This window comes from Methanolobus vulcani (genome assembly GCF_900100715.1).
In the GTDB taxonomy this organism is placed as follows: Archaea; Halobacteriota; Methanosarcinia; order Methanosarcinales; family Methanosarcinaceae; genus Methanolobus; species Methanolobus vulcani.
In genome coordinates this window covers 286,774-344,444 of the sequence record NZ_FNCA01000003.1, presented here as the reverse complement: position 1 = coordinate 344,444, position 57,671 = coordinate 286,774, and the positions used below count along the sequence as shown (strand labels likewise).

The window sequence follows — 57,671 nt, the reverse complement described above, 5'->3', positions numbered from 1 at the left end:
GGCTTTAACTTTATCTTTCATCGTGAGTGAGTTTGGCGGCCATAGCGGCGGGGTAATTCCTGTACCCATCCCGAACACAGAAGATAAGCCCGCCAGCGTTCCTTACTGTACTGAAGTATGAGAGTCTTCGGGAAATACGGATCGCTGCCAACTCACTCACAATTGATCCTGCTTTTCTATTAACAATATTTTTATTCTACAAACAGTAACAACTTTAGACTTCTGGTTTTTCTTGGTTATTCTAGTACTCTAAACTAAACTCAATGTCCCGCGCAAAGCGCGGCACAAGCAAATAATATCAGGAATTGTTAAATGCTTATTCTTCTACATTTCTGCCCATAGCTTCATTAACATCCTGAATAAAATCTGCCTTTGTAACAATAATAACCTCATCCTTTTCTCGAAGTTTTGGATCTTTTGCAGCAAGGATAAATTCATTCTTTCGGTAAATTCCAATAATGGCACTATCTTCAGGAAGTGATATTTCTGACAATTTCATATCAATCACACTTTCTGTTGCTACAATTCCCATAAACCTTACTTCAGAACGTACCAGATTACTTAGTTCGATTGTGTTAATTCCTCTCAGCACATCTGCAATATATCTGGATGAAATGCTTGAAGGATTGATCATATAATAAAAACCAAGCTTATTGGCAACATCCATGAACTGCTTGTCCTCTATTTTCAGGATTATCTTTCCAACTTTTGCATCCCTGGCAATCAAACCAATAAGAATATTGTTCTGGTCATTACTGGTACAGGCAACGATTGCATCTGCACTAGAGAGGTCTGCTTTTTCCAGAATATCAGGTCTTGTTCCTTCTGCATTTATCACAGTACAATCCAGAGTTTCAGCAAGTTCTTTGGCTATTGCCTCATCCTTCTCGATAAGTATGACCTCTTTCCCCTGGTCGATCATGTTCTTTGTCAGAAGTATCCCCAGTGAACCTGCACCTACAACTATCACTCTCATATTCTCACACTCTTCTTGTTGTCTCTTTTTCTTTTAATCCATGTTCCCGGCATGAACAGCAGTATCAACGGTATAATTTCAATTCTGCCAAATAACATGTCAATAATAAGTACTGCTTTTAGCACCGTTGGCATGGCAGCATTGGTAATTCCCACAGAAAGCCCGACTGTGCTAAGCCCACTTGAAGCTTCAAAAACAGAACTGCTGGTATCCACTCCATAAAGTATGAACATGAATGATGAAACTACAAGTATCAGAGTATAAAGCAACATGAATGTCACCAGATTGTATATTTCCTCACTTTCTATTACATGTTCTTCTATCTTCATGGGAGTGATAGTTTCTCTTGGAAGAAACAATCTGATAAGTACATTATGTACGACCTTAAAAAGCAATAGCACTCTGAAAACCTTTATTCCGCCAGCAGTTGATCCCACACACCCTCCTATCCACATCATGAATATCAGTACTGCTTTTGATGCTTCTGACAGGATGGAAAGATCAAAAGTAGAAAAACCTGCAGTTGTGATCGCAGAGATGACTTGAAACAAATTATCTTTGATAAATGCATATTCAAAATTTTCTTTTGGTAACGTGAAGGCAAATACAATTGAACCAAACACAATCAACGCCAAGAATAATTTTAGTTCTTTGTTTCCGAAAAACTTCTCCGGCTTCTTGAACAGATATGGGTAAAGTACAAAACTGATCGCTCCAAGAATGCATGATATACTAATGGCAGTAGGTATGAGATTTCCACTATATGCAGCTATACTAGCAGTCTGTGTTGAAAACCCTCCAGTTGATACGCAGCAGAAGGCATGACATATGGAGTCAAAAAGAGACATTCCACTGAACAGTAGCAGACCAATGGAAACAAGTGTTATGATCACATAAACCTTGCCAAGTGTACGGGTTGTGGAGATCACAGTCGGTTTAATCTTCATCTCGCCATAGTTGGCTTTGTACATCCTGTATGCTGTAGTCCCGGGGCTGATAAGGACTGAAAGGACCACAAGAATTATTCCAATTCCTCCTACCCATTGTCCCCATGAACGCGCAAAAAGAAAAACCGGCCCTACATCAGCAGGAGCGACACTGAGTCCAGTTGTTGTAACTGCAGAAACACTTTCAAAGTAAGCATCAAACAAAGGCATGCCAGTTGACAGTGACATAGGAATAGCACTCAAAAGTGCTGATATGGGGAATACCAGGGCAACAATAATTAGTGCTTCTTTTGTTTCAAGGTCATAATCAGGTAAAGTCCTGTAAATAAAAGACCCTGCTAAAAAACTGATTGCTGCACTTGATCCATAGTATGCAGCAGCTTCAAAATTGTGGAATATTATAGCAACGATCATCGGAACGACAAGAACAAATGAAAATGCCAGAAGATAATATCCCATGTACTTAGCTACAGCCTTGATGTCAACAGGGGTATGCAGTTCGTACATATACTATAATGCTTCCTGAATCATTATAAATTATGTAGTAAGTTCTGGATTAGTTTCCGGATTAATTTCCTTATTTTTTTCGTTAATTTACTCGTTTATTATTTTGAAGAACTTCCCAGAGGAAGCTTAAATATATCTTAACCTCATCTAGTGGCTCATGTCACAATTCGATATCATACACAAGGATGCAGCGGGCCGTATCGGTAAACTCACAACGCCACACGGTGTGGTGGAGACCCCTACCGTGATGCCTGTTATCAATCCAAATATCCAGACCATTAAACCATCTGAAATGAAGGATTTTGGTGCTGAGATCCTTATCACAAATTCCTATATTATTTACCGTAAGGACGAGTTAAGGGAAAAAGCTCTCAAGGACGGTTTGCATGCATTACTCGATTATGACGGTCCTATCATGACAGATTCCGGTTCTTTCCAGCTTTCAGTCTATGGTGAAGTGGAAGTCTCAAATGCGGAAATTATTGATTTCCAGCAGAAAATAGGAACAGATATCGGAGTTCCTCTGGATATTCCTACACATCCTGATGTGACCTATGAGAAAGCAAAGGAAGACATGGACATTACAATAGAACGCCTGAAAGAAGCAAGAGGACTTGTAAAAGAGGGCGGTATGCTCCTTGCTGGTCCTGTTCAGGGTGCCACTTACAAAGACCTTCGTGAAGAATGCGCACGTGAGCTTTCAGATGTTGGTTTTGATGTTTACCCATTCGGTGCGGTAGTTCCACTCATGGAAGCTTATCGCTATGCGGACCTTGTGGATGTTATCGCTTCAGCCAAGAAAGGTCTTGACCCTGTAGCACCAGTACATCTTTTCGGTGCCGGACACCCTATGATGTTCGCACTCGCTGTTGCTCTTGGATGTGACCTCTTTGACTCTGCAGCCTATGCACTTTATGCAAAAGATAGGCGTTATATCACTTCAAGAGGCACCTATCATATAGATAAGCTCAAGTACCTGCCATGTTCCTGCCCTGTATGTATGGCTCACACAGCAGAGGAGCTTAAAAAAGCCCACAACTGTACTGAACTTCTTGCAAGGCACAACCTCTATGTTACATTTGAGGAAATGCGAGAGGTCAAGCAGGCTATCTGGGAAGGCAACCTTCTGGAACTTGTAGAACAGCGCTGCCGCTCACACCCAAGAATGCTGGAAGCCTTAAAGCAGATGACCAATTATTCCTCATGGCTGGAGGAATGTGACCCATCATCCAAGTCCACTTTCTTCTACTGCGGGCCTGAGTCTGCAAAGAGACCTGAGGTTCTTCATTTCACCAAACAGCTTGAAAGGCTCACCATCAAAGGTTCAGTGCTTATCAGGCCATATCCTACAAAGAAGGATAAGGAGTATGATAATGTCATGGTTTTCAAACCACCGTTTGGTTCCTATCCCCAGGATCTTGCAGAGGTCTATCCTTTCAATGCAGAGGTTGTACGGACTCCTGATTATGAATCTCTGGAAACTGCTTTCCTTAATACTATAAAGCTGATTGAGCTGAATCCTGAGGCAAACTACACTTTCCTTATGAGGGAGAGTTTTGAGCATCCTCTGGTAGAGAAACTTGCTGAAATGGACAATGTTACAGTTGTTCCACCGAAGAGTGATTAATTATTTCTATAAATGTATCATGTTTGAATATCTTTTTCGATAAGATTTTTTGATTTTCCTTTTTCTATTTTTAACAGTTGAATTTGAGTTTATTTGGCTCACACAACCCTAATACTAATATATAATACAGGGAATTAGGTGCTATAATCTATCAGGTGATATACTTGGTTTCCACTTCAGGCTCTAAAACACGAAATCCCTATCTTGAGATGTTAAGGCCGGAAATTTCTGACATGGACATAGCTCTGCCTGCAGCCAGCGCTTTACTGGCATCATATCTCACAATGGGGGCACTGCCGGACCCAATAATGTTCATTATAGCTGTGATAGGTGGCTATGCGGCTATCACCAGTTCCTATGTTTATAATGATTGTTGTGATATCGATATTGATACCATTAACCTGCCTGAAAGGCCGCTTGTAGCTAACAAGCTCACAAGGGATCAGGCACTTAAATATGCAGGGTTCCTGTTCCTGGTTGCCAGTGCAGCAGCTCTTTACCTCAATCCGGAATCATTTGTGGTTCTTTTAATTGCTGTGTTAACCATCAGTATATACTCAAAACTAGCAAAAAGAATGACATTTCTGAGCTTTGTTCCCGTAGGAATTGCATACGGACTTGTGCCCATTGGCATATGGCTGGCCTTTGACCCTGCAGGTATTCTCAAAGAACCTTCCTATGGTTCCATACTTCCGCTTCCTGCGATCTTCCTTGGTCTGATGATGTGCTTTACAGACTGGGGATTCACACTTTCAGGTGTGGCAAGGGATGTAGAAGGTGACAGGGCCAGAGGAGCACCAACATTTCCGGTGACTTTCGGCATTCCAGCAACAGCAAAATTCGTCACTTTCATGTGGGTTGTAGGTGTGATAGCTTCACTTGCAATCGGACTTACAGCAAAGATAGGTCCTATATACTTTGCAGGCGCATTGCTTGCAGGTGGATGGATGCTCGTCCAGTCATTTGATTTCATAAAGAATCCAACAGAAGAGCGTGGAGGAAGACTTTTCCTTCAGGGCTCCAGATATAGGGGCATAATGTTTGGTTCTCTCATACTTGATGTAATACTTTGCATACTCGTACCGGCATATTCCGGTATCCTGTGGTAAATTTAGTTTAGAGGTTCAAAATGGATGCAGATATCATAGTAATAGGAGCTTCCCCTGCGGGAGTCATGGCAGCCAGAAATGCATCGGCAAAAGGCTGCAAGGTCATTCTTCTAGACAAAAAAGAAGCTGTGGGCGTGCCCACTCATCCTGCAAACACATTTTTCAAAGGAATGTTTGACAGGACTGGAGAGGAAGTTGACCAGAGTTATGTAATAAAGAACCTCAAGGGTGCCTATATCATTGCACCTTCAGGGAAGAACGTTATCTTTGAAGGCGATGCTTATTTCCTTGACAGGAAGAAGTTCGATGAATTCTACATTAAACAGGCCAAGGATGCAGGCGCTGATGTTCGTTTCGGTATTGAAGTTCTTAATGTCCTCAGGACAGAAGGTGGCTTTATTGTAAGCACATCAAAAGGTAAGATAAGATGCAAACTTGTCATTGTCTCAGATGGGATAAATTCAAGAATCGCCGCACTTCTTGGAATGAAGCCGATCAAACATACTCCGGATATCGCCTGGTCCCTTGAGGCTGAGATCGAGGCAGAAGGAATCGGTGAACCTGATTACTTTGAGTATTATGTAGGTAACCACGCTCCCGGATGGAAGTCCACATATTCTCCATGCGGTGGCAACCGGGCTACACTTGGGATGTATGTACGCAGGCATGGTACTGATGTTTCAGACTTTTTCGATGCATGGCTTGAGAGGTTCAAGGAGCTCAAAGGTCTGGATGATGTGAAGATCATAAGCAAATCCACAGGTGGTGACCCGATAGTTGCAATTCCAGGTGACATTGTGGCAGACGGTGTGATGATAGTTGGCGGTTCAGCAGCACAGTCCGGAATTGGCTATGGTATGCATGCGGGACAGATGTGCGGTGATGTTGCAGCCGATGCCATTGCAAAAGGTAATACTTCCAAGAACTTCCTGTTCGAGTACAGGAGACGCTGGAATGCAGCTTACAGGACCGAATACTATCTTGGAAGATTTGCTATGGAAACTCTCAGGAAGATGACTGATAAGGAGGTCGATGGTATGATGGAGGTCTTTGAAGGTGAGGACCTGAAGGTTCTTAGCGGAAGTCCTTTCAATCAGGCACTACAAATATCAAAGATGATACTGAAGAATAATCCATCTTCTATACTGTCATACAGAGCAGTTTTCAGGAACAAGTAGTGATGAAGCCAAAATACTATTTCTACAAGAACCCTTTTTTCAAGGTTTATGCCCAGGTTGAAAATAACCGGGTAAGAATGAAGACCTCAGGTATTGCATCCTCTGTCATGGGTTCGTTTGTAGCGGATATGATGGAAATATTCGAGAACACAAAACCCTCAAAGGTTGAAAAAGACAAACTTATCTATTCAACATGGATGCCTCCTATACCCAGCAAGGCATTTGACAGGCTCGTATCAAGCCAGATGAAAGCCATGAGGGGAAAATATGTTCCTGAGCAGATCACAATTTCAATAACTGAAGAGTGCCCTAACAGGTGTCTTCACTGTGCCCTTCCAGATACTAAGAACAAAGCAAGGCTGAGCCCTGATACTGTAAAAAGTGTGATAGACCAGACTATTGATCTTGGTACTACGCTCATAATATTTGATGGTGGTGAACCTCTTCTTTACGATGGCCTTGAAGATCTCATAAGTTATGTAGATCAGTCACGTGCAATTCCCGGACTTTTCACATCCGGTGTGGGAATGACTCCTGAGCGTGCAGAGAGTCTCAAAAAAGCAGGTCTTTCCATGTTAAGTGTAAGCTTTGACAGTGCCAATGAAGAAGGACACGATTACATGCGAGGCAGGCCGGGTGTTTTTAAGGAAGCTGTAAATGCTCTCAAAAACGGACTTAATGCGGGTCTGCTAGTTGGTATTTATGTGGTTCTATCGCCACGTAACGTTGATGAACTTGATGATTTCTACGAGCTTGCAAAAGAGACTGGCGTTCATGAACTTTCATTCTATGAGATAGTTCCAACAGGCAGGTGGGAAGGTCATGAAAAGGAAGTGCTTTCTTCTCAAGACCTGAAAAAGTTCGATGATTTTGTAGAAAGAACATCCCATGCAGAAGGGCCACGTGTATTCCCAATTCCTCAGATCATCAGGAAAATGGGATGTTTTGCCGGCAGGAAATGGCTGCATGTAACTCCTGAAGGTGATGTGCTTCCATGTGCATGTATGCCAAAACCATACGGTAATGTTCACGAGGAAAGTCTTGCATCTATATGGAAAAAGATATACACTGATCCCGTGTTCGGAAGCGGACCATGTCTGATGCGTGATGCTTCATTCAGAATAAATCATCTCGGCCTTGAACGGTGAGATAATTTCTATTTTTATTCTTTCAGATAATCATCTGTGTTAAAGCATATTTGCTTCAATAATTGGTAGTAACTATTAATTACTAACAATATAACTAATAAAAAACAGTTGAAAGGAGGGTGAAGATCACCCTCTTTAATTTGATTATTTCAGGACTCCAGATCTCTGGATCGCCATCAGGTTTTCCATGGTAAGCTTTTCGCCGGACTTGAATTTGTCAAAGATGTCTTCTGCATCCTTGCGTGCCTCTGCCCTTGAAGCCTCTTTCCTGCCATCGACATCTCCCTTCTTCATCTTGCGGAGTTCTTTGTCAATGTCACGGATCTCTTTCTGGGCTGTGATGAAGAGTTTGTGCTGTTCATCAGCTTTTTCCTGGAAGTGAACGAATTCTTTGTGAGCAGCATCAGATTCTGCGCGGACCTTGTCAGCCTCTTTGAAGGTGGTAATCATCTTGTCATGATATTCCTGTGCCTTCTGTGCGTACTCTGAAAGTGTAGTGTGATAAGTGGATGCCTCGTCCCTGATCTCCTGTGCTTCAGCCAGCAGGTTCTTGAGCTCATCATTGCTTTCAAGCTGCTGTTTCTTTACAACATACTGTTTCTGGAGTTCAGTGATCTTGTTGACCAGTTCTCTTTCCTTGTTGGTTGTAAGGACCTCTGTCTGCTGTGTGAATTCCAGCCTGTCGATCTCCTTGCGGATATCTTTGATAGAAGGACCACCAAGGTTGTTCTCATTGCGTATCTGGTCGATCTTGGCAAATACATCGTTAGCCTTGTTGTTGACCTCATCACGGAGTGCTTTGTTTTCCTTTACCTTCTCGTTGTTCTCGTCGCGGAGCACCTTGTATTCCTGTGCTTCGTTGATAAGGTCTTTTGTTTTCTTATTCAGCTCATTACGCTTTGCTGCGAGTGTACTTGCTTCTGCGTTGAGTTCGTTACGTTTCTTCTTATATTCTTCAGACAGGTTCTTAAGCTCTGTCTTCTTGTCGTTCAGTTCTTTTATCATTTCCTTATTATCCTCCCGGTCCAGCAAAAAAGCTGGCATTTCATGCATCTCTAATGCACGATACTTGGCATTACTCGGAATCCAGGGACTGGATGACCGGTATAACTGCTTCAAGGTTCTTTTCTGTAATGACAATATTAGCATGTGCATGAAGGATCGGTTTGGAATTGAATGCAATGGCAAACTTTGCTCTTTTGAATATGCATATGTCATTGGCACCATCACCAACTACCACACATTCATCAGGCTTAATTCCGTATTTTTCAGAGATATCTTCCAGAACAAACTCCTTGGAGCCCTGATCTGTCAGCGGACCTCTAACCTCTCCTGTAAGACATCCATTGTCTGTCAGAAGTTCGTTTGAAACCACATGATCCATTCCCAGTGTTTCACCAACACGGTCAGCAGCTATTGTAAAGCCGCCTGAGATCATTGCGGTTTTGTAACCTCGGGATTTCAGGTAGTAAACCAGTTCTTTCGCACCTGGCATGAAAGGCATTTTGGCAAGAGCCTCATGTGCCTTATCAAGTGGCAGCCCTTTAAGAAGTTTGACCCTTTGCTGAAGAGCTTCGGAAAAGTCGAGTTCCCCATGCATTGCCCTTTCAGTTATGGCGGCTACTTCGTCTCCCACTCCTGCGGCCTCTGCTAGCTCATCAATGGTTTCAGCATCAATAAGGGTGCTGTCCATATCAAAAACTATTAACTTGATCCTATCAGAATTGTTGCTGGTACGACTCACTTCATCAAACCTGGAATTTGAATCCCGTATTGAAACAGTATTTAAGTGCCGAGATTGATGTGAAATAAGTTACATTGCTTTTAAGGCTTTCGATAGAACGAATTCACAGCGGTTCTATTTTCGGGAAGTTAGCTGAGTTGTCAAAAGACAGAATACCATACTTAATCTATCCAGACATAATGTCCTGTTATTATAGTGTATCATAGTATCTCGGATGAAATATGGTACTTTTCAGGTAAGGCTGAGCGCGTTTCATATTCTCTCATTTTTCATTTTATTTCTGGTATATTTATTCATTTTTGGATTGTAGCGCTCTCATTCCAAAAGTAATATATGCTACACTGTCCATTGCACTACTGTGATTTTACATGGCAAAGATTGGATTCATTAAGCTAGGTAACTTAGGTATGAGCCAGGTGATCGACCTTGTACAGGACGAGATCGCAGCAAGAGAAGGTATCAGCGTTCGCGTTTTCGGTACAGGTCCTAAAATGGGCAAAGATGAAGCAGCAGCAACAGAAGAACTCAAGAAATTCGATGCTGACTTCTATGTAATGATCAGCCCTAACTCAAGTGCACCAGGTCCAACCGCAGCTCGTGAGATATACAAGGACGTTCCATGTATCGTTATCTCAGACGGTCCAACCAAGAAGGACGACCGTGCAGCACTCGAGGAAGCAGGATTCGGTTACATTATCATGACAGTCGACCCACTTATCGGCGCAAAGACAGAATTCCTTGACCCTGTAGAGATGGCCTCATTCAACTCTGATGCAATGAAGGTCCTTTCAACCTGTGGTGTTGTAAGACTCATTCAGGAAGAGCTCGACAAGGTCGCTGCAATGGCAGACGAAGGTAAGGAACTCGAACTTCCACACATCCTCGCAAAGCCAGAGAAGTGCATTGAGAGAGCAGGATTCAACAACCCATACGCAAAGGCAAAGGCACTTGCAGCTCTCCACATGGCTGACTCAGTTGCAAAGATCAACTTCCCGGCATGCTTCATGATGAAGGAGATCGAGCAGGTTACACTCACAGCAGCAGCAGGTCACGAAATGATGCGCGCTGCAGCTCAGCTGGCAATCGATGCAAGAGAGATCGAGAAGGCAAACGACTCAGTCTTCAGGCAGCCACACGCAAAGAAAGGCTACCAGATGACCAAGACCGCTCTCTACGAGAAGCCACAGCAGTAATTTCAATGAAGTACCCTTGTGGTACTTTCTTTATCTTTTTATGGATACTCTTTTTGCGATACTGATCGGTATTGCCCTGTTTGTTGCATTTGTTCTTTTCACAGCTTATTTCATGAAGTCCACATTGTACATGAATAAACAATCAAGCAGAGTAGAAGAGAATAAAGAATCTGAAAATAACGACGATTCTCTAAAAAATGACAATAGGAACTGATTCCCATTGAAAAACATATTTGAATATATTTATTCTTGTAATTATTTTGGCTCTTCCTTTGCTCTTGGCATTGCTATAATTTCCCTTATCTGCATGCCGAAGAAATCAAAAGAATGCGCAGGTCTGACAACTACGGATACGTCTGCTCCCTGTCTTGTTCCACCAATTGCTATGATTTCTGTGTCAAGGGATACTGGTATGTGACCTGAATCCGCCGCCATCATTACGCACTCCAGAGCGACCTTGAATCCTTTTCCAAATACTGCTCTTAATGTGTCAGATATGACATCAGCACGGCTTGCACCACCAATACGCTTCTGGATCGCACGCTCAACACCTGAGAACATGTGTGACTGTGTTGTCATTACCACACCAAGCTCGTTGAGCTTTGCAAGCTTGTCCTCGTCGACTTCCCATTTTCCAGGTTCTTTAAGTCCGTACTGGTGTGTGATCGCTATGATCTTGACATCCTGATCTTTGAACGCTTCTGCGGCAGCAAGTGCTGTTTCCCCGCTTGTGCTTGCCAGCACAATGTATTTGATTCCAAGCTCTGCTGCTCTTTTTGCAGATAATTTCATGACCTTTTCTGTATTTGCTTTTCCAACATCATCAAAGTATGTGATTGTCTTTTCCATGTTATCGCCTTTTGGTAATGGTCTTATGATATAGAGTTGGATGATTTCTTGGTTTAATGTCATATGAATGTTTGTGGTGGAATGTTAATCGATTGTATAAGCTATTCCGGTAAATATCAAAAGACATGTAGAACAACTGATGGAAATGTGAACAAAAAACAGCTATGAAGCTTATGTTGCATGCACCATGAATGCATTTGCTTTGAAGTAAGAATTTAGCTCAAAAGTCAACAATGAAAAAACCTTCGATAAAGGACGGACCTCAAAATATCATCATGCCATGCAGTTTGCCAGGATAGCACACACTATTTATATATAACCAAACATTTCATTTTTAATGATTGATCTGAGGACAATATTCATTTGTACAATCGCAGTTGAACTTTTCCTCGTATTAGTCATGTTCCTGTATTGGAAGACCCAAAAAACATATCCTGGTTTTTTCAAATGGATACTTGGCATTTTTTCTTTATTGATTGCTCATATACTTTATTCATTTAGAGGCACTGGCCCGGATTTTATGACAATTGCGCTGGCAAATACATTTGTAATTCTCAGTGTGTTCCTTAAATTAGAAAGTCTGAAACTTTACTTTCACGCTTCTGCTTTTCGTAGACAGGTATATTTGCTATTTATCCCTTTGGCATTGGTATTTTACTTCTTCACAGAGTACATTGATATTTCTCTAATTCGTACCATTATAGTTTCAGTACTGGCTATCCTTATATTGTCTAAATCAGTGTATATTCTTTTGACCCGGTGTAGTCCTGAAGAGATGCTGTTCTCCAAACTATTTGCAGCCCTTTACACGCTTTTTGTTCTGGTTATGTTAGGAAGGTTGCTGGAGTGGTGGATCGTACCAGTAAACAGGGATTTGTTGACTCCATCGTTCTTTAATGATAGTCTAATGTTTATGGATCTGATAATATCTGTTGGTACGACCATAGTGTATCTTCTATTGAATGCTCAGAGGATGAACAGTGAGCTCGAATTGTCAAGGCTGAAAGCACAGGATTTCGCAGAACGTTACTTACACGCAGTAAAATCTGCAAAGGCATGCGTCTGGGATCTTGATCTGACAACCGGTGATCTATTCTGGGATGAATCACTCGATGAATTATGCGGGTCACATATTGAATCCGAAAAACAACTTAAAAACATATGTCAGTCATTTGGTATCGATCTTGACAATATTTCCGATCTCAGGAATGCATGCAATGTGGGCATGGGTCAGGATTATCTGAAAACCGAGTTTAACTTTTCTCCTCCTTATAGTGGTATGCGATACTTGCTAGTGCATGCAACTACTGCATGTGATGGTGCAAGTCCGGATAGACTTAGTGGATTGATCTATGATCTTACTTCTTTGAGAAAGGCTGAGCATGCACTAAAAGAATCCCACCGAAAACTAAACCTTTTAACCGATATCACTCGTCATGATATACTTAATAAGGTCCATATTGTAAGGGGCTTTGGGGAACTTCTGACCAGAGATCTAAACAATCAGCAGCAGGAAATGGCAGCTCATATTGTTGAAAGTGCTAATCTGATCTTTGATCTTATCTCTTTCACAGGTCAATATCAGAATATCGGGATGCAGGATCCGAAATGGCAGGATATTGCTATTCTGCTGGATTCAAGCGAAATTCATGCATCTATCGATGGTATTGCATTGACACGTCCCGAATCCGGAACATTGATCTATGCCGATGTAATGCTTGAAAAACTCCTGTTCAATTTAATTGAGAACTCTTTGAGACATGGGGGTAATGTAGACTCTATTTCTCTTTCATACGAATATTCTGGCAATTCCCTTAAAGTAATATATCAGGATGATGGTGTTGGTATTCCAGAAGAGGACAAAGAGCAGATATTTGAAAGAGGACATGGCGAAAATACCGGGCTGGGTTTGTTCTTTTGCAGAGAGATACTAGAAATAACCGGTTTGAGTATTCGGGAAACTGGAATCTATGGTGAAGGCGTCAGATTTGAAATAATAGTCCCTCCTGACTATTTCAGGGTTGGCAATTAATCTCTGGCTTGTTAGTAATTTAAAAAGTCTGGCTGAATTGTAATCTTTAACGAAACTTAATGTTCTCAGTTTTGTTTGCTGGCAAACGATGCTCTTATCTATAAGCTGATTCTTATATTAATGTAGGGAGTTTAGCAAGTTGTATTTTAAAAGGTGATCGTTTGGCTGAAACAGATTATGACGATAACAACGTAAAGATCATAACCACAGAGATTCAGACTGAAAACCCGATATTGATCGAGGGTTTTCCGGGTATAGGTTTAGTTGGCAACATTGCCAGTCAGCAGATAATAGACGAACTTAAGATGGAATATGTAGGTTCCATAGATTCCAGGCATTTTCCGCCTATAGCAGTTCTTTACGAAGGACTGATCAACATGCCTGTCAGGATCTACGAAAGCACAGAGCATGGCATGGTAATGGTAGTCTCTGATATTCCTATCAATCCGGTAGTTGCATACGATATAAGCAAAGCGCTTCTTTCATGGGCCCAGGCCATCAATGTAAAAGAGATAGTATCCCTTGCAGGAATCGCAACCATGAGTGAGGAGCACAAAGTATTCGGTGCAGCCACCAACATGGACATGCTGGAAAAGATAAAGGACAAAGTAGAACTATTCCAGATGGGTACAATATCGGGAATATCCGGCAGCATCATGGGTGAATGTCTCGTACGTGAGATCCCTGCCATAAGCCTTCTCGGTTCAACCATGAGTCAGAACCCTGACCCAAGGGCTGCAGCAGTGGTAATTGATGTTCTGAATCTTCTTTATGATTACAAAATCAACACCGAAGGTCTCATAGAACAGGCAGAGAAGATCGAAATCGAAATGCAGAGACTGGCAGAAGACGTAAGAACGACCGAACAGCCCACAGCAGGTGGAAGGAAAGAGTTCCCAATGTACGGGTGATAACATGGAATATATTGCTTTAACAGGAATATCTGAACGTGTTATCTCTGATCTGAGGCAGAACAGGCTTCTGACCATTGAGATCAGGAGTCCTCACAACTTTCTGACAGCACTGCGTATGAACGTAGGCGACATGTTGTTTTTGACCCACACAAGTCCAGAGGACCTCACAGGTGGCAGCATGGGTATAATCACCAAACTGGTCAGACATCAAGTCTCAACACATAGGGTGATGCAGAGCAATGAAGCCTTTTACGAGGAACGTGAAACCACAAGCCTCAGGCTCCAGCTTGACCCAAAATGCATTGCACGCATCAGAAAAGTCCTGAACAACACCATCGGTGAAGTCACAAAAGTAGACGCGGAAGAAATTCCACTCTACAACGCAAGATGATAACAATCTATGGAATCAAGATTCTATACGATCCGATAAAATCAATCAAATGTTGCAGGGATGTTTTTAAGTCCCTCTTCTATTTCTTGGAGCATGCTATATGCAATACCAATCGGAACTTCCTCATTAGCATAGCCACTGTGTTTTCGTGAACCTTTGCACCCGTAGGAAATACCGATCCCTTCTTTCAGCACTCGTGCTGTACAATCTCCGCATATGGATGTTGCACCAATTGACCTTGAAGTAATCCTTTCACCAAAATGAAATGCATATGCCTGTATTATTTTCATAGCGCTTTCAGGTTTAAGATAAAGCAAGAGGACATCGAACTTGCCGGCATTCTTCCCCAGAGGCTCGATTTTCAATGATCTGTACTCCTGTTCAATCCTCGGAAGTGAATCCACAGCTTTCTTTGCAGTCTTTTCATCCTTATAGCGATTGGACTTCAAATAATAGTCTGCCGGGCTGTCCTCACTAATTCCAAGTATGAATTTTCCAGGTCTGCATCTCTGGTCTTCTATCAGGAAAGACTCTCCATTTCGAGCTTTATGTACAAGTTCACAGTAAAGCAGGTCTGAAGTCTTACCTTTATCGTTACAAAGAGAAATGCACACAGGCTCGCCTTCGTCCATAAGCGCTTCAATATTCGGGTAGTTTTGACAATCTTGATGATTTGGATAATCAGGATTATTTGAATCTCTGCATAGCTTCATAATCTCAATCCCTATCGTTCTGTTCCAGAATCTCTTTCTTAGCTTCTGCAGCATGCATATGTGCAAGTCTTGTAGGTTCAGGTAACTTATATCCTTTCAGACAGTGTTTTACGATCTCAAGGGAGCTATCAACAGATACTTTGTGTCCGGGTGCCACAATGATCGGATTACTGCGTTTATTACTTTTCAGAAGCCATCCAACCTGTTCACCTTCGTACACAAGTTTCTGTGATTCTCCAACCTCAACAGGTGTTTCAGAATCTCCACACAGTATTTTCTTGGAAACTCCAATAGTTGGAACATCCATAACTACTCCAAAATAAGTAGCCATTCCTGCTTTTATTGGATGGTTGATGCCACAGGAATCAAAGACTATCAAATCTGGCTTGTTTTCAAGTTCCATAAAAACAGATGCAATAGCTTTTCCTTCCCTGAAGTTCAGGTAGGTTGGTATGTACGGAAGCGGGACTTTCTGTACAACGTGCTTCTTTTCAATTACATCAAGGGAAGTGTAGTCCAGAACAGGCATGGCACAGACTATCTTATTGTCAAAATATGCGCAGTCCACACCTGCTATCTTTTCGATCTTTCCAAAGCCGTCCTCAAGACTGAGATTCTCAATGGCTTTGTTCTGGAGGATTCTGAGTTCCTCCAGTGTGCGTGAAGAGGGGTCGAACCAATAGTCCAGTTCGCTATTATTCAATAGTTGCCCTCACAGTAGTGAACACAGGTCCACGGATATCGATCTTCTTCTTGTTGCTTGTGATAAAACGCTGTGCCAGTGGTTCAAGGCGAATGTTTATCTCGGAAGGAACCTTCACGATTCTGACCCTTGTCTCAACTTCACTCTCACCGTTTGCCACTGCACTCTCTATATCCTTTACCGCCTGGCATGCAAATGCATCAAGGAATGTAATACCGGTTCTTGCGGAGTGGTTCTCAAGTACCTTCTTCCACTTCTTGTTGTCAGGTACTCCGAGAATGTCGTTCTCATATGCAACAACTTCATTGAATACGGCAGGTCCACAGAGTTTTGTTTCTTCTTCAGGTTCGATAACTGAGACCTTCACCTTCTTTCCATCGATTTCTCCTTCCCATGCGGGGAACTCACATGGACTTGGAGTTGAACCATGTTCCTTACAGATATCCACAATAGCTTTTACAATATCCATGCCTTCTGCGGTTTCAGGAACATTTGCAACTTTGACATTCTTTGCAAGCTCATTGTCGGTCATCTTCCATTCGGAATATTGTGTTATCTGTGGGTATGTGAGTGAACGGATGTCAGTTGCATCGTGAAGTATCATTGCAAGCCTTTCCACGCCAAGTCCAAGGTTCATCACAGGATATGGTATATTGTACTGTGAGAGGGCGATAGGAGAGTAAATACCGAAGGTTGCTATCTCTATCCATCCATCAGAATATTTTGTCTTAGAACCTACCAGATTAGGATGGTATGCAAATACCTCTATCTGAGTGTCAGGTACGTAGTATTTGCTGCGCTTGTCATCAGGCCTGAACATAAATTTCTCAAAACCGAACTGAGATAGCAATCCCTGTGCCACTGCTTTTCCGTGGTCGATGGTCACGTTCTCATCCATGATCACACAGGATGCAGAGTAGTATGTCATAAGACGTGCAGCATCTTCATCCTGCTCCCTTCTGAAGCAGCGGTCAATTGAGAAGAAGTTAAAAGGTGGATTTGCACGCTCGATTATAGATGAAAGACTGATGAACCAGCCTGAGGTCATGTGACTTCTAAGAGTCTTCTTGGTTGCCTGTGGAATGAGTTCCTTGAATTCCGGGAAGACCTGGTCTATCATCTCAACTACAAGTGAGTCTGAAACATTGATGCTGGCTGCGATCTCAGGTACGAGGTCATCTCCCTCGACATCACCCTTCTTGTATGCGTGAAGAACCTTCCTGATGGTCTCAATGGCTTCATCATCCACACCACCTAATATCTCCTTGATCTCAGCAATACGCTCGTCTGAGATGCCTACATTTGGACGTGGAAGGCCTGCAAGGTAGAAGCACCTGTCAAGGACAGCCAGTGCCTCATGACTGAACTGCTTGTGAACCTCTCTCTCATCAACAATGAGTGGGTTCATCATTTCCTCAAATCCCATTCTAAGATAAGCATCACGGAGCTTTGAGATCGTGTCATATACAGGGTGTGGCTTACCGAATTTGATTGTCATGTGAGGGTACTGGTCATTCAGCTTTGACTCGCTGATGTACTCTGTACCCTTATTCCATGCAGCGTCAAAATCCTCGCTTGCTGCTTTTTTGATATCATCAGGGTTGAATTTCATGTATATTCCTCGTAATATGTGTAAATATGTGATCTTGAAATTGAAATAGATGGATTAATTCTGAATGTTCAACTAATTAATTCGGTTCTCAAATTCCTTCATTGCCTTTTCCAGTTTTTGCTGACGCATGGCATTTGTAAGATCGCCCCTGGTCTTCTCTATCATTGATCTTGTGACATCGGTCTTATGCCGAAGTCCACGGGTCATAGCATCAGAATAGTCGAACATCATGAGGCAATTGTAAATCTCTTCCATCAGGCCCAGGTATTTCTCGCCTTCTTCAGGTATGTCCTTTCTTATCAGGTCAAGGATGTGTCTTCTGAGTTCCCCGCCAACATCCCCAAGCCCGTTAAGATAGGCTACGTTGCTGACATTAAGCTCCTGAGGTCCGGGCACTTCTTTATCTTCACCACTGAGTATGTTGAATATAACAAGACACTCTACGAATTCCTGCTGAGCATGTTCAAGAAACCCGGAATAGTATATGTCGGGATGATCCGCAAGCAATGTGTTCATTTTTTCTATCATTTGCATGGATTCGGATATCAGCGAGTTTGCCTTATCAAAATCCCTGTTATGTATGCTGTACATTGCTGTCCTGCAGTTGCGCACAACGTCTCTTGAAATTGCCAGACTGCTCTCTCTTGCTTTGTCTTTTTCCTCAAAGCTGTCTTTAATACCGCAGGATATATTGTAGATCATTCCAATCCTTTAGTTCATTTACAGCTTGATATAAACAGTTTTTCAAAAGCGTGGATAAAAACAGTGATATTTTGTCGAAAATCCAAAATATCCATACTTCAAAGTTGAAAAAGGTAAAAAAGCGAACAATTAGATTGTTCGTCTTACTCGTCGACCGGAATGGTCTCGAGCTGGCTTGCAACATCCCAGATAAGAGTTCTTGTGTGAACAGGGATGTTAGGGTCGTTACTGATATCCTCAAGAATGGATATGCTTGATGATGTTCTCAAAAAGAGAGGCTCATCACTTTTACTTAATGTTTCCAGAATATCATTTGCAGAACGCCTGATGTTTCTTGGTACTGAATTATCGTTTGCGATATATTCTAACTTCTGTTTGCATTCTTCAATGACTTGATCAAAACTTGACATATAGGATCACCTTGATAACTTTGAAATCAAAATAGGGTTGCTCAATTTATCCCTAAATAATTATATTCTATAAAAAGACTTTCATTGGTATATATGTTTTGAGAAAAAGGAGATAACATGTCAAACACTGATGATGAAAATATACAGAAAATATCTAGAATGCTTGAGATTGGAGGAACGATGCTTGCACAACATTGTGGCAACTGTGGTGCTCCTCTCTTCCGCTATCAAGGAAGGGTACTATGCCCTGTTTGTGATGATGTCCGGGACCCAAGGGTAGGTATGCAGCCACCATCTTCTCCGACAGTTACCCATAAACCAAAAAAAGAAGATTCTCCAGTAGAAAAAGAGGAAACTCCAGTTGCGGCAGTACCGCAAATTACACCTTCAAAACCTCAGCGTGAAAAAACAACTGTAAGCCAATCATCTACAATTCCTGCATCAATTCCTGAACTGGAAACATTGCTCATAAGAAAAATGGTGTCACTTGCAAGTGCAATGCAGGATGAGGCAGATGTAAGAAGGATATCCGATCATCTTGATATGATCGAACGCTGCATGGATATCATGAATAAAATGAAGTAAACAAAGGAGTATGTGATTTTCGTAAGTGGAATTTTCCACTTACTTTCTCTTTTTATTTTTACTAATCAACGTTTATACTCACTGCCAATTATCTCTCTGATCTTGGCTGCGGTCTTAGGTCCGACATTATTGACCTCAAGCAGTTCTTTGTAACTGGCTTTCATCACGTTTTCAACAGAGCCGAAATGCTTCAGGAGATTTCTGGCTGCTTTAGGACCAATATCAGATATTGAAGACACAACATATTCCTGCTGCTGTGGGAGCATAGCTGCAGCTTTCTTTCCATGCATGTTAACTTCGCGTTTTTCATCAACCTGTTCTCTCTTCGCGATCTGCTGCAAGAGGGCAGCAGTATCTTCCGGGTCGCGCGTATAGAATATTGAAACGCCAAAATCCAGTGATATCGATGAAAGGGTTCCGTGAATAGCATTCGGATTTATTCCTCTGCAATTGAAAAGGCTTTCACCTTCAATTATGAGTATTGGTTTTTCATAAGCTCTTGAGAGATTTGCTATCTGCTCGAACAATTTTTGCTCTATAAGTGAACCTACAAAGTCCTGCGTCTCTTTTCTCTCCACAGCAATGCGGTCACTCAGGATATAGTCCCCGACTTCCAGTGTTTTTACTATGATCTCAGCACCATTTCTGTCAAGGCAGCGGGCAACAGAACTGCGTATCTCGCGCTGGTCCACAACAATTTTGATACTATCCTTGTTTTTTGATTCAGAATCATCGTTGTCATCATATTCGAACAACGTTTTCTGGTCATTCCCACTGGCATCCAACATGAACTCTTCTTCAATTGAGTTGTTCTTCCTTGCTGGCATGGCTGCCTGAAGCTCTCTCATGTTGTTCTGCATTTTCCTTTCCTTTGAAAGACTGCTCCAGTAGTATCCTTCATCCCTGGTGCCTTTTGTAACAAGCACAACAACACGACCTTCATGTTTCCTTCCGGTTCGTCCTTTTCTCTGGATACTTCTGATCTCAGAGGGAATAGGTTCGTAAAACAGCACAAGGTCTGTGGATGGAATATCAAGGCCTTCCTCTGCAACAGAGGTTGCCACAAGCACGTTATAATCCCCAGCTTTGAAATGCTCGATGATCTCAACCTGTTGCTTCTGTGTCAATCCTTTGTCCTTGTATTTGGATGCCTGTCCCACAAATCTCACTGGTCTTATGCCTTCGACTTCAGCAAGTGCATTAGTAAGCATCTCTGCAGTATCCCGATAATTAGCAAAAACAATAACTCTGGAATGCGGTTTATTTTCAAGTTCATTGAGGACTATATCTTTCACATATTCCAGCTTGGGATGCTCAAGGTCACAGTCTCTCAGGCGGTACACGACCTGCCTGATGTAAAGGTCTTCAGCCAGACGTTTTGAAGCCTTACTTCCACTTTTAGAACCTGCTTCGTTGTCCAGCCTTTCCATATACATTCGCAGGGCTTCAAGTCCCTGTGTTTCCGTAATTTCCACAGCGTGACTGACTTTGAGTATCTCTGCAAGTAAGGATATGGCGCTGTATACCGAAGTATCAGGCATCCCTCCCCTGAGTTCTCCCTGAAGTTTTGCCTGCAATCCAAGCAGGTCTTTTTTAGAAACATATCTCTGGTTGTAGATGGGATATCCAAGTTCTGTAAGTTTTTTGTACCTGTCTTCAAGAACCTTGTTAAGCAGATCTTTGATCTCTTTCATCTCGTCAGGAAGGTTGATGCGCTTCCATTCGATCTCCTTCCTATGAATGTAAGGTTTGACATCGCTGTCTGATTCAGTTTTTACAGCAACCGATTCGATGTGAAGTGACTCGCAGACCTCTGCTATCTTCTCATCCGAACTACCGGGACTTGCAGTTATCCCTAAACAAAGAGGATTTTTTGCAGTTTCAAAATACTTCTCTGCAATGTATGTATAAGCGTAATTTCCAACTGCGCGGTGCGCCTCGTCAAATGTGATGTGTGCAACGTCTTCAAGACTTATCCTCTTAGTCAGTATATCATTCTCGATGACTTGGGGTGTGGAAATGATAACTTTCCCCGTCTTCCAGAGTTCAGACCTTTTCTCTGGAGTAACACTCCCTGTGAATGTGAGGACTTCTTCTTCCGGGATGTTCATGACGTTTCTGAAAAAAGATGCATGCTGTTCCACCAGAGGTTTTGTTGGTGAGAGCACCATGACTTTGCCACCAAATTTCTCAAGGCGTGATGCCATAACAAGAAGACATACAACGGTCTTTCCAAGTCCTGTTGGCAAGACAACAAGTGTGGAAACATCAAGAGCCTTGCCTGCCAGGTCGAGCTGATATAGCCTCTGCTCCACAGTATCTGCTTTTATCAAAGGGTGTTTGATATATTCCGGCATGTTATCATACTTGCATGGTTACATGTTCACCATTTTTTACATTAAGTGTCTGGCTTTGCAATATATACTCTCTTCAGACTTTTAAAGCTGAGCTAAGCAGGGTGAAAGTATTTCATATATTGGATAACAGAAAATGAACTAAAAAAGTAAAAGAAAAAGAGAACAGAAAATGAATTTAGAGTGCCTTTCCAGCACTCTCAAAGTCCTTGCCCATGTATATCATCTCATAAACAAGGTCTGCAATTCCATCAATAGGTGCACGGACCTGCTTCATGCTGTCCCTGTCTCTGATGGTGACGGTATTGTCTTCCAGTGTGTCATAGTCGATGGTAATGGAATATGGAGTTCCGATCTCATCGTTCCTTCTGTATCGTCTTCCTATGGTCCCGGAGTCATCGTAGGATACAAGCAGGCCTTTCTGTTTCAGCTGACTCTCTATCTTCCTTGCAGGATTGATGAGCTCTTCCCTTGTAAGCAGCGGAAGAATTGCAACCTGCACAGGAGCGACTTCCTTCTTGAATCTCAGGACGATCCTTGCTTCTGCTTCTTCGTCCTCAGTTTCTTCCTTGCCGCTGACCATTTCCTCTTCAAATGCATGTTCCATGGTTGAATAGAATATCCTGTCAATACCATATGATGGCTCGATAACGTGAGGAATGACATTCTCTCCGCTTATCTTGACAGTCTCCTCTGCAAACTCGACAATATCTCCGGGTACAGTTACTTCTTCTCCGTCAACAGTGACTGTGATGTTCTCCTGTTCGAGTTCTGCCTGGCTGAGTGTCTTGAGTGCATCAGCAACTGCCTTTGCCTTACCTTTGAAGAGTGGTCCGAGTTTACCCATATTTGGCTTGACGACAAACTGTGTAACCATCTTGGGTTCGCTGTATTCTCTGTAAATTGAGAGTTCAGTCTTGCTCACTGCAGCATGTGCCTTCAGGTCATAGTCTGTCCTGTCAGCAATTCCTACAACTTCTACCCAGTCGAACCTGTCAGTCAGGATCTCAGCATCCCAGCAGTCAATTGCATAGTGTGCCATCTCATCTTTCTGGTGCTGTCTGAATCTCAGTTTGTCTGCTGCAATTCCAATGCGCTGGAGGAAGTGATTTGTAAGCCCTATCTGATAAGCGAGGAACTCATGGGCAATTGTACCTTTCTCAACTGCTTCACCGAGTGTCATTTTCTCTATAACGCCTTTATGCTGTGCTTCCTCGGAGTAAAGGTTGACAACTGTGTCAACAAACCTGCCGAAGTTAGCGTGCTTCTTGTCGTTAGGGTCAATAAATATCTCCGCTTCTGCCTGGGTGAACTCTCTGAGTCTGATTACTCCCTGTCTTGGTGAGATCTCGTTACGGTAGGATTTTCCTATCTGTGTGGCACCGAATGGGAGTTTTTCACGGTAGAACCTTGCAAGTCTTAAGAAGTCAACGAACATTCCCTGTGCAGTTTCAGGGCGCATGTATCCCTGCCTTCCTGTGCCAGGGCCGATGTTTGTCTTGAACATAAGGTTAAACTCGTAAGCTTCTCCCAGTTCACCTTCACATTCAGGACATCTGACATTGTTCTCTATAATCACTTTGTCGAGTTCTTTGACGTGTAGTGAATCAGCACAATCTACTATTTTGTCTATAAGGTGATCTGCCCTGAAAGCTTCTCCACAGTTCTTACATTCACAGAGAGGGTCTGAGAAACCGCCAACGTGGCCTGATGCTACAAACACTTCTTCAATTCCGATAGTAGGAGCTTCGATCTCCATGAAACCTTCCTGTACGACATATGTCTCTCTCCAGATCTGCTCTATCCTGCGTTTTAAGGTGCTTCCAAGTGGTCCGTAATCGTAAAAACCGGCGGTACCTCCGTAAAGCTCAAAAGAGTTCCACAAAAATCCGCGACGTTTAGCCAGTTCTATTACCTGCTCATATTTATCCATGAATGATCCTCGATAATTTGAGTATATTTATGATTCTTATGAGTTCATCGATATGCCCATTACATTTAATGGTAACGAAAGCAAATTCAAAATATTCATGTTCATACATTCTGATTTCATGAACCAATATTGTATTTTTATACTCGTAATAATTATATGTATGTTCATATATTGTATGATTGAGCAAGGTCGAATCTCAATCAAATCATATCATATCGTACCACCATCTAAATATGATTCAATTGGTCATTTCAACACTGACCTTGCTCTTCCTATCCATTTTTCTGATATTGTTCTTTATTTTCTTAAACTTGGTTTTGTTAGAATACTAGACTATTTTTCGTACAAACATATATGGTTATACACTTTCTGTGATAGTTTTTCAATTAGCTTCGGTTCTGTGTTAGGTTGCACACGTCAAAAAAAGAATGCATTTGTGAAAAGTGAACAAAACCCCTCAGTTTCCACTGGAGTATATAAAATATAATAATGTGAATAAAAATCAACTTAAATAAAAACAAAAGTGCTCTTACTCTTTGAGCACTTCTTCCGGTGTCATTCCGCCATGTACGATCTTGAAGATGTCCGACACCAGTTTTGTAGGATCATCTGACTGGAACACGTTTCTTCCAATAGCTACTCCTTTTCCTCCGGCCTGGAGTGAATCGTATATCATTTCCAGAAGCTGCTGTTCGGTATCCATTCTTGGACCTCCAGCAATTACAACAGGTACAGGACATCCGCTGACAACTTCTTTGAATGTGTCAATGTCACCTGTGTAGTTTGTCTTGACGATGTCTGCTCCAAGTTCTGCTCCGATCCTTGCTGCATGTTTCACATACTCAACATCATGTTCGGAGGTTACTTTTGGTCCTCTTGGATACATCATTGCAAGAAGTGGCATCCCCCACTCATCACATTTGCGGGCAACATTTCCCATGTCCTGAAGCATTTTTGCTTCATCATCAGCACCAACGTTTACGTGGACTGATACTGCATCTGCACCTATTTTTATAGCTTCTTCAATTGTTGTGACAATAACCTTATGGTTTGGGTCAGGTCCAAGGGATGTTGAAGCTGAGAGGTGTATAATAAGTCCAATATCTCTTCCATATCCACGGTGTCCGTGTTTTGGAAGACCCATGTGTCCGAGAACTGCGTTTGCTCCTCCATCTGCAACTTTGTTCACAGCAGCAGGCAGGTCAATGATTCCTTTTATAGGCCCTGCACCCACACCATGATCCATTGGAATGATGATTGCATTCTTTGTATTTCGATCGAAAATCCTTTCCATCCTGACAGATTTGCCTATTTCACTCATGCTTGCGTGATTGCTTTAATTATAGATAATCCTAACGTAGATTATGTTACACTGTCACAGATTCTCATGCTGGTACTGTCCACAGTACCCTTCGGTAAGTTCACTGTGCAGGTCGAAGAATATCAGTTGCATAACACGTGCATTTCTTTTCAGTCTGAAGCCGTGAGGATTGTAGACAACCAGCATAGATTCACTTCTTCCTCTGTATCCGGAATCCCATACTGCAGTTCCTATATTTGCACCGCATCTGAGCAAAGTTGACCTTGGTCTTGCAATGGCTGCCCTGTCAAGCGGAATGTTAACTATCTCGTTGAATGTGATCTTGTAAACACCGGGTTCCAGATGAGCCCATTCGTTCTCATCGAATTGAATTGATTTTGTGGAAGGTATTTCTCTTTCACTGTTGTCAAAGTCAACGGCACCGGAACTGGTGTATGTCTCGATACCTTTGAGAGTTAGTTCAACACTGTTTGGCTGTAACTGTGTTTCAGTATCGATCATATTCTCAACAAGCGGTTTTTCGCTGTTTATCAATTCCCTGAGTTCGTTTCTGGATAATAGGGCCATGCTTCTAGGTTTGCATTATTGGATATATCATTTTGTGTGTTATTCTTTAAATCTGTAAACATCAATTTGTTTTAACGCATATATTTGTAAACCAATTAGTTTATATCTATTAGTATCGATTAACCATATGGTGAGTTTGAGAATGGTTTCATACTCTCTTCCCTAGACACAGGGAATCGGATATAGAAACCTGTATCGAATACATTAAAATATACAAAAAAGGAGTGAATGATGTGAGTAGCACGGATCTAGTAAAGAATGGAAGCAGACCTGAAATGTTGTTCAAAGTAAGTTTAAGCCCAGATGGGACTACCTATCAAAAAGAGATATCTCTTGTTTTCCCTAAATACGCAAGTGCAGACCTTCCTCACTATAAAGAGGAATTTGAGAATGCAACCCACGACACTCATGATGATTGTCAGTGGCATTTCCAGACAGAGGATTGATCTTTAAATCCTCTCTATTTTTGAATTCTTATAATATTATTTGTCTTATTTCCTTTTACTAGAATGGAGTTTATTGACACTCTTCTTTATTTCATCGTCAATTCTTTCCAATTGAATCTGATTATTAAATAAAATACGTTTATTAATTATGAACTACAAATAATTTAATCGGAAGATAGTTGCCTTTAAAATCTGATTTTTTGCAGACAGTATGCAGCTACACTTGATCTTGTATGTGGGGGACAATAAGATGGAACGTATAATGTCCAATGGTGTGCGGAAATATGATGGTATTCGTTCAAAAAGGGATAGTCATATCTCTGGTAATTCCTCTTCTCATACACTTGACACAGTTCAATCGAGTACTTCAGTTGATGACATAGAACAAGATCATGATTCCTATGCAGTTACTCACCTGAGCACTACTGATCGATTTTTCATGGAAAAGGGTGACGTATATCACTCACTTTTCAAATATAACAAGGCAATTACTTTGCTCATTAACCCTGAGAATTTTGAAATAATTGATGCCAATAACGCTGCATGTGACTATTATGGCTGGTCACTTGACGTCATCACCCGCATGAAAATACATGACCTTAATACTCTTGATCCTGATAAAATACGGGAAGAGATGCAAAATGCAGTTGCTGAAAAGAGGAATTATTTCCTTTTCAAACATAAACTCGCAAATGGCCAGGTTCGTGATGTGGAAGTTTACAGTAGTCCTGTTATTGTAAATTCACAACAACTTCTCTATTCTATTGTTCATGATATTACCGAGCGTAAGAAAGCCCAAGAGGAACTGAATAAAAGAAATATGCAGTTAAGGGCTGCTCAAAATATTGGTCATATCGGAAGTTGGGAGTTAAATTTGGCTTCTGGTATGATGGATTCTTCAGATGAAGCAAAAAGGATCTATGGATATGATCTTGATGATGGGGTATATCCTATTAAAGAGGTCCAGACAGTAGTTATCCCAGAATATCGTCCTATGATGGACGAGGCTATGAGGGAACTGATCGAAAATGGCATTACATATGATGTGCAGTTCAGGATTGTCAGGAAAAACGATGGTATTATCCGTGATATTCATTCAGTTGCTGAGTATGACGCAGAGAAAAATACGGTGATAGGTACAATTCAGGATATTACCGAAAGTAAAAAAGTTGAAGATGCACTATTACATGCAAAGATCGTTGCAGAGGCGGCAAATCGCAGTAAGGATGAGTTTTTGGCTACTATGAGCCACGAACTAAGAACTCCGCTAACATCTATAATTGGTTTTTCTGATATTCTTAAGGACAAAATGTTTGGTGAGTTGAATGAGAAGCAGACCCGGTATGTGGATAATATTCTGAATTCAGGTAATCATTTATTGAAACTCATCAATGATGTGCTGGACCTTTCAAAAGTGGAAGCTGGAAAAATGGAACTTCAATATGAACACTTTTCATTATCCATGGCAGTCGAAGAGGTAAAAACTCTACTTACTCCAATGGCTATGGATAAGAGAATAAAGCTGGTCATTGATACTGATGAGGATATTGGGGAGATAAATGCAGACAGGACAAAATTAAAACAGGTTCTCTATAATCTTGCCAGTAATTCAATAAAGTTCACTCCGGAAAAGGGTACGGTTTCTATTATTTCCAGGTTATCGGAAAATATGCTTCATGTATGCGTTAAGGATACCGGAATAGGTATCTCTGAAAGAGACCGGGCAAGACTTTTCCAGCCTTTCAGACAACTTAATTCATACCTAGCCAATGAGTATGCAGGAACTGGCCTTGGCCTTGCTCTGGTAAAGAAGTTCGTAGAAATGCACAACGGTAAAGTATGGGTTGACAGCACAGTTGGTGAGGGAAGTGAATTTTGTTTTTCGATACCTGCGAGTGCTAGTAACTAATAACGATGTTTTATCTTTTAACTAAAGTATATGAGCAATTCGAACATCAAAACTCTGCTATGTGAAAGCAACGTTATAAAGCTAGACCACAAAGCGCCTATTGGGGCAAAAAAAGTTATTCATTCGTGTCTATAAAAGCTTCGTTGCTTGCAATATCTGTCATTCTTCTTTCTTTTTTTTTAAAAAGGCATAAGTTATCAAAGCCACTATGATTGCACCTGATAATATAGTAATTAATGCCGTGTTGTTTGGTAGGTATGTGTAGGCGATAATTGCCAACAGTGTTCCTAGGGCTACAGCAACAGGTATCAACAAAGAATTCTGCTTAAGTGCCTTTTCTTCAATTTCCAATTTTGCCATTTCCATGTCTCTGAATATTTTGCTATCTTTGGTAATATATATTTATTTATATGCTCTGGATGAGTATATATACTTTATCCTTTTTATACTGTATTTTGAACAATTGCGGCACGATTATGGCTTAAAAAAATCAATCCATGTACATCAAAATTCAATCTCACTGGAAAAACATTAAAGTTCCTGCTGTGAGGTAAGCCAATACTGCATATCTTGCAGTTTTCCCTATAAAAACATAGAATGAGAATATCTTGAAATCAAGCTTCATGATTCCTCCTGCTGCAGTAATTGCATCACCTATGATTGGAACCCATGTAAATAGCAACAAAAAAGAACCATATCTGGCAAACAATCGATCTGTTTTTTTTAGTTGTTCATCAGAAATTGAAAAATACTTTTCGATGATATCCTGCCTGCCTTTGATTCCTACATAATATGTAGTGCATGCTCCCATGTAATTGCCAACAGAAGCAACCATGATTACAGGGAGAATCGAAAATCCTTTACTGATAAGCAGGACTACATAAGCTTCCGAACCTATAGGAAGGACAGTTGAAGCAAGAAAACTTACAATGAACAAGCCTGCAAGCGCATGTTCTTCTACAAGCGTGGATAGAATTTGTATTTTCTCAGCTCCAGGTTTTAATTTTTCTTCGTTTATTTTGATAAAACATGCCAATGATATTTATATATTAATAGTGCTATATACTGCAATGTAACATTTGCTCAGTAGTGTAAGAATCATCATTTATGATCATATCTATATTTCACTGAATAATCACTTATCTAATAATACGTAAAACTTTGTTTCCAGGGCTTAAAAATGGACGAAAAAACCGGATATACTATATTGATCGTAGATGACGACCCGTTAAACGTCAAGCTTTTGGAAGTATTTCTCTCAAAACACCATTCAGTTCTTGGAGCTTACAGTGGAGAAGAAGCTCTTAAGATAGTGGAATCCGAGTCTGTTGATCTTGTAATACTTGATATAATGATGCCAGGAATGGACGGGTATGAAGTCTGTCGCAGGATAAAGGCCAATGAATCCACAAATTTTATTCCTGTAATTATAATCACAGCTCTCTCTTCAAAAGATGACAGGATAAAAGGAATAGATGCAGGTGCAGATGAGTTCCTTGTAAAACCCATTGACAGGGTAGAAGTCCTTACACGTGTGCGCACTCTTCTGAACAATAAGCATCTATATGATGAACTAAAGCTTGAAAAAGACAAGGTGCAATCCTATCTTGATATTGCAGGATGCATAATTGTTGCCTTTAACAAAGATGGTACAGTAAAACTTGCAAACAAAAAGTGCTGTCAGTTATTGGGATATACTGAGGATGAGCTTATCGGTCAAAATTGGGTGGATATTGCTGTTCCTGAAGAAGAAAAAGAGCGTGTGTCCTGGGTTTTTGAAAGTATATCATACGGCAATCTGGAACTTGCAAAGGTAAATGAGAACGGGGTACTTACAAAGAACAAAGAAAAAAGAATTATACACTGGAATAATTCGTATCTTAAAGATTTTGAAGGAAATATTACTGGTATACTCAGTTCAGGTTCCGATGTCACTGAAGAAAGGCTGGCAACATTAAAACTCCAGACATCTGAATCCAAATTCAGAGCTCTTTTTGAAAATGCTGCTGATGCTATATTAATATTTGATTTTGATTGCGATATAATTGATGCAAATTCAATAGCATCAGAACTGCTTGGTTATTCGATCGATGAACTGTTAAAAATGACTCGCTATGACCTTGTAGCACCTGAATTTCATGGAATGTGCAATGAGAAAATGATGGATATCATGGAAAACCAGTCAATAAGGCTGGAAATGGTCTGCATGACAAAGGCGGGTTCCCGTGTACCTGTTGAGATGGGTGTTAGGGTCATAGAGTATGATGGCAAACAGGCGCTTCTGAGCAATGTAAGGGATATAAGTGAAAGAAAACTCGCTGAAAAAGAACTTCGGGAAAGTGAACATAAATTCCGTCTTCTTGCTGAAAATGCAAATGATGTGATATGGACCTTGAGTAAAGATGGCAGGTTCACCTATACCAGTCCCTCTGTTTTCAAGTTAAGGGGATATACTCCTGAAGAGGTTTCAAAACAGTCATTTGAGGAAATATTTCCTCCTGAGCACATAGAATCTATATTAGGTGCCATAACGCGTTTTCAGGATAATCTCAAAGCCGGTGAAACAAAATATTCGGAAACATTTGAGATCGAGCAATATCACAAGGATGGCTCAAGAATATGGACTGAAGCTGTTGCAAATCCTGTTTTTGATGAAGATGGCAATTTTGAGTTCTTCCTCGGTGTAACGCGTGATATCTCTGAACGCAAGAAAGCTGAAGAGGATATCAAAAGATATACTGAAGAATTGGCAAGGGTTAACGAGGAATTAAAGTCTCTTGATAGGATGAAGGATGAGTTCATATCTAATCTGAGCCACGAGTTGAAAACGCCTCTTATTTCCATAAAGGGTTATAGTGAATTGGTCCATGATGAAGTGATGGGACCACTCAACTCCAGGCAGAAAGCAGCCATGAAGACAGTCCTTGAAAAGTATGATCATCTAAGTTTCCTCATGGATTCACTTATATATATGAGCATTATCAAATCAGGAAAAGTCCAATACAGACTTGACCCGATCAGAATAGAGGATACTCTTACAAAAGTCGTGGAATATTTCTCCTTCAAGTCCCAGGAAAAGAATATCACTTTTTTATTTGATTTCCAGGAACATCTACCGCTGATGAAGGGTGATGTGGAGTATTTACCTTATCTTTTCAGGTCTATCATAGATAACGCTGTCAAGTTCAGTCCTAACGAATCAGAGATATTGATATGTGCATTTGAGGATGAAGAACACGTTCATGTCACAGTGACTGATTCAGGAATTGGTATCCCTGAGCATGAAATTGAGAATATTTTTGAGCGTTTTTACCAGATAGATGGTTCAAAGTCCCGTAAATATGGTGGAAGTGGAATGGGTCTGTACGTCAGTAAAACCATAGCTGAGATACATCATGGAAAAGTATGGGTAGAAAGTTCTGAGGGTTGCGGTACCATTGTTCATGTAACATTTCCTGCATTTTCCAGGTCCAAATAATTGATCTGATCTTTTTAACTTTATTTTATCGGGTTGTGCATCACAAAGCATTTTATATCCTGAAGTTTTTCTTTGTTCAGATGTATGCTGAAGATGTAGTTTCACGCCTCAGAGAATTGTATCCGAGTGGATATTTTCATATTAATAAAGATCCTTTTTATCTTCTTATTTCAACTGTATTATCCCAGCGCACCAGGGATGAGGTTACAATTCCTACTACACAGAAGCTTTTCAGTGTGTTTGGCACGGTGCAGGAAATGGCAGAAGGTGACGTTGATGAGATTCAGGAACTTATCAGGAACGTGGGTTTCTACAGGGTTAAAGCCCAGCGTATAATTGATATTTCCCGTATTATTTTGCTGGACTACAACGGAATTGTTCCTGACAGCATGGATGAATTACTCAAGCTTCCAGGCGTTGGCAGGAAAACTGCGAATTGTGTACTTGGTTATGGATTTGAGCAGGATGTCATTGCAGTTGATACTCATGTGCATAGGATATCCAATCGCATGGGTCTTGTAGAGACTTCGGAACCTGATGAGACGGAAAAAGAGCTTGAAAAAGTGCTGTCAAAAGAGGACTGGAAGGACATAAACGGGCTTATGGTTCTGTTCGGTCAGAATGTATGCAGGCCGGTGGGTCCGAAATGCGATGAGTGTATTATGGATGATATTTGTCCGAAATTTATCTAGTTATTTTTGGCAGTTTTAGCAGTTTTGATAAACCCTCGGGTTTCAACAAACTATTTATTTGTATATACGATATAAAGCACAAATCTCGTGTTTCATGCCATAACTCTAATATATAAAGTGCTGGTTTTGCACGAGAACTGATAAATTTCATAGTTGCAAATAGTATAATAACTAATGAACTGCCTATTAGGCAACTACAACTAAAGACATGCTATTTATCCAGTATAAGTATATACGTACACAGTCGAGTGAGAATCATGTTATTAATCGGAGAAGCATTAATCGGCGAGGAACCAGAACTCGCACACGTTGACCTCATGATCGGAAACAAAGACGGTCCTGTGGGTCAGGCATTCGCAAACGGTTTGACACAGCTTTCAGCAGGTCACACACCTCTGCTTTCAGTTATTCGTCCAAACCTTCCAACAAAACCTGCAACACTTATCGTACCAAAGGTAACTGTAAAGAACATGGACCAGGCAGCTCAGATCTTCGGTCCGGCACAGGCAGCTGTTGCAAAGGCTGTTGCAGATGCTCTTGAAGAAGGAGCATTCGGTGACCTTGATCCTGAAGACCTTGTAGTTATTGCAAGTGTTTTCATCCACCCTGAAGCAACAGACTACAACAGGATCTACAGGTACAACTACGGAGCTACAAAGCTTGCTGTTAAGCGCGCAGTAGATGGCTTCCCTGACATTGACACAGTACTCAAGGAGAAGGACAGAATGGGACACGCAATCATGGGATTCAAGGTTTCCAGACTTTGGAATCCACCATACCTGCAGGTTGCACTTGACAATCCAAACCTTCCTGCAATCCTTAACATCGTCAACCAGATCCCTAAGAGCGACCACGTTATCCTTGAAGCAGGTACACCTCTTATCAAACGCTATGGTGTTGACGTAGTAAGCAAGCTCAGAGAGATCCGTCCTGACGCATTCATCGTAGCTGACCTTAAGACTCTGGACACAGGTAACCTCGAGGCACGTATGGTAGCAGACGCAACAGCAGACGCAATTGTCGTTTCCGCTCTTGCACCGATCGCAACCATGAACAAGGCAATTGAGGAAGCACACAAGACAGGTATCTATGCTATCATGGACACCCTCAACTGTGACGACCCTGTAGCAGTACTCAAACAGCTCGATGTACTTCCTGATGTAGTTGAACTCCACCGTGGAATCGACATCGAGGAAACAGAGCACGCATGGGGTAACATCGATGCTATCAAGGCACTCTCACCAAAGATCCTGGTGGCAGTTGCTGGTGGTGTACGTATTGACACTATGCCTGCAGCTCTTAAGGCAGGCGCAGATGTCCTTGTAGTTGGAAGAGCAATCACCAACGCAAAGGATGTAAGGCAGGTCGCAGAGAAATTCATTGAAGGTCTTAACAACCCTGAGATCGACCAGTTCAGAGTTATGACCGACTTCTAAGCGTGTGGAATTTCCACACTCTTTTCTTTTTTTTTCTTAATTTTCACTCTCGCTTTTTACTTCTTTTTGCTTTTCTTATACCCTTATATTTATAGTTGGAGTTACATCTATATTCCTGCGTACAAGATGCGCATACTGATGTTCATATAATCATATTGGAGAGATTTAATTTGAGTTCTACACTAATTGTCCTGAATCTCAAGACATACCTTGAGGGTACAGGCGAAGGCGCCGTAAAGGTTGCACAGGCATGTAAAGAAGTTGCAGACAACAGCGGAATTGAGATTGGTGTTGCACCACAGTTCTGTGACATCTACCGTGTTGCATCACAGGTTGACCTGCCGGTCTACTCACAGAGTCTTGACCCGGTTGGAGCAGGCAGCTTTACAGGACATGCATTCGTCCAGTCTATCAAAGATGCAGGCGCAGTTGGAACCCTTATCAACCACTCCGAATGCCGTCTTACCCTTGCAAACATTGATGCATCAATCACAACTGCAAGGGACGCAGGTCTTAAGACAGTAGTCTGCACCAACAACGTTGCAACTTCAGCAGCAGCAGCAGCACTAGGTCCAGATTATGTTGCAGTTGAACCACCAGAGCTTATCGGCTCCGGCATCCCTGTATCAAAAGCAGACCCTGGGGTAGTCACAGGTTCAGTTGATGCAGTAAAGAGGATCAACCCTGCAGTACAGGTTCTCTGCGGAGCAGGCATCTCAAAAGGAGAAGACCTTGCAGCAGCTCTTGAACTTGGTTCAGTTGGCGTTCTGCTGGCATCAGGTATTGTGAAGGCTGCTGATCCTAAGGCTGCACTTGACGATTTGGTTAGCAAGGTGTGACTTTAAAGTCACACAATTTCATCTGCTTATACACTTTTTTATAATTTGGTATTATCAAAAGATAATATCAAAATGAAAACTTTTTTTATATTGCCAACTTATACTATTTGGATGTTGTCCGCAGATTAATTGGATTGTGGGCAAAAGATGTTGGATTAAGCAGTAAATTTAGTTATATGCCGAATCTATATTTTTAACTGAGATGAACAAAGGTGGGTTAAGTGACATTAGAAGATGAATTGTTTAAGGTAAAAGAAAGCACAGTTGAAGAATTAAACGATGTTCTCTTACAAAAAATAGATGAAGCTCTCATCGATGAATATCCAGTAACAGGGATGCATCAATTCTATGCTGAATCATTTGAATACAAAGATTATGGATACAATATTGCAATTAACATGTTTTTCAATATGGAAAAGTTTGGTGAAGTGTGTTGTTGCAAAGATTCATTGTTTTTGGGTGTAACTCCATGTCAGGATTCAGTAGTCCTTTGTGATGAAGCAAGAAAATGGTCTAAAAATTATAGTTTCCTCTGCTTTTCGCAGCATATTGGAAAAAATAATGTCAATGATATAATTCTGGATGCACATTCGAAAGTACGGGGTCAAGTTGATTCTTTGTTAAAAAAGCAGAAATCTAGTATCATTGAAATGCAGAGAATACGATAATACTTTCTTTTACTAGTGATAAATTATGCCAACTATAAAGCAGTTAACAGATAAAGGCGATATCATAAGCATTGTCCGTATACTTCGTAGTTCAAACAATCCAAAAACTCAATTAGCATCTCTAAAAGCAATATCAGTATTAGCTAAAAAAGGAATTCTTGATCACACTGTTATTGATAAGATAAATGAAGTTTTATCTAATGGAACTAAAGATGTTCGTATTCAGGCGGCATTTGCAATTGGTGATATGGCAGAAAAAGGTGCTTACAAAGAAGAATCTCTACAACCACTAATTGATTTATCATTTGGACATGATGTAAATATTCGTTGGAGTACAACATTTGCATTAAAGGCACTCATTAAATGTGATATTTTTGCAGATGATGCGACTAACTTCTTTTCAGAAAAGTTACATGACAGATTTGATAAAGTATCATATAATGCTGCTTTTGCTATTGGCCACCTTGCAGAACGGGGAATAGTTGATAAATCAACCGTTACGTCACTTACTGCTCTATTGTCCGATAAAAATATTGTTTGTCGTAAGGCTGCTGCTTTTTCATTAAGAAACCTTGCAATAAAAGATATTTATGACACAGTTTCTGATTCAGTTGAATTACAGTCATTAAAAAAAGTCTTGAATGATCATGATAGGAGTACAAGAATATATGCTTCAGAAGCAATTGACTTGTTGAAAATGATAGGTGTCAGTGACTCTGTTAATGACAAAGATAACAACAGGGATGTAAACGTAAAAGTTGTCGCTTCTGATGGAAATACCATTAACATCCGATAATTGATGTTTTAACATTGAAACTGTTCGTTTAATTCATTGCCCGCGAATACTACAACCAATTCCTTTCAGTTGCCTTTCAACTTCCAGATGCACCTTCTCCGCCTCAACATCCCCTATTATCATCACACGGAATGTAACACTCAGCCGCTCTGTACCTTCAACACCCTCATACCTGTCAATTATCTCAATTGAGACTATGTTCTCATTACAGGAAACAAGTTCCATGATGACATCTGCATCGGCTTCCTCAGGAATCAGCACCGATATATCTCTTAAATGATGTTCAAGGTTGCCGAGTTTCCACTCATACAGTTCCTCTTCATCTAAAAGACGGATGTTCTCGATTTTTAGAGGTACTACCCTGCTGCCACATTCAAGAACAACGTCTCTAGGACTTACTTTCTTGATAATTCCAGTGTGTACTATTCCTGAATATATGTGCCTGACACCAATTTCCTCTCCAATGGAATCTAGCAGCCTGTCAAATTCAGCGATCTTTGAGTTTATGAGCTTGTCAGATCTGCGAAGTGCTGATGCAGTATCTCCAAAATGAACTGCTGCCTCTTTCATTTTGTTGGTGAAGGCTTCAACATCCTTTTTCCTGACGATGGATGACATCTCACTGCATTGGTTCATGAAAGCATCATGCACCTTGAGAACTTCCGGGTTCTCCATCTGGATGTATGCGTAGAGGTAAGGGTTCTGTCCAAGTATCCTGCCAACGAAATCAAGCATGATATCGTAGACCGGGCTCATGAATCTCCTTGACTCGTTCACGCTGAAATCAAGGGCATCAAAGGTAGTTCCTATTGTGATGTATGCGAAGTGTGTCAGTCCCTGCACAACGGAAACGAACCTGTCGTGTTCTGTGGGAGTGATTACTTCGATGTGTGCACCGTTGTCCTCAAAAAGTGAGCGCATAATTGGGAACCACTTATTACATCGTCCTTCGATGGGTGTTAAAATGAAAATCTGTCCGTGCAGACTTGGTATGGATGGTCCGAACATAGGGTGGGTACCGAGTATCTCCACATCTTTGGGAGCATACTTCTTCATGGCTTCAGTGGGTCCGACCTTAAGTGATGTGAAATCCATAAGCAGGCTTCCACTCTTCATCTTTGGTGCAGTTTCACTGATGACCCTCTCGGTAATATTGATGGGTACTGTTACGATAACAATGTCACTGGTGGTAATTGCAGCATCAAGGTCGCCGGCAAACTCAACTTCCATTAGCTCAGCAACTTCAACTTTCCCGCTGCTTCCCCAGACAACAACCTCGTAACCGTGGTTCTTAAAAAAAGGAGTGAACCACTGTCCCATTTCTCCGGTACCGCCTATGATAAGGACTTTCAAACTCAAAAACCCTCCAGTACCGCTTTCTTCATAACTTCAATTGGTGGCTCAACGCCAGTCCATATCTTAAATGCCTCTGCACCCTGGTAGACAAGCATCATCTCACCGGTGACAGCTTTAGCACCGGCTTTCTTTGCTTCTTTCAAGAGGGTGGTTTCCAGGGGGTTGTAAACAATATCAAATACTGTGAGATTAGGATGCATATCCTCTGCTGTTGCTATTGTTCCCTCGGTCTTCGGATGCATTCCGAGGGTGGTGCAATTAATGAGAATATCACTATCGGCAATCAGTTGTTTCATATTTCCAAGTCCACAACCTTTTGCATTACCAACTTCTGACACACCGGCTGCAAGTTCGATAGCTTTTTCCTCAGTCCTGTTAGCTATGGTGATGTCCGCTCCATCCTTTGCAAACTGGAATGCGATAGCTCTTGAAGCTCCACCTGCACCAACTATCAGTACATTGGAACCCTTTATCTTCACTCCTTTTTCCTCAAGGCTGCGTTTTGCACCAAGTCCGTCGGTATTGTAGCCGACCATTCCGTCCTTGAAGTCTACGGTATTCACTGCACCGATTCCTTCTGCCAGCGGGTCAGCATCGACTATCTTCAATGCTTCCTGTTTCAGGGGAACAGTGAGGTTCACTCCGCCAAAACCCATGGCTTTAGCTCCAAAAAGTGCATCCTTCAGGTTCTCAGGGCTGACCCTGAAAGCATGGTATGTGCATTCCATGCCAAGTTCCCTGAAAGCTGCATTATGCATATCGGGTGATTTCGAATGTGCTATCGGGTTACCGAATACGCCAAAAACTGTTCTCAAAAGAGTATCTCCAGAGCTGATTTAAGTTCGTGTATCTTGATCTGTCCGGGTGCAACAGCCTGTGCTATTGCTCCGTATGTAAGGCGTGAACCGTAGCATGGTGCAACGATGCGGCTGTGTTTGCCGATTTCCCCCATTGCAATGGTGCACACTGGCTTTTTCATATCAGCAGTTGCCTGAAGTACGTTCAGCACATCCTGCTTTGACTTTGCCATGACTGCCAGTTTTGCAATATCAGCACCGGCTTCATGTGCATGATTGAGTATCTTTTTCATGATCTCAACGGAAGGTGTTCCATCAAAATCATGTGCAGATACAATTACTGTTACTCCTGCCGCTTTTGCTGCCGCAATGACCTTGTTGCGCTGGTCTTCGTCTGCGCTAAGCTCAATATCTACAGCTTCCACAAAAGGTATAATATCAACTAATAATTTTATCCTGTCATCTTCCGAACCTTCCCATTTGCCGCCATCAGATTGTAACCTGTTGGTTGCAATACATGGAAGGTTGGTGTTCACTTTTATTCTTTCAATGGTCTTCTTAGCTTCTTCAAGGTTTGAAAAATTGAGAAGATCAAGTCTCAGTTCAAGGGCATTAGCACCCAGCCAGTTTGCAGCCTTTGCATTCTCCGCCGGGTCATCGTCTATCACTGAAACAATAGCGGGCTTTTCATCAAGGTCAAAGGTCCCTATCTTTACCATTGAATCACTCCTGACTTTATCTTCTTCTCGTTTATTTTTCAATGATTGTCTCTTCGATCTTCATTCCGAAGTGACGACCAATATCTTCTGAGTGAACAAGTATCTCATCGCCAACCTTGACATCTGTAACAGCTATTGGTTCTTTATCCTTGGTTACGAGTTTGATGGTTTCTGCATTCTGCAGGATGTTCTTGATGATCTTGCCATTAAGATCTGCTTCAACAAGAATGAGTGGTCTTCTCTCTATCTTGACCCGACCGACAACACCTGTTCTCTGCTTACCGTCACCATCTACTATTGTGACCTGGTCACCTGCTTTAAGCTCTGAGAGGTAGCGTGTCTTCTCTCCTACCTTGATGTAAGCGTGAACTGCACCTGCATTGACCCTGAATGGCCGGGAAGCAACGTATGGACTTTCCTCTGATTCGGAGTGCACAAGGAACATTCCGTTTGCCTGTGAACCCACAAGCATTCCTTCGCCTCTTACCATGAGGTTGCATGTGTCGACACAAACCCTGTCGCCCATGCCGATTGATTCGACCCTTGTGACAACTGCAGTCTGGATTGTGAGGTTCTTGACACCGGCAGTTTCTGCAACTTCCGCTGTCTTCTTGATTTGACTCAGGTCCTTTGTGTCAAGCATTACACCATCGGTACCGTGTTCCATTGTCTCGAATGCAAGCTTTGCTTGCTCTGAATTCTGGACGCCGGACAGAAGTTTTACATCCTTCTTCTGAAGTCCCGCAATGAGGTTTTCCAGTGGAATGACCTGCCAATCAGTACCTATAGTTACAAGATAATCACAGATACTTCCCATTTCAGCTGCAAAGTTCTCGTAGTCCTTGTTGCGGATGATGACATATCCTGCAACCTTGAGTCCTTTATCTTTCAGCCGGAGGGCTGTTGTAATATCGAGTGAACCTGCATAATCAGGTGGTAATGGCTTTGTGCCGTCTCCTTCTCCTCCTTTTCCTACGACAATAATGTCAGCACCTTCAACAGGGCTTGAAGCAAAGGATGCTACTTTTACATTTCCAAGCTCTTTTACCTTCTCAACATCAGCAGCATCAACCATAATTGCATCCACACCGGATTCCATTCCGGTTGTAATTACAGCCTTGCGTTCATCCCAGTTGCCTTCATCGGCTTTGATCCAGATTATCTTGTTATTCATAATGAGCACGTCCGCAAGCACAGAAAATGACCTTATTATTTCAGCATTTCCAGTGCTTCTTCAACTGACTTTTTGTAGTGCACTATCTCTGTAATTGCTTTTGTAATTTTGGTAGGGTTCTCGTGCTGGAATACGTTCCTTCCTATTGCAACACCCCTGGCTCCTCCTTCCATGGCACCTTCTATCATCTGGAGGAATTCTTCATCAGTATTTGTCTTTGGTCCACCTGCGATCACTATTGGAACTGGACATCCCTGTACTACGTCTTTGAATGTGTCCGGGTTGCCGGTGTATAGTGTCTTAACTACATCTGCGCCAAGTTCCGCACCAACTCTTGCAACATGTGCTATAAGTTCCGGATCATGCGGGTTGCTGATGTCCTTTCCACGTGGGTACATCATTGCAAGAAGTGGCATTCCCCAGTAGTTACATTCCTCAGCCACACTTCCAAGTTTCTGGAGCTGGTCTGCTTCAGTTTCTGAACCGACGTTCACATGTATAGAAACTGCATCTGCTCCCATCTTCATCACTTCTTCTACGGAACATACCTGAACCTTGTTATTTGGGTCCGGTCCAAGAATAGTGGATGCGCTCATATGGACTATAAGTCCTACATCATGTCCGTATCCCCTGTGACCGTGAGTAACAATACCCTTCTGCATGAGAACTGCATCTGCACCGCCTTCTGCCACCTTGTTGATGGTATCAGCAACGTCAATGAGTCCTTTTATAGGACCATCTGATATTCCGTGATCCATTGGGATTATCACGATGTTTCTGCTGTCTCTGTGCATTATTCTTTCAATACGGATCTTTTTGCCAATTTCAGTCATATGCTTTCGCCTTCAATAATTATTTTCACATGTCCATTGATGTATCATGTAGTACATTAATGTATTGTGCAGTTTTATGTCAGTATGTGACATAGTAGCACGGTTTAGTATATAAAAGTTTTTGTATGACTGGCTGAAGCAAATTATAAAATAAAGTTCACATATCTTTCAGGAACTCACCGATGTTTATTCCTTCTGAAGTTATGTCATAACTTATAAGGTGTTTCTCATGGTCGCTGCCATGCATTTTGAGAATGGCCATGGTCTTTCTGATCTCTTTCCCGATATCCATATGCCTGAGAAGGATCAGCACATCAACAAGTGAGGATATAGGTATCTCTGATTGGAGTATATTGCTTCCTGCAGCCATATTGCCGCTTATGAACATAGATGTAACACCCATATTCTTGAAAAGCCGTATCATGTTAGCAATATGTTCTCTTTTCGCTATCTGTGTATCAAAAACATAATCAAAGCCCGAAATATCGTCCAATAGCGCCCTTTTTGCTCCCATTTCCTGAATGTAGTTGCGAAGCTCTATGGTGTGTCTGCATGCATTGATCTCAGAAGGTGGTGTGTAAATTATCCTTATCAATCCCTGTTTTTCCAGTTTTTCCAGTTCAAGTCCGAGACTTGTTGCATAACGTCTAAGTTCTGCAGGACTATCCTCAAAAGTACTGATTATTCCAGGTTCGCCATTTTTGGCACCTTCCACAATGAAACTAAGTCCGAACAGTGTCTTTCCGGTACCTGTATTTCCCGCTATCAACGTAGATGATAACTCAAAAAGTCCGCCTCTGCTCAAATCTTCAAACTTTGGGATGCCTGCATTTATCCGGCTGATCTGTGCTGCTTCTTCTATAACAGGAGCAGTAATTCTGGGATAGATAGTAACTCCACTGGCATTTATGCTGAATGTATGTTCACCATCAAGATAATTCGGCCGATTCATCTTGATTATCGTGATCATGCGCTTGCTTCCTCTTCTCTGTATCTCCTGAGATAGGTGAATAATACCATCTGCTACGTCGCTTATCACTGATTTGCAAACATCTGACTTTGACATTGTTCCGGTAAGGTACACAATGGCATTCCATTCAACAATGGCTGAATTAAGTGAGTAGATAAACCTCCGCCTTTCAGCTTCAGGGAAACCAAATCCAATAGGTGTTATCGGGTCAATGAGTATCCTGTCAGGCTTGATGGAGTTGACTATGTTCCCAAGATCTACAAGCATTGTCAGTGGATCTCTTTCAACGGAGCTGACATTGAATACGCGTAAATTCAGAGCTTCTTCGTAAAATGAATATTCTGAAAGAGATTCCCTTATGGAATTCTCTGATTGTGTTGTGATACAGATATAGAGTACCTTTTCGCCGTTACGCGCTGCTTCACATAAGCTCTGTACTCCAAGTATGGTCCTTCCACTACCCGGGTTACCTGCTATAAGTATAGTCGATGGGGCAGTTATCCCGCCTCCCAGTATCTCATCTAAACCGTTTATTCCTGTGAATTTTGTTTCCAATTTCAGAACCTCGTCCAGGGTATTGCCAAGCAATAATGAGATTTTTATGTAAAGGATTTATATGAAATTTCCTCTCCCTTACTTAATTTACTTTTAATTTTACTTAACATTATTCGTGGGTTTGTATATATGAAAATGCATAATGTTTGGATGTACTAAAATTATTTTTCATTTAATAGATTGCATCTGTGCTATGAAACCCTCTTATATGGTTAATTACTATAACGCCAATATAATACTGGAATTAATAGTAATTCTGTGCTGATCATATTTGGAGATATTCTCCGGACTAAATCTAACATTAATAACAAACAGTCAGGGAACTAATATGAGAGAGTTAAAAATCCTTGTTATCAACAATTATGGGCAGTTCTGCCATCTTATCCATCGTTCAGTAAGGGATCTGGACATGGATACAAAGATAGTTGCCAACACCACTCCTGTCGATGAGATCCTCGATGAGGAGCCTGACGGACTGATACTCAGTGGCGGTCCGACAATGGAACGTGCAGGAATCTGTTCAGAGTATGTGGAAAGTATTGATCTCCCTATCCTGGGAATCTGTCTTGGACACCAGATTATCGCTAAAACCTTTGGAGGCGAAGTAGGTCAGGGCAGTTCCGGCGGCTATGCAGACATAGAAGTTGAGATAGTTGACGAAGATGATCTTCTGAAGGGAATTGGCCCAAAAACATCAGTTTGGGCTTCACACGCAGATGAGGTTGTCAGGATGCCGGAAGAGTTCATCCAACTTGCAAGGTCTGACATTTGCGAATGTGAGGCTATGAGGCATGAAGAACGGCCAATATTTGGAGTACAATGGCATCCTGAAGTGGCACACACTGAAAAAGGAGAAAAGTTGTTGACGAATTTCTTTGAGATATGTGAGACTTACTAAGTCTCGCATTCATCTATGTGAGAATTATTAAATCTCACATTCCCATTTTCTTCATCATTTTTTGCATATTGAATTTTCCACCACGGAATCCTTTCATGGCAGTCTGCATCATTTTATGATACTTTAAGAGCTCTCTGACATCTTCAGGAGCGCAACCTGCTCCTCTGGCAATTCTCTTGATGCGCGCACTGCCGATGATTCTTGGATTGAGCATTTCCTCTTCTGTCATTGAGTCCATGAGAACTCTGTAGCGTCCGAGTTTGTCGCCTGTTACCTGATATGCATCTTCCGGTATCTTGGCACCCATTCCTCCAAGAGGCAGCATTTGCATTATCTGCTTCATCGGTCCCATCTTATTGAGGCTTTCAAGCTGTTTGTACATATCTTTCAGAGTGAACCTGCCACGGAGCATTGATTCCATGTCAAAGTCCTCTTCTCCGAGTGCTTCCTCCGCCTTTTCGATAAGACTCTTGATGTCACCCATTCCAAGGAGTCTTGAAATGAACCTGTCAGGCTCGAATCTCTCAAGGTCGTCCGGTGTTTCACCAACACCAATGAATGCGATGGATGAATTTGTTTCTGAAACAGCGGAGAGTGCTCCACCACCTTTTGCGGTACCGTCAAGTTTCGAGATCACAACACCTGAGATGCCGATAGAATCATTGAATGCACGTGCCTGTTCGCTTGCCTGCTGACCGATAGCACCGTCAAGCACAAGAAGCTTGTAGTCAGGTTTTGCCACAGCATGTATCTCTTCCATTTCTGTGATGAGGTCACTTTCAAGTGAGTGACGACCGGCAGTATCCACAATCAGTACATCGTTCTTTTGTAGTTCCTTGAGACCTCTTTCTACAATGCCCACTGCATCAGGGTTGCCTTCTTCTCCATAGAATGCAACGTTAAGTTTGGTACAGAGGGTCTTAAGCTGCTGGTATGCGCCAGGTCTGAATGTGTCAGCACAAACGACACCCGGTTTCAGTCCTTTTCTCTGGAAGTAACGTGCAAGTTTTGATGTGGTGGTTGTCTTACCGCTTCCCTGTAGACCTATCATCATGATGGTTTGTGGTTTAAGTGGGATGTCGGTACTTTTACCGATGATACTGATGAGTTCCTGGTAAACAATTCTTATTACATGTTCCCTGGGGTTCATTCCGGAAGGTACTTCCTCTTTCAGTGCACGCTCTTTGATGTGCTGTGACATCTGCATGACGAGTTTGACGTTTACATCAGACTGGAGCAAAGCCCTCTGGATATCCTTGACGACCTCGTTTACTGTACGTTCGTCGATACGCCCTGATTTTACCAGTTTCTTCAGGGCATCCTGCAGGGAATTTCCGAGTTTATCCATTACCATTTAAGGATCTTCCTGTTCAGTTCTCTCTTTTTGTTCTAATAAATGGGGAGTTCATATTTAATTCTGTTGTGAATATCATCTCAATGTAGGGCTGGTTTATACACCAGCTTATGTGAGCTTCAATTTATGTGATCAATACTACTGCGATGAGTACAGCAAACACTCCAATCCATTGTCTGCTTTTGAGTCTCTCTTTCAGGAGCACCCACGCAAGAAGTACGGTCACAGCCGGATAAAGTGAAGTGAGAATGGCTGCGATGTCAAGCCTTCCGGTCTTTGCTGCAAGCACGTAGAATACATTTTCCTGTATCAAGTAATCCCACAAGCAAGATAAGTGGGAGATACTTGATTCCGGGTATCCTCAGTTTTTTGCTGTAATATGCTACTATAATAAATGTAGGGATCGTTGCCACCCTGACACCAACAAGCGGCCAGAATATTCCTGAACTCTGTACCTGGTCAATGAGTGTCATGAACAGACCAAATCCTGTGCCCGCGATGAGTGGCAACTTGATCCTCTCTAGTTCGATCTTCTGGCTGTTCTCATCTCTTGAGATAAGCCAGACCCCGGCAAAAGCAAAAGCAAATCCTGTAAACTGATTTATGGTTGGAAGTCCCTCAGTAATCATTCCAAAAGCCATAGGCACAAGTGCGCTCCATACTGCTGTAACAGGTGCCACAAATCCCATTTTCTCTACAGAGAGTGCATGGTATAGTGCCAATAGCCCTGCACCTCCGCAAAGTCCCGCAACAGCACTCAACATCAAGTCAGTGTTAGAAGGTATATTCTCACTAAAAGCAATTGCAGCTGCTGTAAGGAGTATCAATCCTATTGTCTGGGAGATGATTGCAACTATCATTACCCCGTTGCGTTTGGTTGCAACTCCGCCGCTAAAGTCTCCGGCTCCCCAACACAAGGCAGCTGCAAGCCCGAAAATAGCAATAGATAGTTCCATTTTTAATATCCTGAACTTACTGGAATGAGTAAATGATATAAAAGAGTTACAACTCAGTTTCCGGAAATGATAAAATGATATTTAGAAAAGAGAGTTAGTAGCGGGGGATAGATTCGAACTATCGGTCTACGGGTTATGAGCCCGTCGGGATCTCCTGGCTACCCCACCCCGCTTCAGGGATTGAAGTTTTTAAAGTTTTATTAGTAAAGTAAATCCTTCTATGTCTGCATACTATATATGTATATTTCCAGAACACGGCTCTAACACACTAATTGATGGTTAGATCAAAATTATGTTAGAAAAGTAGCGGGGGATAGATTCGAACTATCGGTCTACGGGTTATGAGCCCGTCGGGATCTCCTGGCTACCCCACCCCGCTTCGGAGATTAGTGCTTATTCTGGAAGGGTACTCCCTCCTCAACTATTTCATTGTTGATATAGTTTGCGTATGATTCCATTTTCACAACAGGATACCTGATGCATAATAGGTAAATTATATCTCCTATTTGTTTAAATATAGTGAATCATCTTTTGTTTATAATTATTGGAGAGATAATATGGCTTTACCTGACAAATTCAAATGTGTTGTTACAAACTGGGATTACATTTACGACCTGTGCAGAGAAGTTGCAAACGAAGTGAAAGCTTCAGGTTACGAACCAGATATGATAGTTGCCCTTGCAAGAGGCGGATGGTTTGCAGGTCGTGTGTTATGTGATTTCCTTGGTCTTGATGACCTTACAAGTCTTAAGATCGAGCACTACCTTGGAACTGCACTTGCAGGTGATGAGCCACAGATCAAATATCCTCTTGCCGACAATGCCGTTGCAGGAAAGAAGATCCTTATTGTTGATGATATTGCAGACACAGGCAAGAGCCTGATGCACTCTCTTGAATATGTGAATGAACAGGGTCCAAAGGAAGTGAAGACTGCATCTCTTCAGTTCCTTGATTCATCAGAATTCGAACCGGATTTTGTAGGAGAACGTCTTGAAGAATGGGCACGGGTAGTTTTCCCATGGAATTTCATCGAGGACATGACCGATCTCATCTCAACACTCATGACAAAAGAGGACAGGGAACTCTGGGATGTTGCTTCTATAAGACACGGTCTTTACATGTATCACTCACTTGACTCTTTCGCATTTGAGATTGCACAGCCCGGAAGGCTTCCTGAGGTTATGGAAGAGATGCACCGCAGAGGTGTCGTATGCTCTGTGAATGAGGACGGAAAGCAGTACTAGAAACTTGCTGAATAAAACGAGTGATAAGATGCAGGAAAAAGCTAAAGCTGATGTCGCAATTATAGGCGGAAGCGGCATTTATGATGCCAATCTGCTTGACAATGTACGAGATGTTGATATTGACACTCCTTTTGGAAAACCTTCGGACTCAATAACAATTGGTGACCATGGTGACCTGAGTGTCTGTTTCCTTCCAAGACATGGAGTTGGTCACAGGATCTCTCCATCTGAACTGAACTCGAGAGCTAATATCTTCGCTCTCAAAAAACTTGGTGTGAAACGCATAATCGCTGCATCTGCAGTGGGCAGTCTGAAAGAGGAGTTCAAACCACTGGATATTGTGATTCCAAACCAGATATATGACCGCACAAAATCCAGACCATCAACTTTCTTCGAGGATGGTATTGTTGTCCATATGGGATTTGCAGACCCATTCTGTCCTGAGACTTCAAAGACCATAGTCGATGTTGCTAATTCAAAGGGTTACAGCGTCAAGGAAGGTGGAACCTATGTTTGTATGGAAGGTCCGCAGTTCTCAACTCGTGCGGAGTCCAGAGTTTACCAGGCACTTGGTTTCGATATAATTGGCATGACTGCAATTCCTGAGGCAAAACTCGCTCGTGAAGCTGAGATATGTTACTCCATGATCGCTACCGTAACAGATTACGATGTATGGCATGAGGAAGATGTCACCATTGAGACTATCATTGAGAATGCGATGAAGAATGAGGCTGCTGTAAAAGATATAATTGTGTCAACTCTGGATAAACTGAGTATCGAGCAACACTGTATGTGTAAGGATGCTCTTATGGGTGCGATAACAACCGTTCCGTCCATGATACCTCATGAAACAAAGAGAAGGCTTGATCCTCTTATCGGAAAATATCTGAATGAATGAGTCTGAGCTATCTGTAAGTGGCTTATCGCAAGTGTTTTAATATATCATGATGCTTATTTAATTCGGTGGACCATGCCTCATAAGTGTACAAGATGTGAATCAATCTTTGTAGACGGTGCTTCAGTAATACTTAGCGGATGCCCTAATTGCGGCTGGAATAAGTTCCTTTATGTCAAGGATGAAGAGCTTGAGAGTAAATCTCCTGAAGAGTCTGAGACAACAGAAACCGGAAAGGAACACGTTATTGATGAGACTTCCTCTGAAAAAGCAGATGAACATTCCGAGACGATTATCCGCGAGATCGATGACATACTTGGTGTTGAAAAGAAGGAGTCCAGCGTAACCGAAGAGAATGGTGAAAGGGTCGAATCCGTGCGTATCCTTGGTCCAGGTTCCTATGAACTGAACCTCGATTCCCTGCTTGACCGCAAAGAGATCGTGATGGCTTTCAAGGAAGATGGTGCATATGCCCTGCATCTTGGTTCTGTTTTTAAGGAAAACAAAGATAAGAAAAAGAAGAAAAAGTGATTTTTCTTTGAGGTAAGCAATGGATGTAATTCCAAAAGAACGATTCTTTGAAGTTGATGCTCTGCGTGCAGTCGCAATCGTTCTGATGGTTGCCTATCATTTCTTTTTTGATCTTTATTTTTTCAACATCCATTATTTTGATATGCATTCAGGTCTTCTGCTTGTAATAGGTAGAAGCGCAGCTATCCTTTTCATTTTTCTTGTGGGCGTTTCTCTCACTTTAAGCTACTCAAGGACATCCCGTTCCAAACCTGAAAAAGATATCTTCATCCACAATCTGAAAAGAGGTGCCGGAATTTTTGGCTGGGGTCTTGTAATAACCGCAGTTACAGCAATATTCCTTGAAAGCGGCACAATCTACTTTGGAATTCTCCACCTGATAGGAGTTTCGATAATCATTTCCTATCCATTCCTGAAGTACAGAAGGTTCAATCTGATTGCAGGTCTTGTCTTGCTCTTTGCAGGAGTCCTGACGGACCCGGTTTATGTAAATTACCCCTGGCTTTTATGGATAGGTCTCAAACCACACGGTTTTTACACTCTTGATTACTTCCCGCTGATTCCCTGGTTTGGCCTTGTCCTTCTGGGAATTTATACAGGGAACAGCCTGTATCCTGATTACAAACGAAGTTTCAGGATGTGTGATTGCGAGGGGAATGCTGTTGTGAGATTGCTTGAGTATCTGGGGAAAAAGTCGCTGCTGATCTATCTGGTGCATCAGCCGGTGATTGTGGGAACATTACTGCTGGTTACTAGGATCTAATAACTTCCTTCAATCAGATTGAATAGATAAATTCACTCTTTTGCCAATGAGTAATTCACCATAACTTTGAGATATTCATTGTCAACTTCCATGAGAACAGTCTGGAACATGGCTACATGAACTTTTTCTTCTTGGGCTATATCGAGCAATATTGTCTTAAGGTCTTCATTTTCGGTGATATTTGCCATCTGTTCGTACATGTTAATAGCATCGAATTCAGCCATGATGGCAACTCTCATTAACTCTTTATCAATGTCTTCTTCGCTGACATTTTTAAGTTCAATGGGAACATCTGAAAATACCATTTAATCACCCGTTATTTGCCCAGTTCTTCTTCAACTTCTTTCTTCCCGGCTTCCAGCTCATCAACCTGCTGCTGGTCTATTTGGAGGAGAAGTGTCTGGAACTCTCCAATGTGTGTTTTTTCTTCCTTTGCAACATCAAGAAGCACATTAATTACTTCTTTATTGTCAGTCATACCTGCCATCTGTTCATAGAGGTTGATGGCATCAAGTTCGGCCATAAGTGCAGCTCTTAGTATCTCTTTGTCGATATTTTCTTTTTTTATGTTACTGAGATCTATAGGTACTTTTGAAAACATATATCCACTCTCCATGTCCAGTATTCACTAACTGGTGATTATCAGTCCAATGTGATTTTATTTGCCTGTAAGATAAAGGCAAACAATAACTCCCATCTAATATATGAAACCTCAGTCTATTTAGAACTAACGAAATAAGTCATGGAACAAAATCAAACATCATATGATCTGTTCCATAAATAAGAATTTAAAATTGTAGTTTATCCCTGCTTTTGCCCTGAAATCCTATCGTCTGCGCTCTTGAGTATCATGGCTATCATGTCGCTGTACGAGATATCAGCAATTTTAGCCATTTTTGCAAGATGTCCGTCCCAGCACCATCCGGGGTTGGGGTTGACTTCAAGGAGCTTTGGGTTGCCTTTAGCATCAAGTCTCCAGTCAAGGCGGGTGTAGTCCCTGCATTCCAGCCTGTTTATGAGTTTCAGGCTGCACTCGACAATGAGTTCCTCTGTCTCTTTTGGAAGGTCGGCAGGTGAGGATTTTATTTTCCAGTAAGGAGAGTCCGGTATCCACTTTGCCTCGTATCCGCAGAGCTTTGGAAGGTCTTCAGGTAAGTCAGAGTAATCTTCCTGCGTAAGCGGCAGTACGGTATAGTTCTCCGGTGGGTTGCCTATGATTCCTATACTAAGGTCTTTTCCGGTTAGGAATTCTTCCACAAGTATTGGTTTATCGTAACCAAGTCCTTCCCTTATGTCATAGATGGCTCTGACAACCTCATCACGACTGTTACATACGCTGTGCTGGTTCAGCCCGAAGCTGGAGTCACCAAAGTTAGGTTTAACAATAACGGGAAAATCCATAGGCAGCTCGAACAGAGTGTCCTCTCCTTTAACAACAATACCTTCAGGAACCGGAACAGCAAGGTCCTTTGCAATGCCTCTGACAAGTGCCTTATCATAACAGAAAGCAAGACACTGTGGTCCTGAGCCCGTGTAAGGAATATTGAACATCTCAAGTATTGCAGGCACATGCAGCTCTTTTTTTGGGTCATTATCATAACCCTCATCACAGAGGTTGAACACGAAATCCGTTTTAGATCTTATTTTTGCAAGGTCGGTGACTAGTGTATCGTGGTTATCCAGATATTTGAACGAATAGTTTTCAAGTTCATAGAGTCCACCTTTAAGCTGGTCTATGGTGTACATGTCATCATCATCAAAGACACCACATGGCTTTAGTGAATCATTCTTCCTCGGGTCTCCGAAGACAACAACTACATTCTTCTTTGCTTCCTTTGCCTTTTTCTTCTTAGGGGTCCATTCTTTCCTTACCGTTGCAGTGACAATTATGCGTCTTTCCATCATTCCAAGGTCCTGGTTTCTCAGTGTCTGTGAATTGATGGAGTCTACTATCTCAATATCTGTAAATTCTGCTTTTTTCAGCAGCTCTTTCAGCGCATCGGTGGTGTAAAGACGTTCCGCATAGAACTGGTCTGCTATAACTCCTGATGTGTCGTTGACGATTACCTCTCTAGATATGAGTTTCTGACCATCGGTTGAAATGGACCTCTCCCTGCACACAAAGTTGTGCTTGTCGATCCATTCCCATGAACGTGGCTGGTATTTTTCCTTGAGGTATGAACCATCAGCCACATCAAGCAGTACTTTTCCCCAGGGTTTCAGTATCCTTTTTACTTCTTTTAAGACTCTCAGGTCTTCGTCAGACGTTTCAAAATAACCAAAACTATTGCCAAGGAGCATCACAACATCGAATGTGTCAGTTGCGTATGGTGTTTTCCTGGCGTCCCCTTCCTTGAACTTGGCACCAAGACTTTCTTTCTTAGCAGTGGTCTTTGCCCGCTGGATTAGGTAATGTGACCTGTCCAGGCCGTCAAGGTTTTTCAAACCTCTTCTTGCAAGTTCAAGTGTATGCCTTCCCTGTCCACAACACAGGTCAAGTACGTGGCTTTCAGGTGTCAGCTTCAGTATTGATGAAAAAGTGTCTATTTCCTGCCTGGTGATGGTGGCATCCTCTACGATATCCGCATCGGTCTTCAGGTAGAGTGAGTTGAATATCTTCTTCCACCAATCGGGGTTCACATGCTCTTCCAGGTATGGGACTGGTCCCAATGTCCTTGGTTTTTGTTTATCTTTGTTCTGGTATTCTTTAGGTCTTTCTTTCATCAGGTATAACCCTCTAATATTTGGAACACACGACACAGTGCATTCAAGCAATATTATATGTTTTAAGAATAAATAATCACCGATTCTTTAGTTATTTTGAATATAAATGAACTTCAATGGTTTTATTTAGTTTTAAATTTTAAATTAGTTTCTAATAACTAAAATAGCACTTTTAGATTAATATTTATCAAAAATAGATGTTATTTATCTGTTATTTTGGGATTATTTCCTTTTTTATTCTTCTTGTATCCTATTTTAATTACTTATATAGTATCAGTCAAGCAATACAGGATTTGAATTATTTTTATCGTCAGAAAAATATTAATTTTTTTTAATAAAAATTAAAAAGAGTACTCTAAATGAACAATATTCTCTAAGTGAAAAAGGACTAATATTTAAAAAAGAAAAGTTGGAGTAAGTTTTCACTTACTCGTTCTTACGTCTCTGGAACACAAGTGCAATACCGATTATTGCAGCTATAGGGAGTACAAGTGTTGGGAACTCAGGAATTTCCTCTTCGCCACATTCCCTAACAATTGTCTCAAACTCTACTTCGACCATTGGGCCCTGTGCACCATACGCGTCTACAGGAGTGACCTGTACCATCCATTTCTCTCCGACACTTGTGTCAGCAGCAGGCACTGTGTTTCCTGTGTGGTCTATTCCAAGTGCAAAGTCATCATCAAGATATCCGCCGGTTCCGACATCTACATACCATCTATACTTGTAGGTAACAGCATCTTCATCAGGGTCTGCTGGGTTTGGTCCGGTTACGTCAACCACAAGATTATCATTTGTGTCTACACAGTATGCTGGACTTTTCTCAACAACAGGCTCGTATGGTATATGGTTTGAACCATCGGTGCTGTATGTTACGATAAGCTTACTGTATTCAAGTGTTGTTGCCCAGGAATCTGTATCATACATGTCGATGTCTATCCACATATCAAGGGCTCCATCATTCAATAGTAGAGAGGGGTTTACGTCAAATGTTGTGGTTGACCATGTATCGTCTGTTCCCTGAAGATATACCGGGTTCATATCCACACCATCTGCAGTAACATGATCGTACTCACCTTCAAGTCCATGCTCAGGTTCAGCATCGACGTCCCATGCACGGATTACAATTTGTACTGAGTTTATAGTAAGGTTCGGGTCAGCATAAATTGTTGGGTCCAGTGTATGCATCCAGCCATAATCCTGATCCATCCAGCTGTATATTCCAAAACCTCCTCCATTAGCAGGTGCAGTGTAATGTGGAGCTGTACTGCTCTCATCCACTGTTTGTGTATATGTGTAAGTTCCATCCAGGTTATCTACAATCGATTCTCCAGTAGCTGCAGCCACTTTTATTAGAGGTTCTGGACCATTTGAATTCAAGTCATTTGTATCATAAGCGCTTGCTATTCCTGTGAATAAAGCTAGCACTATCAGTAATGTCATTATTTTGCATCTCATATATCGCACCACCCAATATTAATTGGATTATCTTCTTTGGTTAGAATGGGTTTGTTGACTAACCTCCCGTTCCAGCCTATTTACCTCTTGTTTTACTTTTCATATATACTTTTTCAAATCAGTGTTTTATCATAATCACAATCATAATCATATATGCATCACACATCGATCAATAAAGAAAATCACTCAAAAAGGTTTGTCTTTCATCTATCTTTTCAAGTTTTGTGACCCCTACTCCAAGTAACCTGAATCTGCCTGTACCCATGAATTCTTCCATAAGTGTCAGAGCATTCTTTGCGATCACTTCTTTATCCGTGGTGGCAGCATTCAGTGTTTTTGCCCGGGTATATGTCCTGAAATCCTCAAAACGCACCTTGATGGTCACAGTCCTGTACCTGAATCTCTTTTTCATCATTGATGCGTGGACCTTCTCGGTCAGCTCTCTGAAAACAGCTTCAATTTTGACCGGTTCGGAGATATCCTCATCGAAAGTATCCTCTGTGCTCACGGATTTTACTTCTTCTCTCTCTTTCACTTCACGTGTGTCAATACCATTTGCAAGCTGGTGCATGACAACACCGAATTTTCCAAAACGAGCTATGAGTAACTGCACATCGCAGGTTGCAAGCTGTCCCACATTTTCAATCCCCATCTCTTCCAGAATTGGCTGGGTTTTCTTACCGATCCCAGGTATTCTTGACACATGCATGGGGAACAGGAAATCCTGTATATCCTCAGGTCTTACAACGGTCAGTCCATCGGGTTTGTTAAAATCGGATGCTATCTTTGCAATTACCTTGTTTGGCGCCACGCCAATTGAGCATGTAAGTCCATGAAGCCTCTGTATCTCACTTTTTATCTTCTTTGCAAGCAGGGTTGCCGATTCATAATCCGAAATTGATTCTCCAATGTCAAGGTATGCTTCATCAACACTAACCTGCTGGAACCGGTCGGCAAAAATGCGAAGTGTCTGCATTATGTCTGCAGATACTTCCTTGTAAAGCTTCATGTTGACCCTGAGATATACTGCATCATGGCATAGTTTGTAGGCTTTTGAGATTGGCATACCGGAATGTATGCCGTATGCCCTTGCTTCATATGAACAAGTACTTGCAACTCCTCTGCCACTGCCGCCTTTAGGGTCTGATCCTACCACAACAGGCAGTCCTTTAAGTTCCGGCTTTTCCCTTACTTCAACTGAGGAGTAAAAGCTGTCCATATCGATGTGCAGTGTTATCTTTTCTCTTCCGGCGCTTTCCATCGGATCTCCAAGGTTTTTTATTCAAAAGTGGATGTATTTATGGATTCTATTGAATATATCGGTTTTTTGCTTATGGCTAACGGAACGCTGATATAATATCACGAACCATGGCAATCATATAAATTAATGGTCCTGTTAATCATGTACTATATATATCTTGCAACTATTGCTTACGTAGCTGTTCTTTATCTCACGTTGAGAGATATCCGTATCTACAAAAGGACCAGAATAGATTCGTATCGTAAAGGTGCAATGAAGGGAATTCTTGCATCTGCAATTGTAATGCTGGGAGTCCTGTTCACCACTTTTAATCCGGAAATGGGTCTATTTGTTGTTTTTATCGGTCTTTATTTCAACAAAAAAGGTGTTAGGGAGAAAGTTTTCATCAACGCAGATTCCAAGGATCGTTTTCTGGGAAAGACTGATATATAATAAAGTATTCAGCTGCAGTTCCAGTAATCCAAAAGGTATAAATGTAAGGGTATTTATTATAACCCCGATACAAGTTACTACTATAAAGTTTCATCAAATAATTAATTCATCATAATGGAGAATTATCATGGGAAATATTAGACAAACCAATATCAAGAGAATCGCACTTCGCTTAGCCGAAAACCACGGAAACGTATTTACAACAGACTTTGACACAAACAAGCACCTTGTGACAAAGTACACAACCATCGAGAGTAAGGTTATCAGAAACCGTGTAGCAGGTTACGTGACAAGAAAGATGACACATAAGCCAAGAGAGTAAGGTTTCTGGAGAGGGGATGTTCCCATGTTCGAAGGAGTTTTACCTGCTCTTGTAACGCCATTCTCAAAGGACGGCTCAATTGATTCTGAAAGTTTCAGAAACATTGTCAGTTTTGTGGAAGATGGTGGCGTTTCCGGAGTTGTTGTCTGTGGTACGACTGGTGAATCTGCAACCCTGTCAACCGGGGAACACAAAGAGCTGATTAATCTTTGTGTTGATTGCGCTAAGGTTCCTGTCATTGCCGGTACAGGTTCCAACAACACTGCAGAGGCGGTGGAACTTACTAAACACGCTGCTGATGCGGGAGCAGATGGCGCTCTTATAATATCCCCATATTATATCAAGCCCAACAATGCAGGGCTTATTGCTCATTTTAAAAAGATAGCAGAAGCTTCCGATATTCCTATTGTATTATATAATGTCCCTTCACGTACCGGACAGGACATGCCACTGGAAGTTATTGTAGAACTATCAAAGGTTGATAATATCGTAGCTGTCAAGGAAGCAAGCGGTAGTCTTGGCAAGTTCTCACAGATACTCGAAGAGACTGCAGATGAAGACTTTGAGGTTCTTTCAGGTGAGGATGGTCTTACGTTCCCATCAATGGCCCTGGGCGGCGCAGGTGTCATATCTGTGGTTGCTAATATTGTACCTGGAAAGATGGTACAACTTGCAGAGGCTGTAAAGGCATGTGATCTTGAAACTGCCAGAATGATACACTTTGAGATAGCACCACTTACACGTGCATTGTTCACTGAAACTAATCCTATTCCAGTAAAGAGGGCAGTTGAGCTTATAGGCCTTTCAAGTGGTGATATGAGACTCCCTCTTGCGCCACTTAGCAATGAGAACAGCGTTACACTTGAGAATGCTCTTCGCAACCTGGGGTGCATCGCATGATTAACGTTGGCGTGACCGGTGCTTCCGGAAGAATGGGCAGACTCATTATTGATAATATCCTTAGATTCGATGAGCTCAAACTGACATCTGCTTTTGACCTTATGAACATCGGCAAAGATGTTGGTGAGGTAGCTCAGATGGGCACCCTGGGAGTTCCTATATCAGGTGTAGATGATATGGAATCTGTCCTGAAGGAGTCTAAAACCCAGGTGCTGATCGATTTTACGATTGCAGATGCAACTGCTGTAAATGCACCAAAGGCTGCGTCAGCCGGTGTAAGTCTTGTAATAGGAACAACAGGTCTTTCCCCTGAGCAGAAAAAGGCAATAGAAGATTCAATAATCAGCAACAACGTTGCAGGGATCATATCTCCTAATTATTCAATAGGAGTAAATGTATTTTTCAAAATACTTGCAGAAGCTTCCAAATATCTTGGTGACATGGACATTGAGATAATAGAAGCTCACCATATGCACAAGAAAGATGCACCAAGCGGAACAGCACTGGGAGCTGCAAAGGTAATCAGTGAAGCACTTGGAGGCAAGGAATTCGTTTATGGTCGTGAGGGCTTTGCACCCCGTGGAAAAGAGATTGGTATCCATGCAGTACGCGGTGGAGATATAGTTGGAGATCACACTGTTCTTTTTGCAGGTGATGGTGAGAGAATAGAGATAAAACACCAGGCACATTCAAGACAGGCTTTTGCAGGCGGTGCGGTCAAAGCAGCAGCCTGGATAGGCAATGCAAAACCTGGACTTTATACAATGCAGGATATTCTGGGACTCTGATCCCCTATTTTTTTGGGATGTATGTGTTCATTTGTGGCGCAGTATCTGCATATTGTGCACATAGTATCAAATGATAAATCGTGAACAATGGTCATCGATATTATATATATGCCTATATATAATATCTATTGTAACATGAAAGCATTTGGTGCCATTGTTACTACCTCCAAACGTTTCTTCCTTTTTTTATTTTTTTGATTCTCTTCATAGCAGGTGCTCTGCAATATTTTCGGAGATAACTCTTCCACAATAATAGCATCTGAGTTTAAGGAATATGTTTTCGGTATCAACAGTAAACTTCGATGTAATAGGTTCATTGCTGTTGGATATGCAGTTAGGATTTATGCAGCCAACAACTCCTTCCACAAAGGATGGAATGTGTACTTTGTACTTATTGACAATATTGAAATCGCGTATGATATTAATAGTTGCATTAGGGGAAATAAGTGCTATCTTGTCAACCTCTTCCACATTAAGCTCACGATTTTCTACCTTGACAACATCTTTTCGTCCGTATTTTCCATTGGAGTTGATAAGTACACTAACAACACCCTGTGACGAATCCGGAAGTCCGAGTATCTTCAGCACATTCAGAGCTTTGCCTGCTGTGATATGGTCGATAACAGTACCGTTCTCTATTCTGCGTACTCTGAGCTCTGTCTCAATATCGGTCATTCTATTGCTCCCAATACAAGCCCAAGCAATGCCATTCTCACAGGAACCCCATAGAATGCCTGTTTAAAGTAGCACGCATGTGGTGTATCATCCACTTTATTATCTATCTCATTAACTCTGGGAAGAGGGTGCATTATTTTAAGTTCCTTTTTAGCTTCTTTCAGTGTTTCAGCGGTGATCTTCAGCCTGTTAGCAACTTTGCGGTACTCAGCAGGATCAGGGAACCTTTCTTTCTGTATGCGCGTCATGTAAAGCACATCAACATCCCTGATGGCTTCCTCAATAGT

59 protein-coding genes, 2 tRNA genes and 1 rRNA gene (1 of these 62 running past the window's edge) are annotated in these 57,671 nt (G+C 41.7%); 28 read left to right on the top strand and 34 right to left on the bottom strand.

The features are described from left to right. Positions 1 to 31: 31 nt before the first annotated feature. A 5S ribosomal RNA gene (rrf, locus tag BLP52_RS06570) occupies positions 32 to 153 on the top strand. A gap of 163 nt (positions 154 to 316) precedes the next feature. On the opposite strand, the gene BLP52_RS06565 is transcribed toward rrf, so the two are convergent. Together BLP52_RS06565 and BLP52_RS06560 are read right to left on the bottom strand one after the other, a co-directional pair. Then, positions 317 to 976: a potassium channel family protein gene (locus BLP52_RS06565; RefSeq protein WP_091709659.1), complete on the bottom strand. Its 660-nt coding sequence runs from the start codon at positions 974 to 976 to the stop codon at positions 317 to 319. Beyond that, a complete protein-coding gene (locus BLP52_RS06560; protein WP_091709658.1) occupies positions 973 to 2,430 on the bottom strand; it encodes a TrkH family potassium uptake protein in 1,458 nt (485 codons plus the stop codon). Before BLP52_RS06560 ends, BLP52_RS06565 begins: the two co-directional genes overlap by 4 nt. 157 nt (positions 2,431 to 2,587) lie before the next feature. On the opposite strand from BLP52_RS06560, the gene tgtA reads away from it, so the two are divergent. The 4 genes from tgtA (at position 2,588) to BLP52_RS06540 (ending at position 7,492) form a co-directional block, all read left to right on the top strand. After that, positions 2,588 to 4,057: a tRNA guanosine(15) transglycosylase TgtA gene (tgtA, locus tag BLP52_RS06555; protein ID WP_091709657.1), complete on the top strand. Its 1,470-nt coding sequence runs from the start codon at positions 2,588 to 2,590 to the stop codon at positions 4,055 to 4,057. Positions 4,058 to 4,221: 164 nt separating this feature from the next. Then, a complete protein-coding gene (locus tag BLP52_RS06550; protein WP_202905735.1) occupies positions 4,222 to 5,166 on the top strand; it encodes a UbiA family prenyltransferase in 945 nt (314 codons plus the stop codon). Between the two features lie 20 nt (positions 5,167 to 5,186). After that, positions 5,187 to 6,344, top strand: coding sequence for an NAD(P)/FAD-dependent oxidoreductase (locus tag BLP52_RS06545; RefSeq protein WP_091709656.1), 1,158 nt, complete (start codon positions 5,187 to 5,189; stop codon positions 6,342 to 6,344). 2 nt (positions 6,345 to 6,346) lie between these two features. Continuing rightward, positions 6,347 to 7,492, top strand: a complete 1,146-nt coding sequence (locus BLP52_RS06540) for a radical SAM/SPASM domain-containing protein (RefSeq protein ID WP_091709655.1) — start codon at positions 6,347 to 6,349, stop codon at positions 7,490 to 7,492. Positions 7,493 to 7,636: 144 nt separating this feature from the next. Here the strand turns inward: BLP52_RS06540 and BLP52_RS06535 are convergent, their stop codons facing one another. After that, positions 7,637 to 8,497, bottom strand: a complete 861-nt coding sequence (locus BLP52_RS06535) for a coiled-coil protein (RefSeq protein WP_091709695.1) — start codon at positions 8,495 to 8,497, stop codon at positions 7,637 to 7,639. A 70-nt stretch (positions 8,498 to 8,567) separates the two neighbouring features. After that, positions 8,568 to 9,236, bottom strand: coding sequence for a phosphoserine phosphatase SerB (serB, locus tag BLP52_RS06530; protein WP_091709654.1), 669 nt, complete (start codon positions 9,234 to 9,236; stop codon positions 8,568 to 8,570). A 368-nt stretch (positions 9,237 to 9,604) separates the two neighbouring features. Between serB and BLP52_RS06525 the strand changes: the two genes are divergently transcribed. Both BLP52_RS06525 and BLP52_RS14510 read left to right on the top strand, forming a co-directional pair. Continuing rightward, entirely contained in the window at positions 9,605 to 10,429 is an 825-nt protein-coding gene (locus tag BLP52_RS06525; protein WP_091709653.1) for a F420-dependent methylenetetrahydromethanopterin dehydrogenase, read from the top strand. 40 nt (positions 10,430 to 10,469) lie between these two features. Continuing rightward, positions 10,470 to 10,643, top strand: a complete 174-nt coding sequence (locus tag BLP52_RS14510) for a hypothetical protein (RefSeq protein ID WP_162272949.1) — start codon at positions 10,470 to 10,472, stop codon at positions 10,641 to 10,643. Between the two features lie 41 nt (positions 10,644 to 10,684). Here the strand turns inward: BLP52_RS14510 and BLP52_RS06520 are convergent, their stop codons facing one another. Then, complete coding sequence (locus BLP52_RS06520) at positions 10,685 to 11,278, bottom strand: pyruvate kinase alpha/beta domain-containing protein (protein ID WP_091709652.1); 594 nt, start codon at positions 11,276 to 11,278, stop codon at positions 10,685 to 10,687. A gap of 751 nt (positions 11,279 to 12,029) precedes the next feature. Here BLP52_RS06520 and BLP52_RS06515 point away from each other — a divergent pair. The 3 genes from BLP52_RS06515 (at position 12,030) to BLP52_RS06505 (ending at position 14,615) form a co-directional block, all read left to right on the top strand. Further along, a complete protein-coding gene (locus BLP52_RS06515) occupies positions 12,030 to 13,310 on the top strand; it encodes a sensor histidine kinase (protein ID WP_162272948.1) in 1,281 nt (426 codons plus the stop codon). Positions 13,311 to 13,471: 161 nt separating this feature from the next. Further along, the gene (locus BLP52_RS06510; RefSeq protein WP_091709650.1) at positions 13,472 to 14,221 is read left to right on the top strand and encodes a proteasome assembly chaperone family protein; all 750 of its coding nucleotides are present in this window, start codon (positions 13,472 to 13,474) and stop codon (positions 14,219 to 14,221) included. Positions 14,222 to 14,225: 4 nt separating this feature from the next. After that, positions 14,226 to 14,615 (top strand): DUF473 domain-containing protein, encoded by a 390-nt coding sequence (locus BLP52_RS06505; protein WP_091709649.1) that lies wholly within the window; start codon positions 14,226 to 14,228, stop codon positions 14,613 to 14,615. A 41-nt stretch (positions 14,616 to 14,656) separates the two neighbouring features. Here the strand turns inward: BLP52_RS06505 and BLP52_RS06500 are convergent, their stop codons facing one another. The 5 genes from BLP52_RS06500 to BLP52_RS06480 all read right to left on the bottom strand — a co-directional run bounded on the left by BLP52_RS06500 (position 14,657) and on the right by BLP52_RS06480 (position 18,755). Further along, on the bottom strand, positions 14,657 to 15,328 hold the full coding sequence (locus BLP52_RS06500) for a DUF169 domain-containing protein (RefSeq protein WP_238380746.1): 672 nt from the start codon (positions 15,326 to 15,328) through the stop codon (positions 14,657 to 14,659). Between the two features lie 4 nt (positions 15,329 to 15,332). Then, positions 15,333 to 16,031 carry an endonuclease V gene (locus BLP52_RS06495; RefSeq protein ID WP_091709648.1) on the bottom strand — a complete coding sequence of 233 codons (699 nt, stop codon included), beginning with the start codon at positions 16,029 to 16,031 and terminating at the stop codon, positions 15,333 to 15,335. Beyond that, on the bottom strand, positions 16,024 to 17,643 hold the full coding sequence (gene sepS, locus BLP52_RS06490) for an O-phosphoserine--tRNA ligase (protein ID WP_091709647.1): 1,620 nt from the start codon (positions 17,641 to 17,643) through the stop codon (positions 16,024 to 16,026). The genes BLP52_RS06495 and sepS overlap by 8 nt, the downstream gene beginning before the upstream one ends. A gap of 72 nt (positions 17,644 to 17,715) precedes the next feature. Further along, entirely contained in the window at positions 17,716 to 18,345 is a 630-nt protein-coding gene (locus BLP52_RS06485; RefSeq protein WP_091709646.1) for a translin family protein, read from the bottom strand. Positions 18,346 to 18,488: 143 nt separating this feature from the next. After that, positions 18,489 to 18,755 (bottom strand): stationary phase-response protein, encoded by a 267-nt coding sequence (locus BLP52_RS06480; RefSeq protein WP_091709645.1) that lies wholly within the window; start codon positions 18,753 to 18,755, stop codon positions 18,489 to 18,491. 117 nt (positions 18,756 to 18,872) lie between these two features. On the opposite strand from BLP52_RS06480, the gene BLP52_RS06475 reads away from it, so the two are divergent. Further along, entirely contained in the window at positions 18,873 to 19,340 is a 468-nt protein-coding gene (locus BLP52_RS06475) for an Sjogren's syndrome/scleroderma autoantigen 1 family protein (RefSeq protein ID WP_091709644.1), read from the top strand. Positions 19,341 to 19,405: 65 nt separating this feature from the next. Here BLP52_RS06475 and BLP52_RS06470 read toward each other — a convergent pair whose 3' ends face one another. The 4 genes from BLP52_RS06470 to BLP52_RS06450 all read right to left on the bottom strand — a co-directional run bounded on the left by BLP52_RS06470 (position 19,406) and on the right by BLP52_RS06450 (position 25,515). Further along, a complete protein-coding gene (locus tag BLP52_RS06470) occupies positions 19,406 to 21,697 on the bottom strand; it encodes a DEAD/DEAH box helicase (RefSeq protein WP_091709643.1) in 2,292 nt (763 codons plus the stop codon). Positions 21,698 to 21,872: 175 nt separating this feature from the next. Further along, a complete protein-coding gene (glyS, locus tag BLP52_RS06465; RefSeq protein ID WP_091709642.1) occupies positions 21,873 to 23,627 on the bottom strand; it encodes a glycine--tRNA ligase in 1,755 nt (584 codons plus the stop codon). Between the two features lie 529 nt (positions 23,628 to 24,156). After that, a complete protein-coding gene (locus BLP52_RS06455; RefSeq protein WP_091709640.1) occupies positions 24,157 to 24,948 on the bottom strand; it encodes a 2-amino-3,7-dideoxy-D-threo-hept-6-ulosonate synthase in 792 nt (263 codons plus the stop codon). Between the two features lie 54 nt (positions 24,949 to 25,002). Further along, positions 25,003 to 25,515, bottom strand: coding sequence for a deoxyuridine 5'-triphosphate nucleotidohydrolase (locus BLP52_RS06450; protein ID WP_091709639.1), 513 nt, complete (start codon positions 25,513 to 25,515; stop codon positions 25,003 to 25,005). Between the two features lie 233 nt (positions 25,516 to 25,748). On the opposite strand from BLP52_RS06450, the gene BLP52_RS06445 reads away from it, so the two are divergent. Both BLP52_RS06445 and BLP52_RS06440 read left to right on the top strand, forming a co-directional pair. Beyond that, on the top strand, positions 25,749 to 25,961 hold the full coding sequence (locus BLP52_RS06445) for a hypothetical protein (RefSeq protein ID WP_091709638.1): 213 nt from the start codon (positions 25,749 to 25,751) through the stop codon (positions 25,959 to 25,961). 250 nt (positions 25,962 to 26,211) lie between these two features. After that, positions 26,212 to 27,870 (top strand): PAS domain-containing sensor histidine kinase, encoded by a 1,659-nt coding sequence (locus tag BLP52_RS06440; RefSeq protein ID WP_162272947.1) that lies wholly within the window; start codon positions 26,212 to 26,214, stop codon positions 27,868 to 27,870. 159 nt (positions 27,871 to 28,029) lie between these two features. Here BLP52_RS06440 and BLP52_RS06435 read toward each other — a convergent pair whose 3' ends face one another. After that, positions 28,030 to 28,236: a hypothetical protein gene (locus BLP52_RS06435; protein WP_162272946.1), complete on the bottom strand. Its 207-nt coding sequence runs from the start codon at positions 28,234 to 28,236 to the stop codon at positions 28,030 to 28,032. A gap of 151 nt (positions 28,237 to 28,387) precedes the next feature. Further along, positions 28,388 to 28,906 carry a YqaA family protein gene (locus tag BLP52_RS06430; RefSeq protein ID WP_238380745.1) on the bottom strand — a complete coding sequence of 173 codons (519 nt, stop codon included), beginning with the start codon at positions 28,904 to 28,906 and terminating at the stop codon, positions 28,388 to 28,390. A 144-nt stretch (positions 28,907 to 29,050) separates the two neighbouring features. On the opposite strand from BLP52_RS06430, the gene BLP52_RS06425 reads away from it, so the two are divergent. From BLP52_RS06425 to BLP52_RS06400, 6 genes are all read left to right on the top strand, one after another. Further along, entirely contained in the window at positions 29,051 to 31,348 is a 2,298-nt protein-coding gene (locus BLP52_RS06425) for a PAS domain S-box protein (RefSeq protein ID WP_091709635.1), read from the top strand. Positions 31,349 to 31,428: 80 nt separating this feature from the next. After that, entirely contained in the window at positions 31,429 to 32,040 is a 612-nt protein-coding gene (locus BLP52_RS06420; RefSeq protein WP_091709692.1) for an endonuclease III domain-containing protein, read from the top strand. 257 nt (positions 32,041 to 32,297) lie between these two features. Then, on the top strand, positions 32,298 to 33,476 hold the full coding sequence (locus BLP52_RS06415; protein ID WP_091709634.1) for a bifunctional 5,6,7,8-tetrahydromethanopterin hydro-lyase/3-hexulose-6-phosphate synthase: 1,179 nt from the start codon (positions 32,298 to 32,300) through the stop codon (positions 33,474 to 33,476). Positions 33,477 to 33,646: 170 nt separating this feature from the next. Continuing rightward, positions 33,647 to 34,315, top strand: a complete 669-nt coding sequence (gene tpiA, locus BLP52_RS06410; RefSeq protein ID WP_091709633.1) for a triose-phosphate isomerase — start codon at positions 33,647 to 33,649, stop codon at positions 34,313 to 34,315. Positions 34,316 to 34,536: 221 nt separating this feature from the next. Continuing rightward, on the top strand, positions 34,537 to 34,983 hold the full coding sequence (locus BLP52_RS06405) for a hypothetical protein (RefSeq protein WP_091709632.1): 447 nt from the start codon (positions 34,537 to 34,539) through the stop codon (positions 34,981 to 34,983). 25 nt (positions 34,984 to 35,008) lie between these two features. Next, the gene (locus tag BLP52_RS06400) at positions 35,009 to 35,779 is read left to right on the top strand and encodes a HEAT repeat domain-containing protein (protein ID WP_091709631.1); all 771 of its coding nucleotides are present in this window, start codon (positions 35,009 to 35,011) and stop codon (positions 35,777 to 35,779) included. 33 nt (positions 35,780 to 35,812) lie between these two features. Here the strand turns inward: BLP52_RS06400 and BLP52_RS06395 are convergent, their stop codons facing one another. From BLP52_RS06395 to BLP52_RS06370, 6 genes are all read right to left on the bottom strand, one after another. Next, on the bottom strand, positions 35,813 to 37,132 hold the full coding sequence (locus BLP52_RS06395) for a prephenate dehydrogenase (RefSeq protein WP_091709630.1): 1,320 nt from the start codon (positions 37,130 to 37,132) through the stop codon (positions 35,813 to 35,815). Between the two features lie 2 nt (positions 37,133 to 37,134). Continuing rightward, on the bottom strand, positions 37,135 to 37,950 hold the full coding sequence (aroE, locus tag BLP52_RS06390; RefSeq protein ID WP_091709629.1) for a shikimate dehydrogenase: 816 nt from the start codon (positions 37,948 to 37,950) through the stop codon (positions 37,135 to 37,137). Then, positions 37,947 to 38,651 (bottom strand): type I 3-dehydroquinate dehydratase, encoded by a 705-nt coding sequence (gene aroD / locus BLP52_RS06385; RefSeq protein WP_091709691.1) that lies wholly within the window; start codon positions 38,649 to 38,651, stop codon positions 37,947 to 37,949. Before aroD ends, aroE begins: the two co-directional genes overlap by 4 nt. A gap of 31 nt (positions 38,652 to 38,682) precedes the next feature. Beyond that, the gene (locus tag BLP52_RS06380) at positions 38,683 to 39,825 is read right to left on the bottom strand and encodes a 3-dehydroquinate synthase II (RefSeq protein ID WP_091709690.1); all 1,143 of its coding nucleotides are present in this window, start codon (positions 39,823 to 39,825) and stop codon (positions 38,683 to 38,685) included. 35 nt (positions 39,826 to 39,860) lie between these two features. Next, entirely contained in the window at positions 39,861 to 40,658 is a 798-nt protein-coding gene (locus BLP52_RS06375) for a 2-amino-3,7-dideoxy-D-threo-hept-6-ulosonate synthase (RefSeq protein ID WP_091709628.1), read from the bottom strand. A 157-nt stretch (positions 40,659 to 40,815) separates the two neighbouring features. Beyond that, positions 40,816 to 42,216, bottom strand: coding sequence for a DUF7125 family protein (locus BLP52_RS06370; RefSeq protein ID WP_238380744.1), 1,401 nt, complete (start codon positions 42,214 to 42,216; stop codon positions 40,816 to 40,818). Positions 42,217 to 42,511: 295 nt separating this feature from the next. Between BLP52_RS06370 and BLP52_RS06365 the strand changes: the two genes are divergently transcribed. Next, complete coding sequence (locus BLP52_RS06365; protein ID WP_091709626.1) at positions 42,512 to 43,081, top strand: GMP synthase subunit A; 570 nt, start codon at positions 42,512 to 42,514, stop codon at positions 43,079 to 43,081. A 34-nt stretch (positions 43,082 to 43,115) separates the two neighbouring features. Here the strand turns inward: BLP52_RS06365 and BLP52_RS06360 are convergent, their stop codons facing one another. The 5 genes from BLP52_RS06360 to BLP52_RS06340 form a co-directional block, all read right to left on the bottom strand. Then, positions 43,116 to 44,435, bottom strand: coding sequence for a signal recognition particle protein Srp54 (locus BLP52_RS06360; protein WP_091709625.1), 1,320 nt, complete (start codon positions 44,433 to 44,435; stop codon positions 43,116 to 43,118). 124 nt (positions 44,436 to 44,559) lie between these two features. Further along, entirely contained in the window at positions 44,560 to 44,748 is a 189-nt protein-coding gene (locus BLP52_RS06355) for an EamA family transporter (RefSeq protein ID WP_162272945.1), read from the bottom strand. Further along, entirely contained in the window at positions 44,696 to 45,391 is a 696-nt protein-coding gene (locus BLP52_RS06350) for an EamA family transporter (RefSeq protein ID WP_091709623.1), read from the bottom strand. The genes BLP52_RS06355 and BLP52_RS06350 overlap by 53 nt, the downstream gene beginning before the upstream one ends. 98 nt (positions 45,392 to 45,489) lie before the next feature. Next, positions 45,490 to 45,564, bottom strand: a tRNA-Met gene (locus BLP52_RS06345). Positions 45,565 to 45,695: 131 nt separating this feature from the next. Further along, positions 45,696 to 45,770: transfer RNA gene (locus BLP52_RS06340), tRNA-Met, on the bottom strand. 178 nt (positions 45,771 to 45,948) lie between these two features. Here BLP52_RS06340 and BLP52_RS06335 point away from each other — a divergent pair. The 4 genes from BLP52_RS06335 to BLP52_RS06320 all read left to right on the top strand — a co-directional run bounded on the left by BLP52_RS06335 (position 45,949) and on the right by BLP52_RS06320 (position 48,824). Beyond that, positions 45,949 to 46,635, top strand: coding sequence for a phosphoribosyltransferase (locus BLP52_RS06335; RefSeq protein WP_091709622.1), 687 nt, complete (start codon positions 45,949 to 45,951; stop codon positions 46,633 to 46,635). Between the two features lie 28 nt (positions 46,636 to 46,663). Next, positions 46,664 to 47,533 carry an S-methyl-5'-thioadenosine phosphorylase gene (gene mtnP, locus BLP52_RS06330; protein WP_091709621.1) on the top strand — a complete coding sequence of 290 codons (870 nt, stop codon included), beginning with the start codon at positions 46,664 to 46,666 and terminating at the stop codon, positions 47,531 to 47,533. 72 nt (positions 47,534 to 47,605) lie between these two features. After that, on the top strand, positions 47,606 to 48,061 hold the full coding sequence (locus BLP52_RS06325) for a Zn-ribbon domain-containing protein (protein ID WP_091709620.1): 456 nt from the start codon (positions 47,606 to 47,608) through the stop codon (positions 48,059 to 48,061). 19 nt (positions 48,062 to 48,080) lie between these two features. Continuing rightward, the gene (locus BLP52_RS06320; RefSeq protein ID WP_091709619.1) at positions 48,081 to 48,824 is read left to right on the top strand and encodes a heparan-alpha-glucosaminide N-acetyltransferase; all 744 of its coding nucleotides are present in this window, start codon (positions 48,081 to 48,083) and stop codon (positions 48,822 to 48,824) included. Between the two features lie 32 nt (positions 48,825 to 48,856). Here BLP52_RS06320 and BLP52_RS06315 read toward each other — a convergent pair whose 3' ends face one another. The 5 genes from BLP52_RS06315 to dinB form a co-directional block, all read right to left on the bottom strand. Next, complete coding sequence (locus tag BLP52_RS06315; protein WP_091709618.1) at positions 48,857 to 49,129, bottom strand: demethoxyubiquinone hydroxylase family protein; 273 nt, start codon at positions 49,127 to 49,129, stop codon at positions 48,857 to 48,859. A gap of 11 nt (positions 49,130 to 49,140) precedes the next feature. After that, positions 49,141 to 49,425 (bottom strand): ferritin family protein, encoded by a 285-nt coding sequence (locus BLP52_RS06310; protein WP_091709617.1) that lies wholly within the window; start codon positions 49,423 to 49,425, stop codon positions 49,141 to 49,143. A 200-nt stretch (positions 49,426 to 49,625) separates the two neighbouring features. Continuing rightward, positions 49,626 to 51,548, bottom strand: coding sequence for a methyltransferase domain-containing protein (locus tag BLP52_RS06305; protein ID WP_091709616.1), 1,923 nt, complete (start codon positions 51,546 to 51,548; stop codon positions 49,626 to 49,628). Positions 51,549 to 51,974: 426 nt separating this feature from the next. After that, positions 51,975 to 53,006 carry a PEF-CTERM sorting domain-containing protein gene (locus BLP52_RS06300; RefSeq protein ID WP_091709615.1) on the bottom strand — a complete coding sequence of 344 codons (1,032 nt, stop codon included), beginning with the start codon at positions 53,004 to 53,006 and terminating at the stop codon, positions 51,975 to 51,977. A 169-nt stretch (positions 53,007 to 53,175) separates the two neighbouring features. Next, complete coding sequence (dinB, locus tag BLP52_RS06295; RefSeq protein WP_091709614.1) at positions 53,176 to 54,267, bottom strand: DNA polymerase IV; 1,092 nt, start codon at positions 54,265 to 54,267, stop codon at positions 53,176 to 53,178. A 126-nt stretch (positions 54,268 to 54,393) separates the two neighbouring features. Here dinB and BLP52_RS06290 point away from each other — a divergent pair, with 126 nt between their 5' ends. The 4 genes from BLP52_RS06290 to dapB all read left to right on the top strand — a co-directional run bounded on the left by BLP52_RS06290 (position 54,394) and on the right by dapB (position 56,709). Further along, a complete protein-coding gene (locus BLP52_RS06290) occupies positions 54,394 to 54,699 on the top strand; it encodes a hypothetical protein (RefSeq protein ID WP_238380743.1) in 306 nt (101 codons plus the stop codon). Between the two features lie 127 nt (positions 54,700 to 54,826). After that, positions 54,827 to 55,021, top strand: a complete 195-nt coding sequence (locus BLP52_RS06285) for a 30S ribosomal protein S17e (protein ID WP_091709612.1) — start codon at positions 54,827 to 54,829, stop codon at positions 55,019 to 55,021. A 24-nt stretch (positions 55,022 to 55,045) separates the two neighbouring features. Continuing rightward, positions 55,046 to 55,921, top strand: coding sequence for a 4-hydroxy-tetrahydrodipicolinate synthase (gene dapA / locus BLP52_RS06280; protein ID WP_091709611.1), 876 nt, complete (start codon positions 55,046 to 55,048; stop codon positions 55,919 to 55,921). After that, complete coding sequence (gene dapB, locus BLP52_RS06275; RefSeq protein ID WP_091709610.1) at positions 55,918 to 56,709, top strand: 4-hydroxy-tetrahydrodipicolinate reductase; 792 nt, start codon at positions 55,918 to 55,920, stop codon at positions 56,707 to 56,709. Before dapA ends, dapB begins: the two co-directional genes overlap by 4 nt. Positions 56,710 to 56,913: 204 nt before the next feature. Here dapB and pyrI read toward each other — a convergent pair whose 3' ends face one another. Further along, positions 56,914 to 57,384: an aspartate carbamoyltransferase regulatory subunit gene (gene pyrI, locus BLP52_RS06270; RefSeq protein ID WP_091709609.1), complete on the bottom strand. Its 471-nt coding sequence runs from the start codon at positions 57,382 to 57,384 to the stop codon at positions 56,914 to 56,916. Then, a protein-coding gene (gene pyrB, locus BLP52_RS06265) for an aspartate carbamoyltransferase (RefSeq protein ID WP_091709608.1) crosses the window boundary here: on the bottom strand, positions 57,381 to 57,671 show its final stretch. The gene runs 636 nt beyond the window's last position; the window shows 291 of its 927 coding nt (coding positions 637–927); the start codon falls outside the window, past its right edge — the gene reads right to left on this strand; it ends in the stop codon at positions 57,381 to 57,383. Before pyrB ends, pyrI begins: the two co-directional genes overlap by 4 nt.

Bases quoted from the DNA above. Each gene is read 5' to 3' on its own strand.
- BLP52_RS06400 (WP_091709631.1), top strand. From the start codon at position 35,009: ATGCCAACTATAAAGCAGTTAACAGATAAAGGCGATATCATAAGCATT.
- BLP52_RS06470 (WP_091709643.1), bottom strand. From the start codon at position 21,697: ATGCCGGAATATATCAAACACCCTTTGATAAAAGCAGATACTGTGGAG.
- BLP52_RS06455 (WP_091709640.1), bottom strand. From the start codon at position 24,948: ATGAGTGAAATAGGCAAATCTGTCAGGATGGAAAGGATTTTCGATCGA.
- BLP52_RS06505 (WP_091709649.1), top strand. From the start codon at position 14,226: ATGGAATATATTGCTTTAACAGGAATATCTGAACGTGTTATCTCTGAT.
- BLP52_RS06325 (WP_091709620.1), top strand. From the start codon at position 47,606: ATGCCTCATAAGTGTACAAGATGTGAATCAATCTTTGTAGACGGTGCT.
- BLP52_RS06290 (WP_238380743.1), top strand. From the start codon at position 54,394: ATGGTCCTGTTAATCATGTACTATATATATCTTGCAACTATTGCTTAC.
- dapB (WP_091709610.1), top strand. From the start codon at position 55,918: ATGATTAACGTTGGCGTGACCGGTGCTTCCGGAAGAATGGGCAGACTC.
- BLP52_RS06535 (WP_091709695.1), bottom strand. From the start codon at position 8,497: ATGATAAAAGAACTGAACGACAAGAAGACAGAGCTTAAGAACCTGTCT.
- BLP52_RS06305 (WP_091709616.1), bottom strand. From the start codon at position 51,548: ATGAAAGAAAGACCTAAAGAATACCAGAACAAAGATAAACAAAAACCA.
- BLP52_RS06450 (WP_091709639.1), bottom strand. From the start codon at position 25,515: ATGGCCCTATTATCCAGAAACGAACTCAGGGAATTGATAAACAGCGAA.
- BLP52_RS06365 (WP_091709626.1), top strand. From the start codon at position 42,512: ATGAGAGAGTTAAAAATCCTTGTTATCAACAATTATGGGCAGTTCTGC.
- BLP52_RS06285 (WP_091709612.1), top strand. From the start codon at position 54,827: ATGGGAAATATTAGACAAACCAATATCAAGAGAATCGCACTTCGCTTA.
- BLP52_RS06320 (WP_091709619.1), top strand. From the start codon at position 48,081: ATGGATGTAATTCCAAAAGAACGATTCTTTGAAGTTGATGCTCTGCGT.
- BLP52_RS06440 (WP_162272947.1), top strand. From the start codon at position 26,212: ATGGAACGTATAATGTCCAATGGTGTGCGGAAATATGATGGTATTCGT.
- BLP52_RS06560 (WP_091709658.1), bottom strand. From the start codon at position 2,430: ATGTACGAACTGCATACCCCTGTTGACATCAAGGCTGTAGCTAAGTAC.
- aroD (WP_091709691.1), bottom strand. From the start codon at position 38,651: ATGGTAAAGATAGGGACCTTTGACCTTGATGAAAAGCCCGCTATTGTT.
- BLP52_RS06375 (WP_091709628.1), bottom strand. From the start codon at position 40,658: ATGACTGAAATTGGCAAAAAGATCCGTATTGAAAGAATAATGCACAGA.
- BLP52_RS06350 (WP_091709623.1), bottom strand. From the start codon at position 45,391: ATGGAACTATCTATTGCTATTTTCGGGCTTGCAGCTGCCTTGTGTTGG.
- BLP52_RS06300 (WP_091709615.1), bottom strand. From the start codon at position 53,006: ATGAGATGCAAAATAATGACATTACTGATAGTGCTAGCTTTATTCACA.
- BLP52_RS06310 (WP_091709617.1), bottom strand. From the start codon at position 49,425: ATGTTTTCAAAAGTACCTATAGATCTCAGTAACATAAAAAAAGAAAAT.
- pyrI (WP_091709609.1), bottom strand. From the start codon at position 57,384: ATGACCGATATTGAGACAGAGCTCAGAGTACGCAGAATAGAGAACGGT.
- BLP52_RS06475 (WP_091709644.1), top strand. From the start codon at position 18,873: ATGTCAAACACTGATGATGAAAATATACAGAAAATATCTAGAATGCTT.
- BLP52_RS06525 (WP_091709653.1), top strand. From the start codon at position 9,605: ATGGCAAAGATTGGATTCATTAAGCTAGGTAACTTAGGTATGAGCCAG.
- BLP52_RS06545 (WP_091709656.1), top strand. From the start codon at position 5,187: ATGGATGCAGATATCATAGTAATAGGAGCTTCCCCTGCGGGAGTCATG.
- BLP52_RS06425 (WP_091709635.1), top strand. From the start codon at position 29,051: ATGGACGAAAAAACCGGATATACTATATTGATCGTAGATGACGACCCG.
- mtnP (WP_091709621.1), top strand. From the start codon at position 46,664: ATGCAGGAAAAAGCTAAAGCTGATGTCGCAATTATAGGCGGAAGCGGC.
- BLP52_RS06360 (WP_091709625.1), bottom strand. From the start codon at position 44,435: ATGGTAATGGATAAACTCGGAAATTCCCTGCAGGATGCCCTGAAGAAA.
- BLP52_RS06540 (WP_091709655.1), top strand. From the start codon at position 6,347: ATGAAGCCAAAATACTATTTCTACAAGAACCCTTTTTTCAAGGTTTAT.
- dapA (WP_091709611.1), top strand. From the start codon at position 55,046: ATGTTCGAAGGAGTTTTACCTGCTCTTGTAACGCCATTCTCAAAGGAC.
- sepS (WP_091709647.1), bottom strand. From the start codon at position 17,643: ATGAAATTCAACCCTGATGATATCAAAAAAGCAGCAAGCGAGGATTTT.
- BLP52_RS06335 (WP_091709622.1), top strand. From the start codon at position 45,949: ATGGCTTTACCTGACAAATTCAAATGTGTTGTTACAAACTGGGATTAC.
- BLP52_RS06380 (WP_091709690.1), bottom strand. From the start codon at position 39,825: ATGAATAACAAGATAATCTGGATCAAAGCCGATGAAGGCAACTGGGAT.
- BLP52_RS06520 (WP_091709652.1), bottom strand. From the start codon at position 11,278: ATGGAAAAGACAATCACATACTTTGATGATGTTGGAAAAGCAAATACA.
- BLP52_RS06500 (WP_238380746.1), bottom strand. From the start codon at position 15,328: ATGAAGCTATGCAGAGATTCAAATAATCCTGATTATCCAAATCATCAA.
- BLP52_RS06480 (WP_091709645.1), bottom strand. From the start codon at position 18,755: ATGTCAAGTTTTGATCAAGTCATTGAAGAATGCAAACAGAAGTTAGAA.
- BLP52_RS06485 (WP_091709646.1), bottom strand. From the start codon at position 18,345: ATGATCTACAATATATCCTGCGGTATTAAAGACAGCTTTGAGGAAAAA.
- BLP52_RS14510 (WP_162272949.1), top strand. From the start codon at position 10,470: ATGGATACTCTTTTTGCGATACTGATCGGTATTGCCCTGTTTGTTGCA.
- dinB (WP_091709614.1), bottom strand. From the start codon at position 54,267: ATGGAAAGCGCCGGAAGAGAAAAGATAACACTGCACATCGATATGGAC.
- BLP52_RS06435 (WP_162272946.1), bottom strand. From the start codon at position 28,236: ATGGAAATGGCAAAATTGGAAATTGAAGAAAAGGCACTTAAGCAGAAT.
- BLP52_RS06420 (WP_091709692.1), top strand. From the start codon at position 31,429: ATGTATGCTGAAGATGTAGTTTCACGCCTCAGAGAATTGTATCCGAGT.
- glyS (WP_091709642.1), bottom strand. From the start codon at position 23,627: ATGGATAAATATGAGCAGGTAATAGAACTGGCTAAACGTCGCGGATTT.
- BLP52_RS06565 (WP_091709659.1), bottom strand. From the start codon at position 976: ATGAGAGTGATAGTTGTAGGTGCAGGTTCACTGGGGATACTTCTGACA.
- BLP52_RS06415 (WP_091709634.1), top strand. From the start codon at position 32,298: ATGTTATTAATCGGAGAAGCATTAATCGGCGAGGAACCAGAACTCGCA.
- BLP52_RS06315 (WP_091709618.1), bottom strand. From the start codon at position 49,129: ATGGTATTTTCAGATGTTCCCATTGAACTTAAAAATGTCAGCGAAGAA.
- tgtA (WP_091709657.1), top strand. From the start codon at position 2,588: ATGTCACAATTCGATATCATACACAAGGATGCAGCGGGCCGTATCGGT.